A 57671-nucleotide genomic window follows, 5' to 3' on the forward strand; every position below is an offset into this window, starting at 1 on the left:
ACCTTGGAACTTCAAACACTGACAAGTCGCCCCGTGGGTTCATGGGGCGGATACGGTTTTTCCGCTGATAGTCGGACTTATTCTTTCTGTAGCTACACCTGTATCTGAGCATTATGTAAGTGCTTATCTGGCCAAAGATAAGAGAGTGAAAGTAAAGATTATTAAGCAAAATGCTAATAATGCTATTACTAACCCTGATTTACTCAATGAAATGCGATTTGTTAATACACCTCTATTAAATGTAAGAATGCAACCTTCAATCAAAAGTGAGTCAATTGGTACTTTGAAGTTTTCCACTCCTATTGTTGTTATTGAAAGAAAGAAAAGTTGGACGTTAGTTGAGTGGGCAGATGACGAAAAAGGAGTCTCTATTAAGGGATGGGTATTTTCTCGGTACTTACAAAAATTCAGGTGAACGAGGTAAGTACATTAGTTGATGTATCACTAACTGCTTTTTCGATAATTTGTTATCATAGCAAACAACTCACAATGGGGAATAAATGAGCTACAGCTTCCCCTAAATTAACAATTCAGAGATAACTAAAGGTATGGAAAGTCGCTTAACGTAGCGTCCAGTATTGATGGTGCAGACCACTGACAAGTATACGGGTCTTCTGACAATATGCTTTTACAGATATTTAAAATCATGCTCTCTAATGCCCCTCAATAAAAAAGCCCAAACAAAGGATTGGGCTCAATTCAATAATCATGAAGCTATTGTCATGGTGGTTATATTCCGATTAATTTCCCCAGATTTGGCTTACAAACTCTGGATGGTCAATAAACGGATTACGATTCCCTTGAAAATCATGTACCGCCTTATTTCGGTCGATTTCTTTTTGGCTTACTGGGTCTTCAGAATGCCAACGCTTTAGCATAGTAAGTAGCCAAGGTTCAAAAACGGTTGTATTGGTTCCATCCAGAGCGGCATCAGAGCTTGTAGAGTTCCCTTCCCAATTAGCGATTTCATTTTCATAACGTGTTGCCATGTAGAAATATGCTCTTGCGAAATCACCTTTAAACTCATCAATTGGCTCAAACACCGTACCCACATAACCAAGAGAGTTCGCTGCACTGCCTAACTTAGAACCATTGCTTGATGTGTATGTCGCGCTACTCACCTCACCAAATGGCCAATTACTACGTTTCGAGTTAACGTAGCCGTCAGTGGCAAATAAATGGTGACCGTCAGCGTTCATTGGCTCGACTTTCCCACCAAACCAGCTTTTCGGGAATGAGTGCTCACGGTTGTAGCAATCACCTTCTTTGCTGTATTGACCACATTGATCGGCCACCTTAGTAAATTGGATTGAATCAGAGCCTGAAGGTTTCTCCGAATACATATCGAGAATCGACCCATCAGTGTCATAGTATGCGTCTAGGTCAGCCTCAGACACCAACGTCCAAATAGCGGTGTAACCCTGACTGCTATGATTATCAATAATTTGATATAAGGCCGTTTTTAACGCAAAGCCCACTTTGCCTTCAGCGTCTTTATAATACTCACCTAAAACTGGTGGTTCAGTTGGTGGTGTAGTTGAACCACCAATTGTAAATTCTGTACTCTGACTTGCTTGGAAATCACCACCAGATGCCACAACGGTTCCGTTTACCGATAAACTGTATGAACCATTCCCCACACTGCAGCACATTCCATCTCCATAAGAGTCTAAGACTTCTAGGATGTAGCTACCATCCGCTAAACACATTTCCACTTCATTGATGGTGTTATTTTGATAGTCTGAACCAGAATAAAGAGTTTGAGAAACTGAGTTTTTGAGAGACCAACTGGTTTCAGAACCATAGTTATCCGTCACTAGCGTGAGTGCGGCACTTGTGTCATTGCAGCTTTGTGTGGGTGGAGTCTCCGTCGGCTGAAAGTTATCTAAATACACCACTTCCGAACCATCAAAACCTGCATCATCATAAAATCGTACGCCCACAACGATATCTTTAGTGCTCGTAGCGCTGTACGAGTGAGTCAATGCTTGCCACTGATTCGTTAAACCATTATTCGAGTAGCCTAAATAGCCATCAACAAAAAGGCGAGCTTTCACGTTGCCTTCCGTATGGTAAACATCGACAGAGAAATCATAAGTTTTCCCTTGTTCAACACTTATCGTTTGCAGAAAATCGGTATTACTTTGAGTGCCTGTATTCACTGTTACTTGCGCAGAGAAACTGCCGTTATTAACAGGTACGTTAGAGGGTGAAACTGCAATGCCGGAGTCAATCACACTCCATCCAGATGGTACGTTTCCTTCCCAGCTTTCGAAACTTCCATTTTGCATTTGCGCATGCGCACTCGCTGAACAAAGTAATGCAACGCCACTTAGTGTTATTATTCTATTTATCATATAACCTTCTGTTTAATTAGATAAAAAACCAACTAAGCTTAGAAAGTATTCAAAAGATGGATAGAGATATACATCACACTTATAAATGTAAGCACTGTCAGCTTTATTAATATATGTGATGTAAAGCAATGCAACATCGACCAGTTAAACAAACGAATAAAAAAGGCTGAGCAGGTTATCTGACTCAGCCTTTTTACTGTTTAGAACTAGATCATTTATCGCCAGTGAGCATATCGAAGAAGATCTGTCTCGACTCTGGGGTGTTGTCTCGATGAGTTTCGTATTTTATATGCGAATTGGCATCAACAGATTTTGATAACTTGATACTCCAAAGTGCTTTCATTTGATTCGGTACAATTGAGTATCGGACGTCGATAATACGCAACTCGTCCGTTGGGTCCTGAGCAATATAACCATTAGAGAACCAGCGGAAGCGTTCAATATCTTTTGCTTGTTGTGAATTAGGGTCAAGCCAAGGTAAGTCCCTGCTAACATTCAGCTTAGCGATCGACTCTCCTGGATATACGTTTACCGATGTGCCAACCCGCACTGCGTCTACATGATAATGAGCCTCTGTTTCGTACACCACTTTCCAAACCAAGATATTCGCAAAGCTCGGTTTTGCCTCTAATCGAATCGGCGTGTGTTGTCTTTGTTCCGCTAATTGCCACCCAATCGCCTCTGCCCTATCTCTTTGTATCATCCCTAATGTTGGATAAATTAGAGCCCAAGCAAACGCAACACGTGCTAGCCAAGGTGCTCGTTTCAACGTTGCAAACACAAGCAAAACTAGGATGGGCAGCGTATAAACAGGATCGATGATTGATATGGCATTCCAAGCAAAACGCGCATTAGTCAAAGGCCAAAGTAACTGCGTGCCATAAGTGGTACAAGCGTCTAACAGTGCATGAGTGCCATAGCCCAGAGCGCAAAACAGCCAGCTTTGTTTGAAAGAAAGCCCACGCCTTTTTGCAATCAGGTGATGCAGAACCAAGGCACATATCAAACTGCCAATGGGGATAAAGAAGAGTGAATGGGTAAATTGTCGATGAAATTCCAACGCCAACAAAGGGTCACTTTGAGACTTAATCAGTGCATCTAGATCTGGTGCCAATCCAGAAAGCAGCCCTAATACCCCAGCAACAACCAAATGTTGTTTTTTGCTTGCCGATTGTGACAAAGAAGCGCCTAACACGCCCTGCGTTAAAGGATCCATAAATCACTCATTGATAGCATTCCGTTGAATCAAACAAGATACATTTAGCTATAGCAGTGAATTGGGTTAAATAACAATGTTTTATCAAAAAAATACTGTTGATAAAACACCCTGACATTAATGAATTCCATGAAGAGTTAGCGTTAAACGTTTTGCTGTGTGGCCTTGCTTAACAGCATTTCCCAATCAGATTTATCAACCTGTCCTTTGTGAACATTCACTTTGTAATAGCCAGTTTTAGTCAGTGATTTAACCTGAATATACTGACGAGAAAAGACAGAGTTTTTGATCACTAAGTTCGCTTTAACGTCATGTAGATGTATGTCTTCACCAACTAAAGATAAATGTCTTCGGGTGAACTTGGAGACCAAAGCATAGACAGCGCTCATGATTAAGATAGAAGTAACAAAAGGGAAAAACTGGATCTCAGTCTGATAAAACAAGTTGATAGCTAAAGATGCGATCACGTAACTTATTATCATTGATAGAGCCACGTTCCAACGTGGGCCGTTGCCCTTAAATGAAATTTCTCGTGCCATCGCTCGCTCCTTTAGATAAGTATTTGACCACATTTGAATATTTATTAAACGCGAACAATCTTATTATGAACCATCGTGCATTAAAAGGAGTGGCTCATATTATTGGAGGGCTCAGATCGCAATTAGACATTTACATGCATTTTTTCGCACCTAAATGTCTAATGAATAAAGAAACTGATTCAGTTACAGGTTACTGAATTCTTTAATTAACGAGCAACCATGCTGGCTGCAATAACCACCAACAGTACTGAGAAGATCTTCTTAATCGTTGGAACCGGTAAATGGTTAGTTGCTTTTGCGCCTAGCGGAGCTGTAAACCAAGATGTGCACACGATACCCAGCAGCGCAGGTAAATAAACAAAGCCAGCAAAACCTTCTGTTAGAGCAAAGTGGCTGCTGCCCGAGGTGATATAACCGATAGACCCAAATAATGCGATCACAATGCCACAAGCCGACGCACAACCAATGGCCTTTTTCATATCGACAGAGAAGAACGTCAATAGTGGAACCAACAATGCCCCACCACCAATGCCTATCATGGCTGACAAGCCGCCCGTAATAGTTGTAAGAACCGTTAGTACGCCCTTGTTCGGTAGCTTTCGTTCTTTAGGCGCGTCATTTTTGCTGCTTAAGAACATCTTGATCGCAATAAGAACCACACTTACGGCAAACACAATACGAACAACTTTTTCTGGCAGCAAAGCCGCCATAAAGCCACTAATCAATGCACCCAGAGCAACACCCAACATGATCCAAGGTGCCAAATCCCAAGGCACGTTTCCATTTTTGTGGTGAGCAAGCGCAGAGGAAGTTGAGGTAAACAAAATTGATGCCAAGGAAGTCGCAATCGCTGCAACGACCACTTGGTCAGCAGGTAAAACTTCTAAGTGAAGTAAAATGCTGCTTAACACAGGTACAATGATAAGCCCCCCGCCAATCCCCAAAAGCCCGGCAAGAAAACCAACACCACTGCCTAATAATGCACAGTATAAAATCAACAACAGCAACTCACTCATTTCGTCCATCTCTTAATTAAATTAATTGTCTTAAATAACACACTATTAATGTGGTTATATTTCCATCAAGCCAATTAATATAACTGACACCACCTAATATTTTCAAACATAATAGATCATGAATATTCCTCATGTTGATTGTGAAAGAATACCATTGTTAATCATTTATCGAACCAAGTATAAAAATACCAAGCGATTAACTTAATACCGTATTAATTTTTTCATACAGTATTGCCTTCAACTATTAATCCGGTCACAAGCAAAAATAAATGCAATTTTAATTCTAAAGACCGAGAAAGTCAGACTACAGATTGGGATATCAGAACAACATGAATACAGAATTTAATTTTACAATTAAGAGCATTAGCCTCGACGAGAACTATCAACCTGCGGACAGCACACGTATCACCACCAACTTCGCTAACTTAGCGCGTGGTGACAGCCGCCAAGCAAACTTGCGCAATGCACTGCAGATGATTGACAACAGTTTCAACGCATTAGCACACTGGGACAACCCAAAGGGCGATCGTTACTCTGTAGAGCTTGAAATCATTTCTGTTGATATGGACATTGAAAGCAACGGCGAAGCATTCCCTTCCATTGAAGTACTGAAAACCAATATTCTAGACCGTAAAACCAACGAGCGTATTGAAGGCATTATCGGAAATAACTTCTCTTCTTATGTTCGAGATTATGACTTTAGCGTACGTCTATTGGATCATAATAAAGGCCAAGAGAAATTCAGCATTCCGGAAGATTTTGGGGATTTACACGGCAAGCTTTTTAAATATTTCGTTAACTCTGACGCTTACAAAAAGAACTTTAATAAACCACCTGTTATTTGCTTAAGCGTGTCAGATAATAAAACCTATTACCGTACTGAAAACCAACACCCAGTATTAGGTTTTGAATACCAACCGAATGAGTCTTCTTTAACTGAACAATATTTTAAGAAGATGGGCTTACAGGTTCGTTACTTCATGCCGCCAAACAGTGTTGCACCTCTAGCTTTCTATTTCTTTGGTGATCTACTGAACGATTACTCAAACCTAGAACTTATCAGCACCATCAGCACCATGGGTACATTCCAAAAAATCTACCGTCCTGAGATTTACAACGCGAATGCGGTTGCAGGTAACTGCTACCAACCAAACTTGAAAAACTTGGATCACTCGCTAACTCAAATCGTGTATGACCGAGAAGAACGAAGCAAATTAGCTATCGAACAAGGTAAATTCGCAGAAGAGACTTTCATTAAGCCATACCAGTCAGTTCTAGAGAACTGGTCTGCCAACTACGCGCTTTAATCGAGCAATTACGCTCTTAAATCACCAAGGATAGGCAGTATAAATTATGAAAACATTATTACCGACTTCAACAGCAGGCAGCTTACCTAAGCCATCTTGGCTAGCACAGCCAGAGACACTTTGGTCTCCATGGAAACTGGAAGGCGACGAATTAACCGACGGCAAACAAGACGCGCTACGTGTCTCTCTTCAAGACCAGCAACAAGCCGGTATTGATATTGTGAGTGACGGCGAACAGACACGTCAGCACTTTGTAACAACCTTCATTGAACACTTGAATGGCGTGGATTTTGAGAAGCGTGAAACCGTTAAAATTCGCGACCGTTACGATGCGAGTGTACCAACAGTCGTTGGCCCTGTTTCTCGTCAAAAATCGGTTTTTGTCGAAGATGCTAAGTTCTTACGCCAGCAAACGGTTCAACCAATTAAGTGGGCTCTACCGGGGCCAATGACCATGATAGATACGCTTTACGACGCGCATTACCAAAGCCGTGAAAAGCTAGCATGGGAGTTCGCAAAAATCCTTAACGAAGAAGCAAAAGAGTTAGAAGCTGCTGGTGTTGATATTATTCAGTTCGATGAGCCTGCGTTTAACGTATTTTTTGATGACGTGAACGATTGGGGTATTGCTTGTTTAGAAAGAGCCATTGAAGGGCTTAAGTGTGAAACTGCAGTCCATATTTGTTATGGCTACGGCATCAAAGCAAATACGGATTGGAAAAAGACACTAGGTACCGAGTGGCGCCAATACGAAGAGGTATTTCCTAAGCTTCAGCAATCGAATATCGATATCATCTCATTAGAGTGTCATAACTCTCATGTTCCGGTTGAATTGCTTGAGCTCGTTCGAGGTAAGAAAGTGATGGTCGGTGCTATCGATGTTGCAACCAATTCAATTGAAACACCAGAAGAAGTTGCCGACACTCTACGAGAAACACTGAAGTATGTTGATGCCGATAAGCTCTACCCGTGCACCAACTGCGGCATGGCTCCCCTTCCTCGTGAAATTGCCTCAGCTAAGCTCAATGCGCTAAGCGCTGGCGCAGAGATCGTTCGTAAAGAACTTTCAGAGTAACGGTTTAAACTCAAACCAAAACTAAAACCGAATTCTTGAAGCCTAAGTATCCTATTGATGCTTAGGCTTTTTCTATATTAGTACATGATTTTTATAAGCAGCGGCTTACCAAGTTTTATCTAAGTCTTGAGCATATAAAGAGATCGCGCGTTGGTACTCTTTAATCGCATCGCTATTAGTCGTAGATACCAAAAGCTCAAGTAATAGCGACGTCGCCTCTTTATGGCGACCTAAATTGTACAAACACATTGCGTAGAAAGGTTTCACTTCTATCGAGTCAGGATACTCAGCCATAGTCTGTTCGAAATAGCCTAAAGCCTCTGCATAAAGACCAAGGCTTCGATAAGTACTCGCCAAACCGAACAGCGCATCAAAACGCTCTACTGAAGAAAGCACGCCAGACAGAGATAGCACATAGTGCTCAATCGCCTGTCGCTCTTTACCTTGATTATCGTAAGACCACGCGATCTGCAAGTGCGCTTTCGCGGCATAATTTTCATCAGTGAGTAGCGTTGCCAACAAGTCACGTGACTCTTGGTACTTCTCTTCTTTTCGCAATTCGATTGCTTGTTTGATAATGGTGTCCATAGTTCTTCCTAAAATCAGTTCCATTTCAACGAGTCCTTTCACTTCAGACAACTGAGTAAAACCTTTTGATTGATAAAGCTTAATGGCGGGGTTCTCACTGAACACTCGCAACACTAACTGAGCCGATGATTGATTATTCGCATGTTCAATAGCTAAATCGAGACACTTAGAACCAAAGCCTCTACCTTGATATTCAGCTAATATCTGCAAGTCCCTAAGAAAAGTTGTATCACTAGTGTAACTGAAGCGAATAACACCAATACGGCTATCCCCTAAATAAACTTCATAGTTATCCAGCTCATCCCAGCTGCGTAAAAACTGACTATGACCCCAAGCGACGCCACGAGCTTGGTAGTAACTCGCCATATTCGTTTTAGTGATCGATTCAGCGAACATAGGATCTGAACCTTTGACCAACCTTACTTCCATATTGTGTCCTTTGTTTTCAAATCACATCTGAATACGGCATAGAAAAGTGCCACATATATTGAATCATTTTTAGGTACATTCTGGTTTCACTTCCTCCCATTGTGTATCCCATTCTTCGCCTAACAAATTAGAAAGTTTTTCACAGTCGTATAGATAGCGAAGACTATCTTTACAGTACGAAGTAAGTATTTCAGTTAGCTGAGCAGACGCTTTCTCGTTGTCTTTGAGTTTTCCGTACATCATCAAACCAGTCCTAAAGGTGTCTTGATCGAGGTCAGACGCTTGCTTCGATAACATCCCAAAGGAAATAGCGTTAATAGACAGGGTTAATGCAATCGCATCGCCTTCATCTCCCTCTAATTCACAAGCACTATAACGAGCTAACAAGTTCGATGTTTTAATTAATGGGGCAAGGTCTTTTGTATTGGCATGTTTATAGGTTTCAAAACCTTGCCGCACCGCAGCTTTATGACTGTCTTTAATGCTCACAACATAGTCGGTCAAAACATGTAAGCTCGCATATGCGCCTAGCCCGAAAGCCACAATGAACACGGCGATTAATCTGATCACTTATCTCTCCTAAAAGAACCTTGTGCTGGTTAATTTTAAACGGTGTCTTGTAGTAACAACCCTACTTGCCATCGACCTTTTCTATAAACCAACTCCCTTGGCACGGGCCATTGGTTAAGTGCCACCGGCCGTCAAATCTATTGCCACTGCCATTTGCGGAAAAACGATAATCCCATTGGCGATGTTTAGCATATAAACGTAAGTCGCCGCTTTCAGTAATCCAGCCCTCTAACGGTGTTCCGTTGTAGGTAAGCCTTAGGGTAACTTTACCCTCACGAATAGTTCCGTTGATGGTTGTGCGTTCACACATATTATTGCCAGTGATGTTAATGCGACGACCTAGCCACTCACCGTCGAAATCGGTAGAAGGAACAAATTGGGGACTATCAGGAAGTTGGGGAAACAACTCGGAATTATTGGACCCGAACCACTGAAGCTCACGACCAACAAGGGAGAAGACAACAAAGCCGATTGATATCGCTATCACAAATCCCTTTTTCATTAGCCTCTTCCTAATCAGATGACCTAAAGAAAAGAACCCTAACATAATGAAAAGTAATAACTTACTATCAATTTAATTAATTTTGATATATTCCACAAATTGCATTCAAATGTTGAATATAGAGAAAGCGGCATCGTACAAAAATGCCGCGCATTGAGAATCAATGATGTGCAGTGCCGAAAGATCTGCACAGAAAAACCTAACCTTCTAGGGCATTGCGCCAATACTGAACGGTTTTCTCCGACACCAAGCCTGTCTCGCTCGCCGCTGATACTAGAAAGTCACATAAGCGAGCCGCAACCTCTTCATTCCCCAACAAGTATAAACTGCGAATGGCTCGCGTTAGCCTTAGCTGGTTATGGTCATGATTCTTTAACCATACGTGATTTGCTGGGCTAAGTGGCAAGGATGACGATATTTCACTTCCATCTCGCTGCATGCCCCAAAACTCAAGCATCAGGTCAAGCACTTTTAGATGAACTGTGCGGAGCTCTTCTGAATTAGCAAAAAGCGCCCTATCTTCTTGAGTAACCAACGGTGCATGTTGATTAAACTTAGTCCCTTCATCTATTGGGAAAAATACTTGAATGTACTTATGGTCATGCTCCAACCAAAAATGATTGTAAGCCAACAACTGTCCTATATTTCGACCAAACTTATCCGGCGCTTCACCAGATATAAAGCGAGCAATCTCACTCATTTTCAAATCCTACTGACTATAAACCCCCACTTGTGGGCGAATGCATTATTACGCAGTAAGCCGTGAAAAGCCTAGTCCTTTACGTTGTAAGTACCGATCTGACTTCGAACTCCACATACCTCGCATTAGGAATCACATTTGAATACTTTCGACTTACTTTTCTAACAAAAGACACTGATACTCTGCGACACATTTTAGTTCTGCTGCATGTTCAGGGAATAGTTCGTGAAGAAAATACAATGCATCTGTTGGTGTTGGCGTAGCGCATGAGTTTTAGACTTAAGCCAGCAACCAGTGTGTTAATCACTGAGCACTAAAACCTGAACGACTAAAAGAGATAGGTAATATATGCACCGAAGATTACATCTTTCAAAGACAAAATCCTTCAGAAAGCTTCCTTCGGTGCATATAATTTCAAGCGACTGACATTAGTGACTCATGTAAGTCGCTAACATAAGAGACTAACGCAAGCGTCTCAACACAACCTGCTGGTCAAGCTCATTCTGATAATCCGTGTAATCAAGCCCTTGATCAAATATGTACTCAGTGACAAGAGTGCGAATGCATTCAACTAATGTGCTTGCTTGCCAAGGCTTTTCAAAGTAACGGTCGATGCCTGCTGCATTAATCGCATTGATGGTATCGGTGTGAGTGGCCTGCCCCGTAAGAAGAATTTTCTTTGTATTCGGAAAGCGGCTGTCATGGAACACGTCAGTGAGTAACTCCACACCCGTTTTCCCTGGCATCACATGATCAGACACGATGACGGTAATGTGTTCGCCTTCTGCGTCAAGTTCCTCAATGAGATCAAGCACTTCTTGCGCTGATTCACAATCTTCAATATTCAGCCAACTCGCCAGCGGCTCTAAATCTTGTACCACTGCGCTCAGTACTTCTCTCTGGTCATCGACACAGATTAAATTAAGCTTCTCCATGTTCACCCTCTACTGGTAACTTGATTCTAAATACAGTTTTAGAAGCATCACTTTTCACAATGATACTTCCGCCATAACCCGCCACAATCCGCTTAACTATTGATAAACCCAAGCCCAATCCAAACGATAAACCACCTTTTTTAGTGGTGAAGTTGGGCTGAAATACCTTTCTACGAGTCACCTCGTCTATCTCAGGGCCATTATTCGTGATCGTAACTAATATTCTTTTCTTACTTAATCTGGTTTGAATTTCTATTGCAGCATCGTCTGAATTCGACATTGCATCACAAGCATTCTTTACAATGTTGACCCAAATCTGAACGAGCTCTGTTTTCGAGCCTTTAAAAGGCGGCAAATCTGCAGGGCTCAATCGCACAGACACTCGACGTAACTCGCTTTGTAACAACGATAAGGCATGGTTAATGGAGTCGTTAATATCAACCGCTTCTTCGGTGTCAATATCAACTCTGCCAAGTTGTTTAACCGATTTTACGATGCCAACGGTGTGTCTAGATGCCAAACGTAAATCATGTAAATCACAGCCCATCTGCCAAAAGCGAATCGCTTCTTCTGGGTTTTTCAGCCAATGTTTTGAAATAACGTCTGTTGCATGTGAGGCGTCAATTGGAATCGCCTTTGCAAGAGAGCGTGCAATGTTTTTGTCTAAACCATATTTTCTTTCAAATTGTCGCCCACGTGTTCGCGCTTCTGACGACGACGTTTTCTGACCATGCATTAACCCAAAATCGAAAAATTGACTGGCTTCTGGATGCACTTCTTCAAGTAGCTCCATGATGACCGTTTCAAGTCGGCCAGATTTACTATTTACTACACCAATAGCGTTGTTAAGCTCATGGGCAATCCCTGCAGCCAATTGACCCAAGGTTGTCATTTGCTCAGCAGTATGTAACTTCTCTAGCGCTTTTTGTTTCGCTATCGCTTCTTGTGTTGCACGACGTTGACGACGCGACAACTCATTGACAATCACAGGTGTGAACTGTGCAGTAAGAGGGCCAAATTTACGTTCATCTTCTGCCTGCGTGTCTTTATCGATCCACGCTAACTCAACATCGGTTTTAGCAACAACCGTTGAAGATGCTGTCCAATTACCTGAAAAGAAGCTATGAACGCCTATAAAAGCCCCACTACCCGCGCTAAATACTCGCACTTGTGGTGTATTCGCTTCGGAATAAAACCCTTCCAGTTCTCCACTAAACACATAATATAAACGAGTGTTTAACGCTGATTGTTCAATAATGGTGTTACCGGCACGGCACGTCACCCGACGCTCTGTCTGATTAAAATAACGCTCGATAAGTGCTTCTAGCTTTTGTTGATACACGTATCGTTATCCTATGTGACCAATTGAATGTAGCAGCCACACCATAGCAAAGCTCAATAGCACACCAACCACACCCAAAATAATACCGATTCTGGCCATTTGATTACTTTGCACATGACCCGTGGCATGAGCCAACGCATTCGGTGGCGTACTGATTGGCAGCGACATACCTAATGAAGCGGCAAAAGTCACAACCAGAATTAACGTTAACTCACCGCCTAGTGGCGTGAGTGAAGCCATAGACGAACCCAATGCAGCCATAATTGGCATTAACAAGTTAGCCGTTGCGGTATGAGACATAAAGTTTGCCATTACCAAACACAAGAACGCCGCTCCGAACAACACCACATAGGGTGAGTAAGCATCAAACGGAATGCTGTGTACCACGAGCCTTGCTAAGCCAGTTTTATCGAGAGCTAAACCAAGTGCAATACCACCTGATACAAGCCACAGTACGTCCCAAGAAATTTTCTTCAGGTCTTCTTTATTGATGATCCCTGTGAGTGAGAACACAGCGACAGGAATCAGAGCGACGGTATAAGAGTTCATGCCATGGCTTGAGCCCATTAACCAAAGAATGATGGTCAGCGCAAAAGTGACGTATACCGCAATGGCTTTGGGCGTTTTAAGGAATTTACCTTTGATGCTTAGCTCGATTTTCTTTTGGTCAGCTTTGTACATAAAGCCTATTAAAAACCACGCTAACGCCATCATAATAACGACAAACGGCACACCAAATGCCATCCATTCGCCAAACGTAATTAGGTTATCGCCAACTAAATATTTAAGTGCGATAGCGTTCGGGGGGGTACCGATCGGGGTACCAATCCCACCGATGTTAGCGGCAACAGGGATACAAAGCGCAAACGCTACACGACCGGGGTCTTTCGGGCCAAACACAGCCAGTACCGGCGTTAAAATAGATAGCATCATTGCCGTTGTTGCCGTGTTAGACATAAACATCGAAAAGATACCGGTGATCAACATTAAGCCGAGCATCACAAACTTTGGATCTTGTCCAAATGGCTTCAACAACACGCGAGCTAAGTTTACGTCTAATCGATACTTAGTGGCGGCCATCGCTAAGAAGAAACCACCTAAAAACAGCATGATGATTGGGCTAGCGAACGTCGCCATGATGTCGCTGTATTTTAACAACTCACCAAAATGTTCCTGCCCATGCTCAAACCTTAAAAAGATCAGTCCTTTATCCGACAACATCAATAATTGCAGAACGATAATAACCACAGATGTCGCGTAAATCGGGATAGGCTCGAACACCCAGCACAAAGCCGCTAATAAAAAGATCGCGATAACGCGTTGTTGAATAATCGTAAGGCCTTCAAATGGAAACGCTGATAGCGGCATTACGAGGATAATGAAAGGAATTAAAATAGGGATAATGTATTTAATATAGGGGCGCATAGCACAAAAACTCTTCCTGAGATAACAACTACTTAGAAATTAGATTTAAAGTTCTAATTTAGATCCGACAACGAATTATCGACCTCTTATCTCTATCTCACTATCGGCTAGATCAATGATTACGTAATCGCGATATCTCCTTTTTCGTTTCTGTGCGCTACCTCTACGTTTGTGTGTGATTTACTGTTGCATATAACTTGATTAATCTCGTCGTCAGGATCTTCCAAAGGGCTACTGGCCTGTCGATAAAGATTAAAAAGTATTACGTCAACGCCGAAATCTAACTTGAAGCATTTACGTGCGTGGTTCAGATAGGTGTTCTATGCCCAACTCTCGTTGTTTACGTTTACTCAAACCACTAGCAACAATACGATAAGACTCAGACAAGTAATACTTAAGGTCATCGTCTAATTGACCTGAAGTTTCAACTTGCTGTATCCATTTCATCCCACGGTTAGCAAAGTACGGAGCCGGTTTATAACCCTCACAATCACTGAGAAAATCGTAATTTAAGTTGGATGTCTTAAAAGTAAATGCCGCTTTTTTGCCATCACTCCAACCACCAATGGCAAAGACTTTACCACCCACCTTCCAGACATCTGAATTGCCCCATTGAACGACATGACTCGTCCCAGTAAATGTCCCGCAAAAATGGTTAAACTCATCGTAATTCATACTCATTTCCTTATGCACACAACCTCGGATTAAATGTCTAACGTCAGTTCTTGTATGTCAATTAGATCGACTTCCCTACCTAATATTCGCTTGTACTCTACTAAATGATGAACTGGGATTACTGGCAATTCGATACCGAGATAGCTTTTAATGACTGACTCTGAAAAATCGATTTCGAGTTGATGCCAAGATCCATCTAGAGCCGACTGTATCTTCGTATTATGAGATAAACCAATTTCAATTTTTTGGTCTTGGTAAACTAACTGGAAATACTCGAGATCCCAACCGTATTCTGCATAGTGAATTAACGGCTTAGATATGAATTGCGATACGCGAGCCAAAACCTTGTTTGCGTCAAAGTTGTGGATATAAAGGTCTATGTCTGCGATCTCACGACTGCCACCATGTATCGTTGCAGCTAGCCCTCCGACAATTTGATACTCAACACCCTCGGCATCCAAGAGTTCTTTGAGCCACTTCAGTGCTACTTTCACTTTTTCACTCATCTAATTCCCTTAGCTGAATTTTTCCTATACCAAAACATCTAATTGAGCAGCAATCATCAGTTATAGATGCCGTGTACGTTTGTTATGCCGTTATTTCAACTTAAATGGCTCTTTGAATATTCAAACAATTTGAAATCGTCTGATTGGTCTGGCTGAACTTCACCGACTTTGATATAGCCTAACTTTTCGTAGAAATGGTGGTTTCTGTAGGACTGATAAGGGGTGAACAAAGTCCAGTTTGTGATATGCGAATACTGGTGTTCAATAAGGCTCATGGCTTGAGAGCCAATATGTTTATTTTGATACTCAACATCAATGTAGAAATATCGGATCTCAATACTGCTCTGCTCACCACACTCTACGCAAATTGCCCCAGCATAGTCGCTGTTGTACAGCACTTTATAAAAGTTGCCTTTACTAACCTCAGCTTGGAACCACTCTGTTGATTCTATGTTTGGCGGGAACGCACCGTATTTTTCCACATCGTCTGCAAATGCGCTGAGTGCAGACTTCTGCAGCTGTTGGATATCGGCAGTGCTGGCAAGTTCAAGTTGGAGGGAGATATCCGGCATAATTATCCTTAATTCATATACTTTCGACCAAGTGCCCATTTATGTAACGCATTGTACCAGCGCAACATTTTCCTTTAGCACATAGATATTATGGAAATATAAACCATTCACACTGCCAATAAAATCGCCAACTTACCAAGATCAAGCATAGCTCTCATGCTTCAGCCTTTGTGTTAGCGAACCAATAAGCTCATTAGCTTTAGACTTAAATGCTTGTATGCTTAATTTTCGAACGAATATTCGCGAGCTCTTTGATATGCAGCCTGAACCTGACCGAACATCATTGGCTCTTTTAAATGATCGGTTTCTGTTCCCCAACCACCAATAAAGTATGCCGATCTCATAGTATCTGTATGATCTACAGCATATAGCCAGTAGATACCTTCATCTCTACGGTCCTGATAAAACATATAGCGGTTTTCCCTAGCGGATAGAATATGCTCAATGTCGTCTGATAAATCCCAATGGTTTAGTGGTATCACATTTCCATTTTGTTCTGAAGGACCACCAGTAGCTAACCAAACGTTAATAGCTTGATCAGCCAGGTCCTGAGAAAGCAAGCGAGCTTTGACACATTCCTCAGTGACTATAGCGTCTGAATTTGGCTTCACTTCAAAAAATGCATTGAATTCAGGAAGAAAAAAATCTGGTAGATATTTTTGACCATTTGATAAATCTATATATTCTTTCTCGTATTCAAATTGCACTCCAATACCATCAAAAAACACAGCCCAGCGAGCCTCTGTTCGTGAGCGGTATTCAATACCTTTATATGTTGTTTTAATTGCCTCAACTCTTTCTACTGCCATAGAGTCGTATCTCCTAACTTAAATAATTTAGCCTAACGCTTTGCTAAGTGGCAGACAACGCAACACTTAACCTAAAGCAACGCACCTTAAACACAAATCCAATTGGAACTGAAAATGCCACGCGTTGGCTGTCCGTCTTTAGCAATTTGTTATACAAAAATGGCCATTACACCATTTAATAACAGTATTGGTATTGTCGGCCACATCATTAATGAGCTCAAATTATTCGTCCATTCTGATTGAAGTTCATAAGAGTAATTTATCTGACTATGATTTAGCGTTTTAGCCTCAAAAGCATCATTCAACTCATACCCCGACATTGTGGCTTCGACATTTGTTATAGAAAACACAGGATAATACAACGTTCCTAAATCTGGATGATGTACAAATACACGTATTAATTTCCAAGAGGCATCACAAGAGATTAAACGCTGACTTATCACATATTGCTCATCAACTTTAGCACCTTTAGGTATTAATGTTTCGTAGTTATACCCAGTATAGCTTTGTTCGTATTTAACAGCTTTCCAACCACAATCAGCTACAAACTCATCTCCAATCCAAGGATATATTATTTTATTTTCTTCGTGCTTCCAAACTAATGGCGTAATAAGTATTGCGACAACAACAATCGAAGAAACCTTCACTTTAAATGAACAGCCCTTCAACGTATAAATCAAAGTAATCATAAAAGGTAAAGACATAAAAAACCCGCTAAACCCTTGATTTACAGCCCCTGAAGCAATAAACAATACGCATATAATTAGAACTAAAAATAATTTAATTTTTTGCATTACTATGAAGCCTATCGATTTTGTATAACAGCTATTAGACAGAAAAATTCTTTATTTAAATGCAGGATTTTTCTGTCTAGTTTCTTATGTAGCCTATCTTAAACGACTGACTCTTTTAATAACAATTACTTATGCTTACTAATTTGTGATTGAACATGAAAATGTAGATGTTTTCCTATCTAACGAGACTAAGTGTTAAAAAAGTTGAGATCTGTGCTTAGTGGTATTGTTAAAACAAGTTTACTATTGATAATAAGAACAATATTTACACTTCCAAAAACCTACTTATTTACTCATTTGTAATTAAGATAAAATTAGAAAAATATCGAAGTTAACTCAGGTGCTTTCATTCTATAAATTAAAATAAAGTGGCTTTTAATAACTCCCACCCCTTCATACATTTACGATAAATAATAAAATTAGATTTTATAAAAACAATTTGATCAATAAGGTTTTTTGTAAACTTTGAATTACATACTCTAAAATTTAATCTCCCTATAAAACTTGTCATAAGCCGAAATGCTCTTCCAATCTTGATTCGCAACACATGGCATTAGCGTGTTGCATATAGACTTCCTATAAAGCCGTTGGGAAGAAGGAGTTTATATTAAAATCAGGAACGAAAAATGAACCAACAACGTCAACTAAGCTGGAAAATAGCAGCTATTCTAGGTACATCTTTTGGCTTTAATGCACACGCTGCAGAAATGGTCAGAGTCGATAACGATACACTGCTACAACAAAGCCTCGTCGCTCAGTCGAAGAGTGTTGCCCCACTAGAATTAGGTTTTTCTGAAGTTAAACGGGTGGTATTGCCCAATGGGAAAACGAAAGTCCGCTATCAACAAACTCACCTAGGTTTACCCGTCTTTGATACCTCCGTTGTCGCCACCCTTTCCAAGAACCAACCCACTCAAGTATTCGGTTCAATGGCACAAGGGATCAGTGGAGACTTGTCCAGCATCGCACCAAAGCTGAATGAGGAACAAGCGATTGAAGCCGCTATTTCCTCTCACCGCACGTTTACTGTCGGCAAAAAGTCGATTGAAAATAAAAACGCGAAACTGATGGTGAGATTGGATGAGAACCAAGTCGCCCAAGTGGTGTATCTGGTCGATTTCTTTATCGCGGCCTCAATGCCAGAGCGCCCTTTCTACTTTATTGATGCTACGACTGGCGATGTGCTCCAAAAATGGAATGGACTAAACCACGCTAAAGCACTAGGTACTGGCCCAGGTGGCAACCTCAAAACCACTCGATATGAATATGGCAGTGACTTCCCTAGCTTTCCCATCGACAAAACAGGCACGACTTGTACGTTAGAAAATGATTCAGTTAAGACAGTCGATTTGAGGAACGGAACGTCTGGCAGCGCAGCCTACAGCTACAACTGTGCCGACGGAACTAACTACACCGATCATAAATACATCAACGGGGCTTACTCGCCTCTTAACGATGCGCACTATTTTGGTAATGTCGTATTCGATATGTACAAAGAGTGGATGAACACGTCGCCTTTAACTTTCCAGCTGACGATGCGCGTTCATTACGGTACCGATTATGAAAACGCCTTTTGGAATGGCTCATCCATGACATTTGGGGATGGCAAAAACACCTTTTACCCATTGGTCGATATCAACGTGAGTGCTCACGAGGTTAGCCACGGATTCACCGAGCAAAACTCCGGCCTTGTGTACAAAAACATGTCGGGCGGTATCAATGAAGCCTTCTCCGATATTGCGGGCGAAGCGGCTGAATACTACTTACGTGGCAGTGTGGATTGGGTGGTCGGAAGCGATATATTCAAATCGGAAGGTGGTTTGCGCTACTTTGACCAACCATCGAAAGATGGCCGCTCGATTGATCACGCCTCGCAATACTACGATGGCTTGAACGTTCACTTATCTAGCGGTGTTTATAACCGTGCCTTTTATCTTTTAGCGAACAAGTCGGGTTGGAATGTACGTAAGGGCTTTGAAATATTCACGGTTGCCAACCAGTTGTATTGGACGGCAAACAGTACCTTTGACGCAGGAGCTTGTGGCGTAGCGAAAGCCGCAGCAGACATGGGCTATGTGGTTGCCGATGTTGAAGATGCTTTTAATACCGTAGGCGTGAATGCGAGTTGTGGTTCAACGCCACCAACTGGCAATGTGCTGACGAAAGGCACACCAATTACGAACCTAAGCGGGAACCAATCTTCAGAGAGCTTCTACACGTTCACTGTTGATTCTGCATCCAGCGTGACGGTTTCAATGTCTGGTGGTTCAGGTGATGCCGATCTTTATGTGAAATCGGGAAGCAAGCCAACAACATCAAGTTACGACTGTCGCCCTTACCGTGCTGGAAACAATGAGCAGTGTAGTGTGAGCGATCAACCGGGTGTGACCTATCATGTGTTACTGCGCGGATACTCGAACTACTCTGGCCTAACGTTACGTTTAGATTGAGTTGGAGCGAGCCTCTCAAACAAGTTGTGAATCGAGAACTAGCGGTTAACCGCGAAATAAAAACCTACTCACTTTGAGTAGGTTTTTTTATGACACACCGTAGTAGCTAATAATATTGAAAGTTATTTACTGATACGTTTATTAATTTATAAATATCAAGGTTGCTTAGGTATTATTTTATAAAAATAGTTTAAATTGAGATCCTGTGCTGCACAACGAAACAAAAATAACTGACTAACTTTTGAACACATTCACGTTACTGATAGGTTAATCCTTATAGGGCAAATGCTCTATTAATGATAAAAATTAAAATAAGGATTATTTATGAGACCATCTTTTCCTATCAGTATGGTGCTTGCAACGACAGTGGTTGGCTTCCAGTCTTTTGCGCAAAATATTGAGACAACTGATTCATTAGGTATTGCAGAAAGTAGCGCAGCGCAAAAGCAATCTTTGGCGTTACAAATCAGCGAGCGTTATTCCGAGCTTGAGCTTTCATTGAAGGCTCAGATCTCAGAAAAGAACTTATCCGCGCCTGTAGATAAATTGAGCTCTACTCAGCCCTACTCTGCATTTTCAAGCCGGATGCAGAAAGCGGATCTTGGTTATCGCAAGATGAAAAGGATCAACGACTTCAGCGACTCTGTGTTAGAGGTTCGCATGGCTGATGAAGCGATGATCGAAGCTTGGAAGAATGGTGAAAACCCATTATTCGCGTTTGAACCATCAGGCGACGATTCAAACTGGCAATACATCGAAGCCTATGATGTGTATGGGCAGGTTCACGAACTAGACGTGTACCAAATGCCAGACGTCCCAGTGTTTGTGGTTGATAGTAACGGTGCTGAAGAGCTCAAAGCAGGCTTAATGGCAATGCAGGCAGAGATGCAAAAGCTGGGTACTACAACGCAAATCAATGCCTTTAGCGATACCAATGCCGACGAGAGTAAACCTCAAAAACCGTCTTTGATGAACAGGGCTCGTCGCTCGATAGCCTTGTCGGAACCTGAGCCGTTGAATACCACACAATTAACCAAAATCCGTTTAGCCGTCGACCAAGAACCTTGGATCTCTGGTAAAGCGGAAATCTACGCTATCGTGACGGGTGTCGATTCAAGTCGTTTAGAGCCCCAGATCGACCTCGTTGAGATGCCTTATCTGGACTACGACAAACAGACGTACTACCCGAACCAGACCGTCATCTTCTGGCCTCGCTACCGTTGGGGCGCTGCAGATATGATCTTAATAGAACACGATGATGGCACAGACTACAAAGCGCTAGCAAAACTCTTGGTTCAAGCCGCAGAAGAGATACTGAAGATGATTCCTGATCCAGAAGTTCAGGGTTACGCGATCATCCCTCAGATCACAGGCAAGATTATCGATGTGATTCCTGATGGCGTATTAGTGAATGATGATGACTTCGTGGATGTGTACTACACCTTAATGCAGAACACGCCTTATGTAGATCGTCCGGGCGCAGGCGGAAATGCTGTCGCATCGTTTGCACCAGTCACGATTTCACCAACAGAGTAAGTCGTTTCTTATTCAGTTAGGGCTTAAACGCTAGGCCCTAACTCTTCATTATCGAAGGTAAGTCAAACACAAGAGACCTACTCAGAACCTAATTACAGGGAGTAATCAAACACAATGATGTCTTCTAAAAGCGGACGAAACACATCTTTCAGCGCATCATGCTCAGGGTGCGGAAGGTAATTCTGGCGGCCTTCTTCATCGGCGAATGTCATTAACACCGAGTGGGTATAACCTTGATTCTTGTTTTCAGGGCTGTCATTTAATCCCCATTCTACTGAAGTGACCCCTTCAACCTTGTTTGGCATCGCTTCAAACAGCATCTTTAGTTTTTGAACCTCTGAAGCTTCAGCGTTTTCTTTAAACTTAATCAGTAGAATATGACGAATCATTCCCGTTTCTTTTTGAGTCATTCCTTGTCCTTTCGAGTCGTTCGCTTACTGGTTTGTAATGCTTAACCAACACCCAATAGCGATCTAAAGTTAGAGAACAACAAAATGCCACACGTTACACAACATGCCAAGGCTAGATCGCTAGAGTTTATAAAATACTCCACAACCCAATAACGAAAAATGCTGCACCCAAGGGCGCAGCATTTCTCATGACAATGGTAAGCACATCTTTAACGTTAATCACGACGACCTGTAAGCTGGATCGTTTGGTCTTTATCTACGTTCTTTTGGAATTGGATTCCGCCGTTAGACGCTTCATTTCTTCCTTCCAGTGTTAAGTCAGATTCAACACGCTCAGCCTTTACTTGATTACCTTCGCTCCTTGTCATGTCGATAGTCCCTGTATACGTACCGTCGGCAGAAAAAGCCGTGTTCATTGAAAGAGCCATTAAGCCTAGTGCGATTAACTTTTTCATACATCACCTCGTTGTATTTCTAATTCTTTGTTCGTTTGGTATCTGTGTTTTTGTTGAAGTAACTTTAACAATCGAACATCAACCATTCGAGGAAAAGCAAGATTTACCAAATGGAAAATCAAGGGATTAGCGAAGTTCTGACGCTGTTCTGTCTTATCTGTTTTGTACTACCACTATGATATTAGAGTCACATAATTTCTGTACGCCTACCGCACCGAAATTACTGCCTATAAAAGGATTCATTTGGAGAGCCTGTGGACATCAATTTAGACATTCAAAATATCCTCGTCATCAAGCGTATGTATGAACTTCGCAATGTTGGATTGGTTGCGGAGTCGCTAGGCAAAACCTCTGGGGCGATCAGCAAGAACCTTTCGAAATTAAAGTTGCAGCTCGACGATCCACTGTTCATTCAAACCAAACACGGTTTTGAACCCACGACTTTTGTTGAAACCAACATCGAAAATTTTGAGCAGATCTTGAGCAGCGTTGAAGCCATTAAACACCAAGTATTTTCGCCAGAAACTTACCAAGGTGATATCAAAATCTACGCAAATACCCTGTTCTGGGAGCGCTTTGGCTCGAAGCTCTACTTTGCTCTGAGTAAAGAAGCCCCGCATGCTCACTACTCATTCGTTCGATGGGGAAGCAATGTGAGGAACAGGCTCATCGACGGTGAGGAATCCATTGCAGTTCATTACTTTGATGAAACCTTGCCACAGTCAATTTCTCAAATGGAATTCGGCAAAGGAAAAGTGGTGTTCTTCGTGAGAGAGGATCATCCAGCGAAAGACTTTGAGTCGCTCGCTAACTACCCAATCATTCTATTTAAAACCCCGGGATGGAATGACAATAAATACCCGATCCTTGATCGTCTTAGAAATATCGGATTTCACGTCAACCCAAGAGTGGAAGTCGACCACCCTGCGATGATTCACGATGTTGTGTCCAAATCCGACTATTTTGGTATCACCCTCAATGGCAGCGTACCAGAAGGCTGTCGTAGTATTGATTTACCCGAAAAACTGACGATCGATGTGGGTTATGTGATGAGCTGCCGTCGTTCACAGAAAGACGCGCCTTTGAATCAATGGCTATTCCAAATGCTAAAGTCTACGCTGAAAAACAAGCAAGCATAGTTCAACATCTAAAGGCCTAAATGATTAACGGGTTAAGTGCTTATAAAGCTTAATGGCTTAGCTGTTTAGCTGTTTAACGACATAACTCCCCTACCATTCAAAAAAGAAAAGGCTCCCGAGGGAGCCTTTGATTATGTTTCTAGTGACTATTCGCTTATGTTTTTATTTTAAAATGCTTCTTCGAGCGTTTGTTCGTTCTTTTTTTCGGTTTGTTTTTCAACGGTTTCAACCTCTTTCAAGCGCGCAGTGAAGTGTCTTAACACCGGTGGCTCGTAGGTAAAGTCGAGCCCTTTCACTTTCCCAGCATTCTCTTTCACTTTTTCGAATGCTTCGATGATGAAGTCCATGTGCGTTTGTGTGTAGGTCGCGCGAGGAATGGTAAGGCGCAATAACTCAGCAGGACATGGGTGTTGTTCACCGGTTGCTGGGTCGCGACCTTGCAGCAATGAGCCAATCTCAACCGCTCTGATACCAGCGACTTTATAGAGTTCACACGCCAAAGCATGTGCTGGGAACTGACCTGCTGGAATATGAGGAAGCAGTTTACCCGCATCCACAAACGCAGCGTGACCACCTGCTTGCTGGCACACGATGCCCATCGCTTCTAAGCCGTCAACAAGGTATTGCACCTGGCCAATGCGGTACTCTAACCAATCTTGGCGCATGCCGTCATAAAGGCCAACCGCAAGACGCTCCATCGCGCCACCTTCTAAGCCACCATAGGTTGGGAAGCCTTCTTGTACCACACACAAAGTTCGACACTCTGTGTACACATCCATGAAAGAGTCGTCTTTAAAGCACAACAAGCCGCCCATTTGTACCATGGCATCTTTCTTAGCAGACATGGCTAAGCCATCCGCGTATTTGTAAGACTCACGCGTGATCTGTTCGATTGTCCAATCTTGATAACCCGCTTCTCGTTGTTGAATGAAGTAGGCATTTTCAGCGTAACGTGCAGAATCCATGATCACAGGGATGTCGTACTTCTGAGCCACTTGATACACGGCTTTTAGGTTGGCGATAGACACTGGCTGTCCACCAGCAGAGTTACAAGTAATGGTGCTCACAATGTAAGGAACATTGGCTGCGCCCGCTTCTAAAATCGCTTCTTCCAGCTTCACCACATCGAAGTTGCCTTTGAAGTCCGCATTCACTGAGGTATCGAACGCTTCTTTGGTATAAACGTTTTTCGCCACACAGCAATTCACTTGGGTGTGACCTTGTGTTGTATCGAAGAAGTAGTTCGACAAGGCGACCATTTTGCTGCGATCGAGCCCTTTCTCCATTTCACGCTTCTTGATAAGAACAGGAATGTAGATCTGCTCTGCGCCGCGCCCTTGGTGTGTTGGAATCGTCAACTCGTAACCGAAGATATCCTTAACCGCGTTCGACAATGCGTAGTAACTGCGGCTACCACTGTAAGCTTCATCACCCATTAACATCGCGGCTTGCATACGCTGAGTAATAGATCCTGTTCCGCTGTCTGTCAGTAAGTCGATAAACACATCATCACTATCCAGTAAGAATGGGTTCATGCCCGCTTCAACAATGGCTTGCTCACGATATGCAGAGGTTGTTCTTTTTACTGGCTCTACAACACGAATACGAAACGGTTCTGGTAGATGTTTGAAGTTTTCCATAATAGTACCTTTCTATACATTCCGATCAGGTCGAAATCTATTTTCTTTAGATGTCACGAATCCTCACCATTAATTTAATAGATCCGCATAAAGATAGACGGAAATTAACAATGAAAATAAACAAGTTAAATAATGAGTTATTAATCGAACCTAAACAGAGGCTGAGATAATTAGCGAGAACGACAAAACAACGAATATTCTGCACGAAATAATAAGTGCGACATTCATGCGTTCAAAGGTTATCAAAGCTGCTGATAGGTAAACAAAGCGCGCTGCTTTGCTGGCGTGTGACGCCTAGAGGGTACTACTCTGAAGAAAGGCGGAACGAGAGCTGGTGATCTAAGGTATACCAAGCTAACAAGGTTAGCCATGTTGTTGATTGCCATTTCAGATACATGTTCACAATATATCCCTACGTTGAAATCAAGATGATCCGAAATTTAAATATAGTGTAATTGTTTTATAAATACAGCTTAGAAAAGTATAAATGTGATCAACATTTAGAATGATGATTAAATACGATAGCATGTTATATAAACTGTGAATCACAGTCGTTTATATACTATTAAACTAGTTCAGCGAGTTACTTAATAATATCGAATCTCTTTTAAACTCAATACTTATCTAATAAGGGGCGAAGATGGCTGTTTTCTAAAAAGCTGTCTTCTAGAGAGCTACTGAGCTTAAAAAGCCAAGATCTAAAACTCGCCGATCTAAAAAGGATAAGCACTAAAGCTCTCAGCCTTAACTAAAAAAGATAAGCTCTCACGCTCTAAAAACTCAGTTCTGATGAGTCTCAAGCCTCACCAGAACCGTTTGGCATACGAAGTCGTGGATTACTTTTTCTTCACGACTTGCTTGATGGCCACTTCAGCCAGTTTTGGCGTCGCTGCTTTCAATGCACTGGGGGCAACCTTCTTACCCGCCTTGACCGCTTTATTTAGTTGGCCTTTAACCGACGTGCCTCTTTTCATGGCCTCTAAACGTTGGCGGTTTCTCTGAACGTTATTTGCGTCAGCGATACGCTCGATCAACGTCTGCCTTAAAGTATCTAAACCAAACTGTACCTTTTCTGGCGCAATCGCCAGCGGTAACACGATATCGGTTTGCAGCAATATATGATTGTATTCGAGCGCTTGAGCAATGATCTTTGCTTTGTTTGATGTTGGATTCTCTAAGTCATACGGTGGTTGCCAATCGTCTACAGGCTTTAATCGGTCTACCTGATTCACAACCGACACCACAATCGGCTTCTTGCGTGAGATGTTCTTAGGATCGTCATAGAAAGCATCAAATCTATCTTTCAATTGCTTATCCAAATCACGCGCAGATTGATTGGCTTTAAGCACCCATAGCACCACATCGGCTTGGGTCATCTCTTTCAGCATTAAGGCTTCGGTTTTAGGATTGCCATCAAGCCCTTGAAGATCAACCACGCGAACATCATTATCGTCGACAAACGCGTTATACACAGTTGAAGTGTCGGTTGATGGCAGCACATCCACTTCTGCAACCAACTCTTGCTTAAGCGCATTGATAAGTGAAGATTTACCAGAACTGGTTTGCCCCACCAGCACGATTCGCACAGGTTCTAACTCTGGAGCAAAGCGTTGTTCGTCGAGTTCAGAAACATCAGACGCTTTCAGTGCTTCATCTTCAATGCTGAAACGTCCGCTGTAGAGGTCAATCGCCACCGCAGCGACTTCATCTAACAAGGCTTGTTTAGCGGCGTATTGCATGTCATCAACCACACCTCTTGTCATTGAAGATGTCGCTTGCTCTCTCCCTATATCAGAAACAACTTTTAGCGGGTTCAAATAGAGGTTTTTGAGGTGATTCCCCCAAATAGCGGCCTTAACGATCTTCTGCCCTAGTTCGCCATATTTGTCATAGGCTTCGTAGCCCGCCTTAATGTAAGAAACCTTGAGATACTCAATGCCCGGTATATGCTCTCGCACTACCAGTTTGTAGCGTCGGCTGACCTCTTCGAAGAGTTTTAGCCCTTCAGGAATCGAGAAATCGAGCGATTTCTTATCAAACTTTTTCGCCACAAACTCAAGTACTTCTAAACCGGTTTGGTCTAGGTTGCCCCACTCTATGTCGACCATTAATTGTTGGCGTACATGGTGTTTTGAATCATTCCAGATCGACAGTTCTTTTTGAGACCAATCATCGGATGCTTTAACCATCGCATCATTTACTAACGCATCATCAGTGTCAGTATTCTTAGGTGATGATTCGGTTTCACCCTCGCTCGCTGGATTTGCAGAAGTATCGCTATAAGTTGGTTCGCGAGAAGAACGGCTAGAAATGAATAAAGGAATGGTGAACACCAAGGTACTCACGGCAATGGCAATCGACATTTCGAGTAGGTAACCGTATTTGATCGCCAAGAAGACACCAAAACCCATCATGATAATGCTTGGGAAGATGGCAGAAATCAGAGCAATACCCCAACGACCGCTCGATAGCACCGCCAGTAATCGAAATAGGTTTCTAATTTTCTTCATAGCCCGACGCCGCCTTTCCTTTTTTCAGGGATTCTTTGTAGATCTTCTGCATCTCTTCTTCAGACACTTCTTCGCCTTTGTTCTTATGATAGAAGTAAAAACAAGCCGCGCGACCTAAACCATAAGAGGTGCCGAAACTCATTGCCGCTGCAGCCACCGCCCCTACCGTTTGACCATAAACTGGAATCAGCTTTATCAACTGTCGAGTGCCCAGCTTCATTCCGTATTGCAACGCAAAGCTGCTTCCCAGAGTGCCTATCAACTCACTGAAGACTCTCTTGTTCCACTCAACCCCATATTGATTCGCCAAGCTATGAAGCATTTTCGCTTGAATCGCAGGTACCGACACCAACCCAACACCCGGAATCAGGTCGCTCGCTGCCGCACTTCCCGCATACCAAAGCACTTCGTTTTCTACTTGATCAAAGTTGGCTTCTTCTTGCGTGGAATGCTCTTTGTCTTGCACCATCATTCCGATCACCGGAAGAATACTGGTCAGCTTTTCTAACAAGATGTCATAGTTGTAAATTGAACCACTGTTATTGCTCGACTCATCCGTTTCGAAATCGACCGCTACCGATTCAAACTCTTTACCCCAACCCTTCTCTACTTGGTTGGTGTTGAACTGAACCTGCCTTGCTCGATCTGGTTCACCGGAAGACAACACTGCAGTATGAACAAGCAGCAAGTGTCTAATTTTCTTCTGTTTCTTAATCTGCTTTAGAGCCGCAAGCACTGAGGATTGTTCAGGTTCGTCGGCTTTCATTACAACGACTAACGCATTACCTGCCTGACCAATCTCTTCCAGATCCTCTTTCGCATCATAATTCGCTTCGCTTAGTCCTCTGGTATCGAGAAAGCGCATCACCGGTTTGTCTTGTGGGAATTCGTAAGACATCGCCGTCATGGTACAAGGCGCAAAACCATTGCCGACTTCAACAGAGGAGTCCCCCGTGACCGCTTGAATAAACGATGACTTGCCCGCCCCCGTTTTTCCCAATAGCCACAATGTCGCCAGATGCTGACGCTGGTATTCATGGGCCTGAGTAAGATCTGGGTTCTTGCTCGGATTAATGAAGTCTTTTATTTGGTCAAACATGTTTAGAGTTACGCTCACTTGATGTTGAGATTCGAGTTGATGACAAAGCAATACTGACTTATATAATCACAAATCATATTAAACTTATGTTTGTTCAGTCGCACAGGTTTACAATGCCTAAACGCTTGTTTTTATTTGCGCGCTCATTTTTATAGACGCTTTTTTATACGTGCGGGTATCATCGTATTGATTCACGCATCGAACAAACATCAACAAACACAGAGAAGTAAAAGGTAAGTATGGAACAAATTTATTTAGCTGGCGGTTGCTTATGGGGCGTACAGGAATTTATTAAGTACGTTCCTGGTGTTATCTGCACAGAAGCAGGCCGTGCCAATGGAAGCGCCCAGCTAACAGAAAACGGGACGACACAATGCGATAGCACGCAATGCAATGGCACACAAAGCGATTACGATGGCTACGCGGAGTGTGTCCAGATTGAGTTTGATCCGAGCACCACGTCAGTCACGGTTTTGATGGAGCATCTGTTTGAGATCATCGACCCATACAGCGTAAACAAACAAGGGGTTGATGTAGGCGAGAAATATCGCACGGGTGTATACAGCACTAGCGCCTTGCACTTATCAGAAGCTGCGAGCTACATTGCATCTCGTGATGACGCAGACCGTATCGCACTCGAGATATTGCCGTTAACTCACTATGTCGCGAGCGACGACATCCACCAGCATCACTTAAGTCACTTCCCTGAAGATCACCACTTATGCCATATCCCTTGGGATCTGCTGCATAAGTATAAATCCTAGACTTAAACGTTACGCCCTGAGCCCTGAGCCCTGAGCCCTGAGCCCTGAGCCTAGAAACAGAACACTAAAAAGCCCCAATAAGCATTTACCTATTGGGGCTTTTAAAATTATTTCAGTATGAGCTAAAGCCAGAAAGCTTATTGAGTGATTTTCAAAAGCTCTCCGTACATATCACATTAAACTTTGGCAGTTCAAACGAACGGCTACCGCAATCGGTAGCCGCTGTAAAAAGTTATAGTTTTTGATTTAAAAGGAATTAACCTTCGGCTGGAGTCACTTCGTCTTGTTGCTCGACTTTGTCATCGACCGCTTTAACAAGTAACAGACCAACAGAGAACACAATCAAACCACACAGAACGAATACCATGCGTCCCCACATTGGGTTTGGCAGTACGAACATAGTCATTACGCCCACACCCGCTACCGCGATAAGTGAACCCAACATACGACGTTGCTTGTTATCCAGTTTCTTCTGTTCATTACTCTCAGCAACTAATGGTGTCGCTAGGTTGTTGAAGAACTTGTCGACATCTTTCTCACGGTGTTCCGGTAATGGTTTGTAGAACAGTGTTGAAAGAACAAAGAAGCCAGCTGTAAATACGATGTGACCGATAAGGCCGATAGCCACTTTCAGGTCAGCCCACTCACGGCCAGTTAGTTCGTTTAGACCGAACCAGTTTTGAATCATGTCCGCTGTGATAACGAAACCAACGAAGTACGAAACCACACCACCGACTACTAGCGTACCCCAACCTGCCCAATCCGGTGTTTTACGGATGAAAAAGCCACAGAATGCTGGAATTGTCATAGGGAAGCCGATCAATGCGCCCACGTACATCATGGTGTCGAAAAGGCTCAGACCTTTAAGAGAGTTGATGAACAGAGCAACCAAGATGATCGCGATACCGAAGAAAGTAGACGTTAGCTTAGAAACAACCATTAGCTCTTTCTCTGTCGCTTTAGGACGAAGAATCGGTTCGTAGAAGTTCTTAACAAAAATACCTGAGTTACGGTTTAGACCAGAATCCATTGAAGACATAGTCGCAGCAAACATAGCGGCAATCAGAAGGCCAACCATACCTGCAGGCATGTATTCTTGAACAAAGTAAAGGTAAGCGAAGTCAGCGGCTTTGCTGCCAGCTTCTGGGTAAGCTGCTGCTAAATCAACACCTTGACCTGCCATGAACCAAGAAGGCATGAACCAGATGATTGGACCAAGCGTCATTAGTACACAAGCAAGCAGTGCAGCTTTACGTGCGTTGTTTGAGTCTTTCGCTGCAAGGTAACGGTAAGAGTTCAGCATGTTATTGGTGATACTGAACTGCTTCAAGAAGATGAACACCGCCCAGATGCTGAAAATGCTTAGGTAGTTAAGGTTATCACCCGTAATAAATGAATCGGTTGGGAAATCATTGATGATTTGCGTGACACCGCCAGCGTGGTAGACCGCTACTACAGCACACGTTACCGTTACCGCCATGATGATAACCATCTGCATAAAGTCAGATGCGATTACCGCCCAAGAGCCGCCTGTTACTGACATTACCAGTACAACCAGACCCGTTAGGACAATCGTCGTTGTCATATCAAAGCCGAAGATACCCGATGCGATGATCGCAAGGCCGTTCAACCAGATACCAGCAGAGATAACGCTGTTTGGCATGCCAGACCAAGTAAATACTTGCTCATTCACCTTACCAAAACGCATACGAATCGCCTCAATTACCGTCACAACGCGCAGTTGGCGGAACTTCGGAGCGAAGTAAAGGTAGTTCATTAGGTAACCGAATGCGTTCGCGATGAAGATAATCGCTACGGCAAAACCATCGGTAAAAGCTTTACCTGCTGCACCTGTAAATGTCCAAGCACTGAACTGGGTCATAAATGCGGTTGCACCTACCATCCACCACAGCATATTACCTCCCCCACGGAAGTAATCACTTGTCGTACTTGTAAACGTTCGGAACATCCACCCTATTGCAATTAAGAATAGGAAGTAGATGCCAACTATCAGGGTATTGAGTTCCATCTTGAGACCTTTATTTATGTTTTTTATTGAGGTCACTATAGATAGATGGCAAGCATATTTGTACTACAATAATCCAAATGCGTGACAGTGATCTTACAGTCTGACACTCAATTAATCATACAAGTGATCGAGTTCAAAGTTGCACCACCTACGAGCATAATTCCTCAAGTGAGTGCAGCCATCCGTAGTGGATTTCGACAAAAACCCCGAAAAACATGAGCCAACCCTCTAAAAAACGAATAATTATCGACAAAAACTATTATTTGTCACGATCAAAGCTCAAAGAAGAACAGCAAAAATATCGTTAGATATAATTTATAAAAATGAATCAAACCAACACATTTGTAGTACAAATAGAATTGGGAATTTGCTTTTAAAAGTTCCCTATATTAGGTAGCCAATAATGAAAACTTGAAAACCACTATTAGATACTGACAGGGATACACGGAAGTGAAATGCTTTTAACACACCCGTTACAGTTTCTCTCGTCCATTAAAAAGGTGTCATTATGAAGAAATACGTTCCAATCTTAATTGCTCTTAGTGCGGTATCTTCTATGAGCTATGCAGCAACACCACGTGAAGATGCTGTTGACTACTTACAGATGCGTAAAGGCGTGGCTTACCAAGTAAACCATTCAAAACCCTTCACTGGTCAATTTGAAGAGAAGTTTGATAACGGCCAAGTCGCGACCCAAGCTCAGTTTGCTGACGGCCAAGAACTAGGGTTAGAAACTAACTGGTATCCGAATGGCCAAGTTGCCTCTAAAGTGAATTACGTTAAAGGTGAACTACAAGGCAAGGCAGAAACCTGGTATCCAAACGGACAGAAAAAAGCAGAACTCAATTATAAAGACAATGAACTATCAGGCACCGCCTCTCGCTGGTATCCCAATGGTGAACAAAGCCTGACCGCTGAATACAGCGACGGACAAAAAGATGGTTTGGTAACGGACTACTACCCTAACGGTAATAAGGCAAGCCAAGCGAAGTTCGATGAAGGTGAAGTCGCGAACGGAAAACTAACTCGCTGGAATACTAACGGTGACAAGGTTGAAGAACTGACCTTTAAAGACCACAAAATTACGTCTAAACAGGTGTGGATGCCGACGGAAAGCTAAATACAAACGGGTGAGTGCTCGTGTTACAAAGCACAAGTACTCATCTTCTTTAATCTCAAGTAGGCACCGTACTCGCCATTAACAAGATCTATTGACCTAATCTCCCCCTTCTTCCTTTTCCTCTCCCTTTATGCCCAAGACAATCACTAATAACAAAATAATCATCAATAGCCATTGAAAATAATAAATATTTAACTTGCGCATAACCTTTCCATAAAATACTGTAAGCAAACGTTTCCGTTGCGAGTCAGATCCCAGTTATCCGCTTGTAAGCTACTGATCACGCAAATAAGAGAAACGAGATTCCCAAATACGTTGTTGAGTCATATTGTTTTGCTTTGGTGCCTGCCTATGAAAATTAAAACCTCCCTTTTTAGCCTTGCTTGTTTATCCATTATTTCGTTATTGGTTGTCGTCTCATTCACTGAAATGGCAAACCTAAAGCTGATCAAACTTGAGAAAACCCTGATCAAGGTGAAGTCGCTTGAAGTTTCGATGCTTCAACTAAATCGAACGGAACTAGAGTTTCTGATCAGCCACGACAAAGCCCTCAAGCCTGAATTCGCCAAAGAGTATTCACACTTCCAACAGTTGATGAATAGCTTCTCTGTTTTACTTGAAGAGTCAGACATAGCGGTGCCTGAGTTAGACAAACTGAATCGAGAAGTAAAACAGTACGACAAAGATTTTTCCTTGATGGTAGACGCAATAGAACGCAACCCAGCAAAGGTCAGCGAACTGAAATCAGAAATGAAAATGCTGTTTGAAGATATCATCTCGATATTTACCGGCGTTGAAGGTCGTTTAGAACAACAGGTCGAATCGATTCAACAAACCATCACTACGTTTATTGTGAGTTCCGTAATCGCCGTCACTGGATTACTGATCGCACTGTCCTTTGGGATCTCATCACGTGTCGCTAAGAAGATAGCCTCGTTAAACGCAACCATGTTGCACGTATCCCAACAACGTGACTTTACCGTTAAAGCGGAAGACAGCGGTTCAGATGAAATTGCGGATATTGCCAAGTCATTTAACACCGTATTAAAAGATATTCGTCAACTTGTTGGTCAAGTACAAGGGTCGATCCAAGAGCTCGGCAACATTTCGAACCAGTTGCAACACGACGGCATAGAAGTGGAAAGCGCTTTAAACAAGCAGCAACGACAAACAGAAAATATTGCGACCGCGATAAATCAAATGGGCAGCAATATCCAAAGTGTTGCGACCAATAGTGAAAATGCATCAGCAAATGCACAAACCAGCTTCTCCACGGCGAATGATGGCCTGAACGATGTGGCCTTCACCAGAGACACAATCAATACGCTTTCAACTGACTTAGTGAGTGCGAGTGAAGAAGTGAATCGCCTTTCTGTGCACTCAGAAAAGATCAATACCGTACTAGAAGTGATTAAAGACATTGCTGAACAAACCAACCTACTCGCTTTGAACGCCGCTATTGAAGCAGCGCGCGCTGGAGAGCAAGGTCGTGGTTTTGCGGTCGTCGCCGATGAAGTGAGAACCTTGGCTGGCAGAACACAGCTTTCAACCGAAGAGATCTCAACCATTATTCAAGGGGTTCAAGACCAAACCCAAATGGTGGTTAACACGATTCAAAATTGTTGTGAAAAAGGTAACAGCAGTGTCGACTCTTGTGAGAAGGCACATTCAAGAATCACATCGGTTATCGCAGACATGGAAACCATTCTAAATAACAGTTTAGAAGTCTCCAATGCTATGAAGGAGCAAAGTGAAGTGACGTCAGAGATCATCGAAAACGTAGATGCCATTAAACAGCTGACACTGACGAATGTAACGAGCGCTTCGAAAAACGCCGCTTCTGCAACTTCAGTAGTAGAACAAACAGACTCACTTGAACGCGCTGTCATCAACCTAAAAGCCTAGCTCTTAAGCCGCGGCTTACACGCTTATTGCGCTTCAAACGACTCTCTACTCAAATTTCAGATAAAAAAACGCTCATGTTGCCTGTATCAACATGAGCGCAAGGGTAGATCTTCGACTACCGTCTCCTACCTTTCTAAACGAAAGCAGAAGTTATAATTAGAATAGTTGGGAGCAATAATCAAAATGCTTTCGCAAGCACTTCAACGATTTCTTCTTTGTCGCTAATAAGAACAACGGGTAACCATTCGAACCCTGTTCATTCCTATCAAGTTCATATCTATATAGCAGGCTATGTCACTGCCTTGCCTACTACATTTCAAATCATCTCTGGTCGAGCTCTATAACACCTAAAACAAATGCTAGCAGTCTAAAGCATTTTGGCTTTTAACCATTTTGCCTTTCTAACCATTTAGCCTTTATTTCGTTCTTACTTATCCGCTTCGCAGCGTCAGTTCATGCAATCAACACAGCAAAGTTATGTGTTGCTACAGAAAGCTAGTAAATAATAATGTATTACAAATAAAATGGCATCTAAAGATTCAATTTTTTGCTGTAGCGCACATTTATTGATGAACAAAACCCTTAAAAATCATGATCAACAGACAAACAAAACACTAAAAATCATGGACTTATCAATACAAACCAACTTTGTAACCCTTTGTAAATAGTGGTTTTGTCCCAACAACACGATCAAATTCACAGATCATGCGCCTTCAAATCGTTAGCATATTTGTAGTATTTAAATGCAAAACAAACTTGAAATGACCAAGAAATCGTTTCAACAAAAAAATGCATTGAAGACAAGAACTACTCTATTTGGCTTGTAATTATGGCCAATACTCAACCTATAAATATGGAATTAATACCATGAATAAAACTAAAATCGTGATTGCTGTGGCATCTGTACTCGCTGCTGGCTCTGTATCTGCTGCGTCTTTCGATATGAGACACGAATACAAGAGTCATACAGATCAACACGCTACTCGTGTAAAACTTGGCGATAGCATTGGCAACTTCCTTGTAGATATCGAAGCGAAATTCAAGGGAGAAGACGGTAAATTCATGGAAGATTTGAAGAACAATGGTTGGGAGCTTGGTCTAAATTACCGTCATGTACTAAACGATAACTGGACAATGACTTACGGTATGCCAATTGAAGGTCGTGAATCTGGCGTTACATACAAACCTCAAGTTCGTGCAACATACAAAGTGGATAGCGTTGATGGCCTAAGCCTAAGTGCTCGTTACCGTTACGATATGAGACAAAACACAAAATCAATTGCAACTGACTCGGACGGTAAACCTATCTTAGATGACGGCCACTTAACTTATCAGAACGATGAAAACCAACGCCGTCATCGTCTAACGGCAAACGTCAATTACTCAATGGAAAACTGGCGCTTTGGTCTAGAAGGTAACTACTACAAAGCGGATGGATATGACATCTACGACAACGACGATACCAACTACGAGTTAAATGCAAGTATTCGCCACATTATGGGTCAATGGGCACCATATGTAGAGTTTGGTGATGTGAGTACTTCATCGACTAAAGCGACTCGTGAACTGCGTAGCCGTGTTGGTCTAACTTACAGCTTCTAATCGATAGCTATATAAATAATCTAAGATAATTACTGTCCTAATTTTCTAAGACCTAAACAAAAGCCAGCTTAATCGCTGGCTTTTCTTCTTTCAAATCATTCAAATAAGAGCCAAGTACTTAACGCTCCTAGCCCTAGTGACTGATCCGATAGAGAAATGCAACGGTCACGTCATCGTTAGGCACAACTCGCTTCTGCTGAGCTAAAAACAATTCCGCAGTTGATACTGCATCAGCAAGCGCATTATGATTGTTGTATTCAGGAAGCCCGTATCTTTCACGAGTGCCTGCTAGAGTCAAATCCACTTCTTCATGATTGCTGATCGCTTTCTCCATACTTTTTTCGATACACAATGTGTCTAGCCAAAGCAGAGGAATCGCTCGTAAACCATAGCAACGAAGAAGATATTGGCTAATGAACCTCTCTTCTACCATGCAAGCGTGCGCGACAATAATCTTGCCTTTCGCAGCTTCGAAGAACGTCAGCATCGCATCATGAATAGAAGCGCCCTCTTCTAACATTTGCGGTGTAATATGGTTGATCACGGCGGTTTCGGCGTTGATCTGCGAATCGTTATCCAGGTAAATATGCTTGGCGGACGCTAAGTCTATTCGCCCCTTGACCACATCGACCCAACCCATGGACAAAATCAGATCTTGTTCGCTGTCTAAGCCTGTAGTTTCAAGATCTAAAACGATATATTCGCTATCTTTGGCCAAGTCCGTCATCTCTGGGCAAGGTTGATCCACAAGAGCATGTAACGCCTCTGGCAGCTTAACCGTATTCAAATACTGCTTACGCTTACGTTTAATTCGCTCAAGCGGATGAAAGTAATTTAAAAACGATTTCATCAGCGTGCTCCGAAACGGATTTTCGCGGCTTCTTGAAGGTCAGCAATGATCCTAAAGGCATCTTTCAAGTGTTTACGCTCAAAGCTACCAAAGCTATCTGGGTTGATATTGTTGTCAGGCACATCCCCGTTCTTCAGCGCTTCAAGTTGATGACCGAATCGGAAAGAGAGAATGAACTGGTAAGCGCCCAGAATGTTCTTGAATGCGCCGTCGCTCAGCATGCCTTTTTCATTGGCAGCTGCGAAACGTTCATCGGTTGCTGACAAATCACATTCCACCGCTAATCCGTAAATACGCGCAAGATCAATAATCAAGTTAATGGCGTACTTCTTCACATTGAGTGTTTTCTTGTTCTCACCTGACTTCTCTAATACCAAACTATTGAAAATACCCAATGGCGGGTTGGTGTTTACCGCATCTTTCACTAGTGTGCTTAAAAACTCACGGTTACTGCGAATGTTAGAATGCAACTCATCACGAAGAATGCCTTCGAACTCACTGTTGCCATAGATGGTTCGAATTTCTAGGAACACACTGATGTTGAGTAAGCGTTCGTACTCAGGGTTAGCCACCCACTTCTTGTAGTAGTGCTTCCAAACACCGAGTGGCTGGCACCATTTTGGTGTCGCCGCCATGAATTTACCCGGACACAATGGGTAATCACAGCTCGCTAATCCGTTAGTCACCATCATTGCTAGATGTTTAAAGTAAATTCGGTCACTGTCGGTTGCATCGTCAGCCAGTACAATCGCACTGTCTTGGTCCGACAGCATGTGCACTTCATTACGCGCGTGCGAACCGGCTACGATCCAAGAAAAGTCGCAAGGTGGCGGGCCTAACTTATCAATCGCTATCTGAATCAATCGCCGCGTGTAGGCATCCATAATCATGGTCATTACCTTACCCACCGTTTCAGGCGCTACCTTACCTTCCACCAGCGCTTCAAAAATGGCTTGTCGCTCTGAGGTGAACGAAGACATGGTTTTCACGCTGCCTGCGTATTTGATTTTCTCGATCAAGAATATCGCTTGAACACGGTGGTTTTGAACCAAGTGAGAAGTAGTAAGCAGGCCAACAACTTTATTCTCTTTCACAACGGGCAAGTTACGGATATTGAATTGCATCATGATAGACGCCGCATGCAGCACTAAATCATCCGGTTTAACCGTCAGTGGAGAGTGCGTCATCACCTCAGAGATCAGGTTATCAGTGCTTACACCATGAGCGATGACTCGCTTGGTCATATCACGGTCAGTGATCAAACCAACAATCGTTTCACCTTCATAAATCACCGCACAGGGTGAGCGTTGATGCAGCATTTCCACCGCGACCGATTGAATAGTTTGCTCAGACTTAACGATGGCCACCTGCCCGCTTGCCACTTCTTCAACCTTACGAATGAACAAGCCTTTCTCTTTATTCGACCACACCACATCAAGAGCCGACTTCAAACGAACCTGAGCCTGCGACGCAAACTGTTCTGCGCAGCTTGGAAATGCCTTAAACAGCGCTTGAAGTGCCGAGTGTGGAATCACATAAAGTAAGGTGTTTTCGATTGCGATCGCTCTGTAGCCTTTCTCATCTTTAACTTCAGAATCTAAGAAAGTAAAGCCGAACAAATCCTCGCTGCCTAAACGCGCACGAAGTACACCGTCTGACTTTCTTTGTTCCATAGAGCCGGTTCGGATGATGTAGAGCGACTTTTCTTTACCCGACTCACACAGATCAACCACATCCCCTTTGCCGAGATAAGTGATCTGAACATTAGAGGCAAGTTCGCGAAGTGCTTCTTTAGGGATCTTATCGAATGGGTCGATTTGACCTATGAATTGAAGAATATTTGGCAGTAGAGACTGGGGCATAATCACGCTCACAATAATTTAATTAGTATTATTATATAACTTAAAATACTGGTTACTAGTGCTTTTAACGAAACAGCAAATAATAGATTAAATATTGGACACCAGTCAGGTTTTCATCAAATTTGAATACAAAAAAAGCACGTATCAAACGTGCTTTCTTATCGTCCGGTTTAGTAACCGTTGCGATGTTAACTTTGATTGTCTTAGCTTTTTGAGATAGAAACCCTAAAGAGTGAACTTAGAACTCAGTACTCAGAACTCAGTACTCAGAACTCAGTACTCAGAACTCAGTACTCAGTACTCAGTACTCAGTACTCAGTACTAAAATACCTTCTAAAACAATTAGCTAAAACAGTTAACTAGCAATTGGTAATCTATGATTTGTTTCTAATAGATGACTTGCTGATGCTTGACGTGCTTTGTCACTATTGCCAGCCATAATCGCTTCATAAATAGCACGATGCTCGTTAATGCATGTACTTCCCTCTTCCGAAGAGTGAGAAATAAAGTTAACAAACATGGTCGTCAAAATATTACCGAACGGTAGGTAGAAGTCGTTACCCGTTGCGTTAAAAATCAAGCTATGGAACTTCATATCAATATCTAGCCAACGCTCTTTATCAAGAACCTCTTCGCTCGATATTTCCACCATTTTTTGGAAAATTTCTGATAATTCAATTCGTTGATCGGCAGTTGCAAATTTAGCGGCCAATGCGCAAGCTTCAGGCTCAATGGCACGACGCAAACCCAAAAACTGGTGACAGAATTGGTCTGTATCCGCAAGTCCGTCCATCCATTCGATAAGCTGTGGATCTAAGAAGTTCCAGTATGCACGGTCGACAACACGAGTACCGATTTTAGGACGAGATTCTAATAGGCCTTTTGAAGTCAGAAGCTTAACTGCTTCTCTTAATGCAGTTCGACTGATACCAAATTGCTCACATAGAGCCATTTCACCAGGGATAATAGAACCTTGAGGCAAATTGCCCGACAAAATACCACGAGCGATTTCACGTGCAACTTGCACATGAAGGCTTCGCTTAGAGCCTGAAATTGAATTGAAAGAGCCAGCCATGTGTCTACTTACTTATAAGATATGTATTATTTAAACCGGATTATAGCACTGATTTATATCTGCACCAACTTAGCGTAAGAATAACGAGAGGTCACTACTGATATAGCCTAGAGCAACATTTAACCTACTTTATACGTATTATTCACATAAAACCAAACCTAACTATTTATTCATACAAATAGTTCTTATTTACATATTTTCGTATGCGTGAACTCACAAAACCACTCTTACTCTCCCTAATTATGCCGTTAATGATCAGTTTTGAGATGAACCCTCTTGAACATGGCAAGTGTTATTGTATGATTTATATAAGGGTAAGCTGTAAGATAGGCGACTCTGATGTGTAGCGATTTAAAAAGTACTATTCGATGAGGGAAAACCTCACACTATATTAGACGTATACACTGACACCAAAACGCCAAATTCGTCTGGCTTTTTTTGTTTTTAAAGTTTCAATTTCAGGTGGTTTAAATGTCAATATTTACATTGGTGGAAGATTCAAGCCGCCGAATTCATGTTCAAGTAGCGAGACAAATTGCTCGCAAAATCTTGTCCGGCGAGCTAGAAGAAAATCAGAAGTTACCCAGCGAAATGGAGTTGTGTGAGATCTTTGGAGTCAGCAGAACTGCGCTTCGAGAATCGACTAAGCTACTTTCAGCCAAAGGGTTGATTGAATCTAAGCCTAAAGTAGGCACTCGTATCAAGCCAAGAACGCAATGGCACTTTTTAGATCCACAATTACTGTATTGGATTCAAGACTTAGAAGACACCAAACCCTTCTTGTCTCAATTCTTAGGCTTAAGAAAAGCGATTGATCCAGAAGCGTGTGCACTTGCGGCATCCAACGCTACGGTAGAGCAACGCAAAGAGCTTTCGATTCTGTTCCAAAAGATGACCATCGCAGCAAACGGCTTTGATTATGAAGAGTGGACAACCAACGACCACCTGTTTCACCAAACGATCTTCCTATCGACGGGTAACCAATTTTATATTCCGTTCGCGAACATTCTGTCGACAATCTTCAAGCAGTTTATCGACCACTCTGTCGAAGGCGGTCGCTTTTGTTTAGAAGAGCATAAAGCAATATACGATGCGATTATGTCAGGCAATGCGAATCAGGCTCGAATCGCCTCTCAAGCTTTACTTGATGATGAAAACCAAAAGCTGTCTCGGGTTGAACTAGCCATCGCATAATTAAGATTTACCAGACTGACTCGTGCATCCCAATACACGAGTCAGTCATGTTTTAGTGCCCATTTTTTAACCATCCATTACCGTAGTGTTTCACCTATAAATGGTGAACTCGGGTCCTCTCAGAGAAAACTTACGGTTATACACATAAGGTGTTGTTTGTGTCTTCGCAATCGTATGTTAGGAAAAACTTCTCTCTCGCTTGGCCCCTAGCCTTAAACGCATTATTGATGCAGTCGATGTTGATGATCGACACGCTATTGGTTTCTCCGCTCGGTGAGATTCCTCTTGCTGCCATGGGGATTGCTACGACCATCATCGCGTTTGTGTTGGGTATTCAAATGGCGCTGGCGAATGGTACGCAACTGGTTCTCAGCCGTGCGGTTGGTTCTGGTGTCACCTCTTCGTTATCCAAAGCATTTTGGGCAGGATTGTTCATCAACTTTGGCGTCGCAGCAATATTCTGGCTTCTACTTACCTTTTTTGAACAACCTTTGATTCAAGCCTTAACCGACGATAAAACTCTTCACCTTGAGATCAGCCACTATCTGGATATTTCAAAATATCTGGTGATTTTCACTGCATTAACGCAGGTGATCATCGCGTTGTTTAACGGGTTAGGAAGAACCAAAGTTCCGTTTAAAGGCTACTTGATCGAATTGCCGATCAACGCAGTGCTCTCTTATGTGCTTATTCACGGCTTCACAAACTTTGACGGGATTGGCGTACAAGGTGCAGCGCTCGGCAGCGTTATCGCTATCACCATTCGTCTTGTGTATTTGATTCTGTGTGTTCACTACGACTCATCTGTTTCATTAAAATTGGATACGGAAAAGTCAGAGTTCATCACCAACATTCGTCGCCATTTCATTGAGATATTCCCTGTCGCTGCAAATGTGACCATGCTTTCGATTGGTGCCACGATTTACCAATTGCTGTACTCGCAACTTAATATCAACGCCTACGTAGCGATTACCTTGGTAATGCCGTGGATCCGTGCCGGTACTCAATTCATTACCGCTTGGGCTCACTCTTCCGCGATTACGATCAGCCAAGCGATCGGTTCGAAGCAAATGGATGACCTGACCAAAAACGTTGATACCAGTATCGATGTTGCGGTGGGCATTTCGGTAGTTTGTGCGGTGATGTTTGCAGGATTAAGTTTGGTGATTGGCGATGTGTATCCAGACTTGGATCCTTCTACCTATCAAGCGCTGGCTGTGATTACCCCGCTCTACATCTTCTTGCCGATCGTTCGTGGCTACAACACCGTTCACGGGCACGTGTTAAGAGCGCTAGGTAAAACGACCGATGTATTCAAAATCAACTTTACTGGCCAATGGGTCGTTTCAATCCCGCTTTGCGCATTGATCATCTTTGGTTTAGACGGTTCTATCTTTTGGGCGTTTGCTATCCAACCATTCGAAGAGATAGTTAAAGCGTTCCCATTCCGACATCTAGCACGTAAGTCTTTAAAAGAGTTTGATGCGAACAAAGCCGACGAGCTGATGTATGACTAATCGTCTTACCTAGCTCCAGAAAAAGCTTTAGCTGAGCTGTCGACAACAACCTTGCCACTTGGCGAGGTTGTTTTGTTTTAGGAGCCTGACTTTGGAGTGTAGGTAAGTAGTAAGTAGCTGGAGGTTTGGTTGATATGAGTTAACCAACGTTTAAACATTGGATAAGATTCACCGTCAACGCATCACTAGAAACGCTTGGGGCGAGCTCGACTCACAAAAAGGCCACTTAACGTTGTGTTAAGTGGCCTTTGAACATGTTCTTTGAGGCTAGCGTTTCGATCGCCCTACTCTGTTATCTAATCAGCTCTAGCTATTAACTGCTAACTGCTAACTGCTAACTGCTAACTATTTTCCATTCAGCTTAAGTGCTGAGAAAGTCACACTGTTGTAATCGCCATTCTTTTTATCGACAGCGAAATCGCCAGTACCACCACAACCAGGCCCCCATACAGGGTGAGACTCACTCACGCTACATTGGCCGTATGCGCCCGCTTTGTAGTAGAAGTCATCTTCCGCATAACCCGTAGGTGAATCGAGTTCATCGATGCCCTTACTCAGGTCGATCTCATACTTAACGGTATCGTGGCGAGCAGTTTCAAATGTCAGGTACATCATGGTGCCTTTCACTTCCACTTTGTAGCTGAACTCTTCACCTAACGCTATCCCCGCTTCACCTGGATCTGCTGGGTTTTCCCAAGTATTGCCCCATACTGGGTAAGCAATATCGGCACGGTTAGGATCTTTTTTCTCTAGGTTACGTTCATAGTTCCAGAATACTGAACCCATTTCTTGGTCAGGAAACTTCTTATAGAAGATCTTCAGTGGTTCATTACCATGTCCATAACCGGTTCCAGCTTTGATTAGCTCGTTGTGTTTTTTAGCATGAATCTGACCAACCACAACAGAATGCGCTGGGTATTTTTCTGGGAACTTAGCGTTAATCGCAACGTGATTCACTTTTAGCGTCGCTTCTAGCGTTCCGCCAACCGCACTGTATTCAGTCGCTGCTGGGTGGCTCGACAATGCCCATTGGTTTCCTTTATCGGCCGTATCAATCGAGAAATCGGCTCCGCGCGGCATCTGACGTAACTCTGAGCGAGCATTTTTCGAGTTCTTAGTCGTAATAGCTTGGTTCTGCACTTCAAATACAAGATTGCCGTCTTTATCGAGATGGAAGAAATCACTATGTGAGTAGCTCATCATGGCTACCCCTTCTATTTCATCAACACGACCATCTTCATTAATATCCGAAGGAATCGTTATTTTCCAATTATGCATATCGAATTTATCGGCAGGTACGGGGTAAGAAACACCGTTATTTGCGAAAGTAACCATTGGCACAGTCGCTAATAACGCCACTGCTAATATGTTTTTCTTAAACATGAGTCATCCTTTATTGTTAACAGATACTGAGTACACTCTCAGCACAGAAACTACTTTTGAACACTAATTCGTCATCACGATTTTCTTTAACTCGAACAAGTCACCTGCAAAACAACATCTCTAAACCAATTTCAAATACCTGCCTCGTATTCACTGGCCTTGCCTTTTGCTACGACTGCTATTTCTAACAGTCGAGACTGTTCCCATCATCATTAGCAAACGTAAAAACAATTAATTTGTCTTATTTTAACTCAATTTAAAAGGCGTATTTTTGAAGCTTAACAATATGAGAACCAAGTCATGATTAACTTGGAAAATAGAGCCACAATTGAGATATTCATTACATTTAACTATATAAACAAGTCACTATTCGGAACTTTTGATAGATCTCACAGAAATACCACCCAGGAATAAATACCATATTTGTAATACATTAATTCAATATCATTTAAATGTTGATTTGTGAGCCACGGATATATTGGATGTATCCAAAATAAAAAATAATAGTGAGACAAAGGTATGAACTCTGTTACAAAAATTGCTGCAATTATCGCTACAACTCTTCTTGCAGGCACAGCGACTGGCGCAACTCTTGATTACCGCGCAGAACATAAGCATGAAGACGATAAATACGCGCATCGTATTAAAATTGGTGGAAGCACGAAAATAGCAGATGAGACAAAGCTATATTTTAGCGTTGAACAAAAATTTGCTCCAAATGCAGAAGGCGATATATACAACCAATTGGAGCGCGGAGATTCTGAATTTGATTGGGGTGTTCGTTATGCGTTAGATGACAAATGGTATTTGCAGCCAGGTATGCCTATTACGTTTGGCGATGAAAAAATGACACTTAAACCACAGTTTCGTGTTGGGTATAAAGCCGACTTCGGCCTAACAACGGCTCTTCGTTACCGTCATGAATTCCAAAACTATACAGGCAGCTCAAGTAGTTCTCTCACAAAAGTTAACGGCGAAAAAATAGCATTAGCTGGTGAAACGGTTCAACAAGGTAAATTTACATTGACTGGCGCTTATAAGTTCCAAGATGAAGATTTAAAAAACCTTCAATTAAGTTATGAGGCGAACTACGTCAAAAGCTATGAAGATCAAGTCAAAGCGAATGGAAAAGATTGGGAATGGGATTTAGGGGTAAAAATCGGCTATAAATTCGATAATCTAAGACCTTATGTTGAATTTTGGACATCAGATTATGGCTCAGCGGAAGAGAGTGAACGTCAGTTAAAAACACGCGTTGGTGTTACATACTCATTTTAATCGCTCTCATGAACCATATCTAACGTATGCTTTAAATAGGCTTAAAAAATATCTAAGCCTTTTTTATATATAAAACCCCCTCCCACCATGCTTAGTAATTTAATATCAACTAGTTACGTAAGATTATGGGAATAGCGAAATACAATAGAAACTAACCAATAAAAACAACAAAAAATGGCCGCTAGTACTAGCGGCCATTTTTGTATGTGCAGCTGACTCGTTATTCCTGATATTTATCGTGCGACGTCGCTATTTTGTAGAATGTCGCTTGGGCATAGTCATCAAGCTCACCGTTGATGTTTTGATTGTAAACACCCGCTTTGAAATACATGTAACGCCCACCTTGATCGTAACCACTTTCGCTCATATCAACCATTTGAACAACGTCATCTTTGCCTTCACGCATTAGCGTAACAGTCATCGTGTTACCTTTTACATCAATGCGGTAGCTAAACGTCTCGCCAAGTGCAATACCTTGGTCGCCGATCTCTCCTGTCATGTCTCCGACTAAGTTGAAATAGTTATCTGTGCCTTCGTTGGTATTCTCATGAGCAAAATAAACCGTCCCTGTTTCGTGGTTCGGTAATTTTCGGTAGTAAAGACGAATGGGCTCATCATCTTTATCATGTATCTGACCAATGATGAAACGGCCAACTTCGTGCGCGTCACCGGTTGTCGTTGTATGATCAATCTTAAGCGTTGCTTCTAAAACACCATCAATCGCGCCTGCAGCTTTTAGATCTTCAACCGGAGCCGAACTAAATACCCAGTTGTTCTCATTGACACCTTTAGTGCTAATAGACGTATCACCACGACGTAGCATCTCACGCATCTCTGTACGTGCATATTTAGTATTTTTTGAGGTACGTGTACCTTTTACGTATGTCTTGAAAACCAAACCACCATCGTCTGCTGTATAAAAAATTTCTGGATGCTGATAACCATTCGCTAGGTTCCATTCTGAGACATCGTCTGGCTTGCCATTTTTATCGTGGTCAAAAGGTTGAGACAAATACCATGTCGTTAGATCGAAGTTTTCGCTTGGTGCATTACCCGCAACTGGTGACTTGGGTAGATTAGTCGGTACTGGTAAAGGAATACGAGTGTCGCATTTTACGGTGGTTTCACAAGGATATACCGCAGGTTCCCCAAAGTTACCTTTACGTAAATCTTTACGAGCTTCTTTAAGAGCTTTACTTGCTGCGGCCATTTCAGCGATCACCACTTTCTCAGCTTCAACCACATCGTCGGTAATGATATGGCTTACCGGACAAGCATTGATTCCACAGTTAATTGCTGCAAGCTCAGTAACTGAGTTCCAACTGTTTTTGCTGTTACCGTGACCTACATATTTTACATAGCGTGCTTGCACTGGTTGGAACTGAAAACGCTCTAAACCAATCACTCTTCCCGAGCTTAATTGACCTTCTAAAATCGTTGTCCAGTTTTCGCCATCAACACTGACGAGCAGATCGAACTTAGATTGGCGTTGGTTCCCTTTACTAAAGGATGCTTGAATCGCATCGATTTCAATCACCGAACCGTAATCTAGCATTGCCCATTCACCGACACCGTTTGCAGACCAACGAGTCGTGATATCTTGATCAAAGATCCGATCAGGGCCATTACCATCGTGACTACTAGCCGCAATAGCGGTCGGCGTTAAAATATTTGACTTGGTGTGAGAAGCACAACCAGATATTGCGAGAATGATAGAGACAGCTAAGACGCTTTTTATATTGACCTGTTTCATATGAAATCCATTATTGTATTTAAGGTGCAGCATTAAGAGCTAAAACGAGATCGACAATGATGACACTAAAGCCGTTTATCTAACTTCATCATCTCGATAAGTTCAAATCTTACATATTCTTATAATACAAATATATCGATTAATAAAAGAAATGAGAAGATACGCAACTCCATAGAGGCTTTCTGATTTAAAAGTGTGTTGAGAGGTAAATTATGGTCACTAGCAACAGCTAAGAGCACCTTACCCTCTCGTAAAAGCTAAGAACACCAGAGAGTAGGAAGATTATAAATCTCAAATAGAACTAAGTCATAAACTCGTTCCCTTTTAAAAAACTCGTCGAGTTTCGACATAAAACGAGTGCCAAGTCACATTTTTATCAACTAAGCATTCACTAAAACCATTCAAGTCTTAGATTTATTTGTAATACAATTACCCTTAGGGTATGGTGTGTTTGAATCATAACTTAAGTTCTTTCTGGATACTTTTGTGCAATTCAAAGTGGTAATTGAAGCAACGTGCTTTAAGGTCATTGAACACGTTTAATGTAGAAACTGTCGGGGGATCTCGTTAATCGTTACTTCACTTGTCTTGCTCATTGGTTTGTCCAGACGGCTAGTCCGAATACGCCCACACAGTCACCAGCTGTGTGGGCTTTTTTTTGCTTTTCATTGACGATTGAGGACGTGATTGCTCATCCGCGCGAACGACCACACATCAACGTTACTTTGAAATATATGAGAATGGTGAGTCAGTTTATATCTAACAATGCGCGTCTATAACAAAGAGTTTCGAAGGAAATGAAGTGTTAGCAAGAAGCATTGAAACATTGAAACATTGAAACATTGAAACATTGAAAGGCTGAGCTTAAATGAGACGAGAAACAGGTAGAGTTTAACTCAGGCAGAACAGACAGAAGCAAAAAGGTAGAGCTAGAAGAGTAGAGCTGATGATAACGGACTTTGCGAGAAAGAGTGAAGCCGTGGGAGCAAACAGGGAACTTTTGATAAAGCGGAATTGCAGATAAATCGGAATTTGGATGAGACGGGCTTGTAGATAAGACTTTGTGTAGATAAAAAACGAACCTCGCTGAGGTATCGCCGCCTAACAGACAGGCAATACCCTAGCGAGGTCGTACGTCGATTACTTCTCTAGTTTAGCGAAGTAGTCGAAGATTACTGGTACATCGTTGTTACCCATGCCAGCATCAACAGCAGCTTGTAGGCTTGTTGCAGTACCTTGAGCGATTAGAGACTCAGTACCTAGCTCTTCACAAAGTGCAAGGAAGTAACCAAGGTCTTTGTTAGCGTTAGCAACAGAGAAACCTAACTTCTCTTCGCCATCTACAGCGTAGAACTTACAGAATTGCATGAACGGAGAGTTAGATGGACCTGCAGACATGATATCAAACAGTTGTTGCCCATCAACACCAGCGCGTTGAGCAACAGCGAAAGCTTGAGACATAGTCGCAACAGTTGTCATACCCATGAAGTTGTTTACAAGCTTAGTCACGTGACCTGAACCTAGAGCACCTAGGTGGAATACGTTTTCGCCTTGCTCTTCAAGAACAGGTTTAACTTTGTTGAAAGTTTCCATGTCGCCAGCAGCCATGATGTTCAGAAGACCATCTTTAGCGTGTGCAGGTGTACGGCCTAGAGGAGCGTCGATCATGCCTGCGCCTTTCTCAGCAAGAGCTGCGCCGATCTTCTTAGTAGAAGCAGGGATAGAAGTACCGAAGTCTACTAGTACTGCGCCTTCTTTGATGCCCGCTAGAACGCCGTCGTCGCCGTAAACAATTTTTTCAACAACAGCAGAAGTTGTAAGACAAAACTCAACGATGTCACTTGCTGCAGCTAGTTCTTTAGCAGAAGTGAATGCAGTCGCATTGCCGCGATCTGTAACGCGAGCAACGGCTTCAGCGCTTAGATCCATTACGTTTACGTGGTAGCCACGCTTTTGTAGGTTTTCAACCATGTTGCCGCCCATAAGACCTAGGCCAATGAAACCGATTACAGGTTTAGTCATGTTCAAACTCCAAATATAGTATTGTATGATTATATGCCTATTATAATAACTACGTCTTTCTCGTTACGCAATAGTTTTAGGGTATTGATTCGAAGGTTCGATGCAAGTTGTGACGGGGGTTCACTTTAAGAGAGAATACAGCCACGTTTTATATTTCCCCAAACTCTATGATGGGTTAAAAACCGTTCATCGGTAAAATAACAAGCGCTATATGTCATACTATTAATAGTCACAACAGATTCGTTACGCAGTTACGTTTAAATTAATTTTGCTTGGGTGGAAAAGTCTTGCTCTTGCTGCCTATGCCCTGCTTCATAAGCAAAAGCTTAGATAAAGGCTCAAGGCTTAGCTGATAATTTCCTACAATGTGGCAGGCCAACTAAGCTGCTCATCCCATCTAGAATATTTTTCTACTCTCTATCGCGGCATAGATTACTTTCTCACTTGAAAGCTAATGTCATGAGCATTTGCTGATAAAGATTAAAATCTGTAAAACAAAAATGCGACACCCTTTCGAGTCGTCGCATTCTATCTAAATTTTCGCTATGTATTAGCTTTCAGTTACAACTTTAGCTTGCTTGCCGCCGTCATCGACCGCTTTCACAAGTAGAATACCGACACCACCCACTATCACACCACATAGGATGAAGACTAAACGCCCCCACATTGGGTTAGTCAGAAGAGCCATCAGCATGATCCCAACACCCGCTACCGCAATCAGTTTACCAAGCATTTGACGTTGTTTGTTATCCAACACTTTTTGCTCTGCCGATTCAGCGACTAATGGTGTTTCTAAGTTGCCAAAGAACTTATCAACATCCGCTTGACGTTCTTTTGATAGAGGCTTGTAAAACATTGTAGATAGTACGAAGAAGCCACCGGTTAGCGTGATGTGAGCAATGAGACCAATCGCAACTTTAACATCAGACCATTCACGTCCTGTTAGAGTATCAAGACCAAACACCGCTGCTACCATCTCTGCGTCGATAACAAAACCAACCACATAAGATACGATACCACCAACAACTAGCGTACCCCAACCAGCCCAATCCGGAGTCTTCTTAATAAAGAAACCAAGGAATGCAGGAATAGTCATAGGGAAACCGATTAACGCACCTACGTACATCATCGTATCAAACAGGCTCAAACCTTTAAGCGAGTTGATGAACTGTGCGATAAGGATAATAGCGAAGCCAAATACCGCTGAAGTAATTTTAGATACGGTTACTAACTCTTTCTCAGATGCTTGACCTTTACGAACGATTGTTTCGTAGAAGTTCTTAACGAAGATACCTGAGTTACGGTTTAGACCAGAATCCATTGAAGACATTGTCGCTGCAAACATCGCGGCAACTAATAGACCAACCATACCTGCTGGCATGTACTCTTGTACGAAGTATAGGTAAGCAAAGTCACCCGCTTTTTTACCTGCATTCGGGTAAGCCGCTGATAAATCAACACCTTGGCCTGCAATGAACCAAGAAGGCATGAACCAAATAAACACACCACACAACATCAACACACAAGCAAGCAGTGCAGCTTTCTTAGCGTTCTTTGAGTCTTTAGCCGCTAGGTAACGGTAAGAGTTAAGCATGTTGTTAGTAATAGAGAACTGCTTAACGAAGATGAAGAATGCCCAAATCGTAAAGATGCTTAGGTAGTTGATATTGTTGCCCCAAAGGAACGAACCACCATCTTGTACTGGGAAGTTGTTAACAATCTCACCAACACCGCCACCTTGAACAACCGCTACAACCGCACAAGTTACCGTTACCGCCATGATAATAACCATCTGCATGAAGTCAGATGCGATTACCGCCCATGAACCACCTGTAACCGACATTGCCAATACCACTAGGCCAGTCACCCAGATAGTCATGTTCATGTCGAAACCGAAGATACCGGAAGCAATGATTGCTAATGCGTTTAACCACACACCCGCAGATACCACTGAGTTCGGCATTGAAGACCAAGTGAATACTTGTTCGTTGGTTGCACCAAAACGCATACGAATCGCTTCAATTACAGTAACAACGCGAAGTTGACGGAATTTCGGCGCGAAATATGCGTAGTTCATGAAGTAACCAAATGCGTTGGCTACGAAGATGACCGCTACAGCAAAACCATCGTTATACGCTTTACCTGCCGCACCGGTGAATGTCCATGCACTAAACTGAGTCATAAAAGCGGTTGCACCAACCATCCACCACAACATGTTACCGCCCCCGCGGAAGTAGTCACTAGTCGTACTTGTAAATGTTCTAAACATCCAACCTATCGCGATCAAGAATAGGAAATAAATGCCGACAATAATCGTGTTGAGTTCCATCGTGTATCCTTTGTCCGTTGTAATTTGTTACACGGACTATAGGTAAACAGCGAAATCATTTGTGGTACAATACTCCAAATAAGTGACCGCGATCTATATATCTGTAAAATCATTCATCATACAAGTGATCGCTATCAAATATACATCCCTCTAGATACCTTGCATATCACCTATAACCAGGGTGATTGAGAGCTTAAGTTGCGGAAATAGGCCCCAATTATTACTTCTCTTATTATAATAATTGGGCGGAATTGGATACTTAGCAGACCGCGACTTATATTGTAAATAATGATAAAGAGGTACGCTTCACATTGGTAATAAACCAATCAAATGGCAACTTGATTACCTAATGAAAAACCGATATTGATCTATATAGGATACGTAGTTCCACCTATTAAATTTAGTTGGTTAACAAGTAACGGAACGACAAACATGCGTGCAACTGAATAACAAACTCAACGTTAAGCCCTACCTTACCTTTGTAAATCAATCTTCCTCAAAAACTTAATACTCATTAAAATTCAACACCTTAAATTAATTAATTAAAATGGCACTTAGTAGAATTGATGTAAGAAAAATCCAATCATGAAAACCGACAAGTTCACTTAATTTTACTACTATCGACTTTAAGAATCCGTCACGAAAACAAACGCATATTGTCACGTAAAATGTCAAAGACCCGACTCTAAAATTTTAAAGCATAAATTATCTAAGGTGTTCATATCTATCCGATAATTTAATCCAATATCCGATTGCTACGCTCAACTTTCCACGGCAAATTAGTTCACACAGTCACGCCAATAAGCACTGACATTCACATTCTGATAATCAGCCGCAATCGAACTGAAACGACACCTATTCATATCACGCCTAAAAAAGACCAACATCACACTAATTTCTTAACATCATGGTTAAAACAAGACTGAAGTCTATTTAGGAGACTTCTACTTGTGATCGAAAGCGACTTCCAGAGCTTCATCAATTGAAGAAAAATTGTCATACAATATTCTATATACCTAACCAGACATAAGGACATGTGGCATGCGCTCAATGAAAGATATCACTCAAGACGCTATCGATATCGTTAAACCCTCTATCGACAAACTGTTTGAAAGAACCAATAGAAAAGAACTGCATATTGTCGTTATGAATCCACATCTCAAACCTTGGGAAGCCTCTTTCGAAGACGCCATTCTTTATGAAGAGTCTTTAGGAACCCCTGATAACTGGACTATCAAGTTTGATCACCTTGCTCGTAAGAAAGCTCAGCAAGCATGGCGAGAATCGACAAGCAATCTAACACTTCATTCCCAACACCCATCTTCATTACGTGACGAAGACTTACTGTTTTATGGTTCGTTTGTTTACGGAAACGTGGTTGTTGCCTGCAGTGGCGTACAACAATGGTATGACATGCTGATCAGTGGCTGGATAGCGGTAACTATTGAACAGCTAGCAATGCACGAATACCAAACAGAAAAAGCAGAAAACCCTACAAAAACATATCGCTAATAATTAGAAACAGAAGGAACTTACTATGAGTAAATTATTGAAATCCATCATGCTGGCAGCTGGCATACTTGTTTCTGCAACGTCGATTGCAGCAGACTACCCGAGCAAAAACATTCGCTTAGTTGTCCCATTTGGCGCGGGCGGCGGTACAGATGCCGTTGGCCGTACCCTTGCAAATAGTGCGAAAGACATTTTAGGACAAAACATTTCAATCATGAACCGTACGGGTGGTGCGGGTGCCGTAGGTATGAGCTTTGGTGCCCAGCAGCGTGCGGATGGTTACACATTAACAGTAGTAACACGTGAAATCGCTTCGCTTCCTCAAATGGGTTTGATGCGCCATACCGCAGACGATTTTAGACTCATTCGCTTAGTAAACCTCGACCCAGCGGTCGTATTAGTTGCAGCAGATAGCCCATACAACACCATTAATGATCTGATTAAAGAAGCCAAAGAAAAACCTGGTAGCGTGAAATTTGCTTCAACCGCTGCGCCAAACTTCTACTTAATGTCTCTTGAAAAAGACCAAGATATTAAACTCAACGCTATCCCTTATAACGGTGCATCTGAAGCGATTCCTGCAGTACTGGGCCACCACACAGACGTAACCATGGTGACACCGGGTGAAGCTATCGCTCAACTTCGTTCAGGCCAACTAAAAGCATTAGGTGTCATGTCTGAAGAACGTATTCAGTACATTCCCGATGTTCCTACTTTGAAAGAGCAAGGTATTGATGTAGTAACAGGAACATGGCGTGGTATCGGCGCTCCAAAAGATACGCCGGATGCAGTAATCGAGAAACTAGGTGCGGTATTTGATGAAGCAATGGCAAGTGAAGAGTTCAAGTCTTTCATGGCAAAAGGCGCAATGACTATCCACAACCTTGACGATAAAGCCTTCACTACGTTCGTTTCCGAAGATACAAAATCGCTTACTGAACTAATTCAATAACATTCATCCAGAGGCACAACGATCAGTTGTGCCTTTTTTATCGGTATGTACCTTTCCCTTGCTTTACTTTTTAGGGGTAAATTCTATGTCTAACGCCAACTTAAATCGGAATGTCGTTTTCCCTTCCATAATCATCATACTAAGCGCAATAGCACTCGCGTTGATTACTCAGTTTGATCGTCCGATGTATCAAGATGCAAGTGTTGATGCAAAATTCTTCCCGATGATGATTGTGATTGCTCAAATTGCTATCTGTATTGTTCTCATCGTTCAGCACAAACTCAAAGGTGTTCCAGAACAACAAGAAGCGATGATAAGCAAGATGTCGATCTTCGGCGTGGCCTTTCTTATTGGATACGCATTACTCATCAGTGTGGTTGGCTACCTTTACGCGAGTTTGATTGCCTTTATGTTCTACCTCGTTTACTTCAAAGTTAAGAAGCCAATCTACTACGTTGTCGCCGTTGTCTTTGTGTTTGCGGTTTACTATTTGTTTGGCGAGGTGTTCTACATCGCGCTTCCTGAAGCAACCTGGTCATAGGAGGTCATAATGTTTGAATATCTAATCGATGGTCTCGCAACCGCTGTGAGTTTTGCAGTGCTACCTGTCCTTGTTTTTGGTGTACTGGGCGGCGTAATTTTAGGCGCACTACCCGGTCTAACGGCGACGATGGGCGTTGCGATTCTCCTTCCGTTTACCTTTGGCATGGAACCGACGTCAGCCCTCGTGATGTTAATTGGTGTATACATTGGTGGCATTTACGGTGGTTCAATTGCCGCAATACTGCTTAAAACACCGGGGACACCAGCGTCTGCAGCAAGTGTACTCGACGGCCACACCATGGCTGTTAGAGGGCAAGCAGCAAGAGCATTAAGTATTTCGGCTGTTGCTTCATTTATTGGCGGGTTACTCAGTACTATCGTCCTTATTGCAATTGCACCTAAACTGGCGACCTTTGCACTGCGTTTTAATGCACCAGAGTACTTCGCACTTGCTCTGTTTGGTTTAACTATCATTGCGAGCGTTTCTTCGAACAACATCTTTAAAGGGTTACTTGCGGGTACGATTGGACTATTGGTATCGACCGTTGGGCTCGACCCAATCAGCAGTGTGCCAAGGTTTACTTTTGACATCATGGATCTCTATAGCGGAATCAATGTCATCCCTGTTTTGATTGGTCTGTTCGCTCTATCTGAAGCATTAAACCAGTTAGAAAAACTGTTCTCTGAGAAGAAAGTCGTCGCGCCGAAGTTTGACCATAAACTGTTGAGCAAAGGCGACCTTAAAGAAATGCTACCAACCGCAATAAAAAGTGGTTTGATGGGAACAACCATCGGCTCTGTACCGGGTGCAGGTGCTGATATTTCAGCATTCGTTTGTTACAACGAAGCAAAACGTTCATCGAAAAACCCCGAAGAGTTTGGTAAAGGATCAGTACGAGGTCTAGCAGCGGCCGAATCTGGAAACAACGGTGTAACGGGTGGTTCGTTGGTTCCATTGTTAACACTTGGCGTTCCGGGGGATGCTGTGGCAGCGGTTCTTTTAGGCGCACTCATTGTTCAAGGTTTAACACCTGGGCCTCTACTGTTTGCCCAAAACCCAGAAGTGGTTTATGGCGTATTTAGCTCGATGTTGGTTGCTAACCTTGTGATGTTAGTGATTGGTTTACTTGGTATTCGTTTCTTCTGCCGCATCATTGAAGTACCCAAGATCATTATGATCCCAATTATTGTCTTCTTGTCGATCGTTGGTGCTTACGCGATTAACAACTCGATGTTTGATGTGGGTATTGCGATCGGTTTCGGTCTGTTGGGCTTTATCTTAACTAAATTGGATATTCCGTCTTCACCAATTCTGCTTGCGATCATCTTAGGGCCAATGGCAGAAACAAACCTTAGGAAATCACTGCTGATGTACGATGGCAGTTGGTCTTTCCTTTATGAGCGCCCTATTGCTCTCGCGTTTATCGTGTTAGCTGTATTCTCGGTTTATTCAACGTTAAAAATGAAGAAAAAGCAGAAACAAAAGCAAACTTACGAACATCATGATTAGCCACTTGTTTAAGCTATAATATTCAAAGAACTCAAAGCCAGAGACAACAGTCTCTGGCTTTTTTCATACATGAAAGCAGCCAATTTTCGTAAACGGTAGACAACAAAAAAGTATGCACTTGGCATACCCTTTTAAGTCGTTTATCTGAGCGTAATGCTGTTCATTTCTATATGAAGTGACTCATCTACGCTCTAGATTATTTCTATTACGCCGTCGCCAAACGGTGGTTGGCATCCTGCAAGTGTGCCGCAGAAACAACTCGTGCCTTATCACTATCACCAGCCATGATTGCTTCATAGATTCTACGGTGTTCATTGATACATGTGCTGCCCTCTTCAGAAGAGTGCACGATGAAGTTAACGAACATGGTCGTCAGAATATTGCCGAATGGCAGGTAGAAATCGTTACCTGTCGCATTAAAGATCAAGCTATGGAAACGAGTATCGATGTCTGTCCAACGTTCTTGGTCAAACACTTCTGCATCATCCACTTCAACCATCTTCTGGAAGATCTCTGAAAGCTCGATACGTTGCTCTGCAGTCGCAAATTTTGCAGCTAATGCACACGCTTCAGGTTCAATCGCACGGCGAAGGCCTAAAAACTGAGAACAGAATTGGTCTATGTCGGTTAGACCATCCATCCATTCAATCAGTTGAGGATCAAGAAAGTTCCAGTATGCGCGATCCACTACACGAGTACCGATTTTCGGGCGGGATTCTAACAGACCTTTAGAGGTCAATAGTTTAACTGCTTCACGAAGTGCCGTTCGGCTGATACCAAACTGTTCACACAACGCCATTTCACCAGGAATAATAGAACCTTGTGGCAGTTCGCCAGACAAGATTCCACGAGCGATTTCACGCGCTACTTGCACGTGCAGGCTGCGCTTCGAGCCCGAAATTGAATTAAAAGTGGTAACCATAAGTTCACTTATTTTATATGTTATGTTTATGTATTATTTAAGGACCACTATAACAGTATTTCAACCTACAGCCAATTGAGTAAAATCCAAACGAATCACAACCTGCAAATTTTTATAATCAGAGATTTAAAAAACATCCTGTGAGAAACGTTATCTTAAATCACTCATAAATCCGTACTCAAAACTAACCCTCTCTGTATCGGTATGAAAACCACCAGCACAGCCTCGAAAAACCATGGAAAAAAGGTACACCTTTAGAAGCGCAATTCATTAACCGCCAGAGATTATTAAATGAGATCCCCTTCCCAAATTACATCAGCCTCTTTCCTACACGCATAAAAAAACCGAGCAACTCACAACGAGTTACTCGGTTTGACTTATTTCCGATATTCTTTGTCATCGACATTAATTTCGTTCAGTTACTTAGATGCGAACACCCTTACAATCGAACATGATATGGCGCTTCGTTCCCGCAAAGCACCACATCAGCACACACCATCGTTAAACGGTATGTGTGTTGATCATTTACAGTTGAGCAAATGACCCTTCCCACGAGTATGTCTCACCCGCGAACTCAACAGTGTGAGTTGCTTGCTGCGTGTCTTCAGCTTGGTTTGAAATACCGTAGTGGTAAGTGTTACCAGAAGTAGTCTGAATGCGAACAACAGTCCCGACACTGTTATGGCCCACAACAGACACTGATTTAACCAGACCACGAGCGCCTACAGAGGCTTCGATTGACTCGTTAAAGTAACCATGCGTTTCTAGTACAGAAGCAAACACGTGGTTTTGACCAGACTGACGTAAGATAAGCGCAGGCTCACTCTTAAGGTTAAAGTCTGGATCGTTAGCACCAGTGCGAGCAAAGATTACTTCACTGCCCGCATTCGCGCTGGTTACTAGGCTGTAGTAGCTGCTGTCATGTAGCCAGCTCACCAGAGAGCCCTCTTGGT

Annotated in this window: 48 protein-coding genes and 1 pseudogene (1 of these 49 running past the window's edge); 17 read left to right on the forward strand and 32 right to left on the reverse strand. The window is 42.5% G+C overall.

Annotation, left to right across the window (positions count from 1 at the left end; all coding sequences use genetic code 11):
* Positions 1-145 precede the first annotated feature (145 nt).
* Complete coding sequence (locus tag ACED60_RS18680) at positions 146-415, forward strand: SH3 domain-containing protein (protein WP_371728184.1); 270 nt, start codon at positions 146-148, stop codon at positions 413-415.
* A 325-nt stretch (positions 416-740) separates the two neighbouring features.
* Here the strand turns inward: ACED60_RS18680 and ACED60_RS18685 are convergent, their stop codons facing one another.
* The 4 genes from ACED60_RS18685 to ACED60_RS18700 all read right to left on the reverse strand — a co-directional run bounded on the left by ACED60_RS18685 (position 741) and on the right by ACED60_RS18700 (position 5128).
* Positions 741-2357 (reverse strand): endonuclease, encoded by a 1617-nt coding sequence (locus ACED60_RS18685; protein WP_371728185.1) that lies wholly within the window; start codon positions 2355-2357, stop codon positions 741-743.
* A 211-nt stretch (positions 2358-2568) separates the two neighbouring features.
* A complete protein-coding gene (locus ACED60_RS18690; RefSeq protein ID WP_371728186.1) occupies positions 2569-3573 on the reverse strand; it encodes a metal-dependent hydrolase in 1005 nt (334 codons plus the stop codon).
* Positions 3574-3716: 143 nt separating this feature from the next.
* On the reverse strand, positions 3717-4145 hold the full coding sequence (locus ACED60_RS18695) for a hypothetical protein (protein WP_371728187.1): 429 nt from the start codon (positions 4143-4145) through the stop codon (positions 3717-3719).
* A gap of 173 nt (positions 4146-4318) precedes the next feature.
* Complete coding sequence (locus ACED60_RS18700; RefSeq protein ID WP_009846561.1) at positions 4319-5128, reverse strand: sulfite exporter TauE/SafE family protein; 810 nt, start codon at positions 5126-5128, stop codon at positions 4319-4321.
* Positions 5129-5457: 329 nt separating this feature from the next.
* Between ACED60_RS18700 and ACED60_RS18705 the strand changes: the two genes are divergently transcribed.
* Positions 5458-6435: a DUF1852 domain-containing protein gene (locus ACED60_RS18705; protein ID WP_029222927.1), complete on the forward strand. Its 978-nt coding sequence runs from the start codon at positions 5458-5460 to the stop codon at positions 6433-6435.
* Positions 6436-6481: 46 nt separating this feature from the next.
* Entirely contained in the window at positions 6482-7510 is a 1029-nt protein-coding gene (locus ACED60_RS18710) for a methionine synthase (protein WP_371728188.1), read from the forward strand.
* Between the two features lie 105 nt (positions 7511-7615).
* Here the strand turns inward: ACED60_RS18710 and ACED60_RS18715 are convergent, their stop codons facing one another.
* The 13 genes and pseudogenes from ACED60_RS18715 to ACED60_RS18775 all read right to left on the reverse strand — a co-directional run bounded on the left by ACED60_RS18715 (position 7616) and on the right by ACED60_RS18775 (position 17357).
* Complete coding sequence (locus tag ACED60_RS18715) at positions 7616-8098, reverse strand: tetratricopeptide repeat protein (RefSeq protein WP_029222928.1); 483 nt, start codon at positions 8096-8098, stop codon at positions 7616-7618.
* A pseudogene (locus ACED60_RS18720) lies at positions 8096-8527 on the reverse strand (GNAT family N-acetyltransferase); the annotation flags it as partial. The pseudogene ACED60_RS18720 and the gene ACED60_RS18715, both read right to left, overlap by 3 nt.
* Positions 8528-8596: 69 nt before the next feature.
* A complete protein-coding gene (locus tag ACED60_RS18725) occupies positions 8597-9097 on the reverse strand; it encodes a hypothetical protein (RefSeq protein WP_102332143.1) in 501 nt (166 codons plus the stop codon).
* 61 nt (positions 9098-9158) lie between these two features.
* Entirely contained in the window at positions 9159-9599 is a 441-nt protein-coding gene (locus tag ACED60_RS18730) for a hypothetical protein (RefSeq protein WP_371728189.1), read from the reverse strand.
* Between the two features lie 199 nt (positions 9600-9798).
* Positions 9799-10299, reverse strand: a complete 501-nt coding sequence (locus ACED60_RS18735; RefSeq protein ID WP_371728190.1) for an opioid growth factor receptor-related protein — start codon at positions 10297-10299, stop codon at positions 9799-9801.
* Between the two features lie 461 nt (positions 10300-10760).
* Complete coding sequence (locus tag ACED60_RS18740) at positions 10761-11234, reverse strand: response regulator (RefSeq protein WP_371728191.1); 474 nt, start codon at positions 11232-11234, stop codon at positions 10761-10763.
* The gene (locus tag ACED60_RS18745; RefSeq protein ID WP_371728192.1) at positions 11221-12576 is read right to left on the reverse strand and encodes an ATP-binding protein; all 1356 of its coding nucleotides are present in this window, start codon (positions 12574-12576) and stop codon (positions 11221-11223) included. The genes ACED60_RS18740 and ACED60_RS18745 overlap by 14 nt, the downstream gene beginning before the upstream one ends.
* A gap of 6 nt (positions 12577-12582) precedes the next feature.
* Positions 12583-14001 carry a DASS family sodium-coupled anion symporter gene (locus tag ACED60_RS18750; protein WP_371728193.1) on the reverse strand — a complete coding sequence of 473 codons (1419 nt, stop codon included), beginning with the start codon at positions 13999-14001 and terminating at the stop codon, positions 12583-12585.
* A gap of 294 nt (positions 14002-14295) precedes the next feature.
* Positions 14296-14676, reverse strand: coding sequence for an MmcQ/YjbR family DNA-binding protein (locus ACED60_RS18755; protein ID WP_009846550.1), 381 nt, complete (start codon positions 14674-14676; stop codon positions 14296-14298).
* A gap of 29 nt (positions 14677-14705) precedes the next feature.
* Positions 14706-15182, reverse strand: a complete 477-nt coding sequence (locus ACED60_RS18760; protein WP_371728194.1) for a MazG-related protein — start codon at positions 15180-15182, stop codon at positions 14706-14708.
* Between the two features lie 95 nt (positions 15183-15277).
* Positions 15278-15754, reverse strand: coding sequence for a GNAT family N-acetyltransferase (locus ACED60_RS18765; protein ID WP_371728195.1), 477 nt, complete (start codon positions 15752-15754; stop codon positions 15278-15280).
* Between the two features lie 221 nt (positions 15755-15975).
* Entirely contained in the window at positions 15976-16563 is a 588-nt protein-coding gene (locus ACED60_RS18770) for a hypothetical protein (protein WP_041472788.1), read from the reverse strand.
* A gap of 149 nt (positions 16564-16712) precedes the next feature.
* On the reverse strand, positions 16713-17357 hold the full coding sequence (locus tag ACED60_RS18775; protein WP_045101720.1) for a hypothetical protein: 645 nt from the start codon (positions 17355-17357) through the stop codon (positions 16713-16715).
* Positions 17358-17983: 626 nt separating this feature from the next.
* Between ACED60_RS18775 and ACED60_RS18780 the strand changes: the two genes are divergently transcribed.
* Entirely contained in the window at positions 17984-19807 is a 1824-nt protein-coding gene (locus tag ACED60_RS18780) for a M4 family metallopeptidase (RefSeq protein WP_371728196.1), read from the forward strand.
* Positions 19808-20131: 324 nt separating this feature from the next.
* Positions 20132-21343, forward strand: a complete 1212-nt coding sequence (locus ACED60_RS18785) for a DUF3103 domain-containing protein (protein ID WP_371728197.1) — start codon at positions 20132-20134, stop codon at positions 21341-21343.
* A 92-nt stretch (positions 21344-21435) separates the two neighbouring features.
* On the opposite strand, the gene ACED60_RS18790 is transcribed toward ACED60_RS18785, so the two are convergent.
* Positions 21436-21753, reverse strand: a complete 318-nt coding sequence (locus tag ACED60_RS18790; protein ID WP_009846539.1) for a Dabb family protein — start codon at positions 21751-21753, stop codon at positions 21436-21438.
* A 215-nt stretch (positions 21754-21968) separates the two neighbouring features.
* Positions 21969-22208, reverse strand: a complete 240-nt coding sequence (locus ACED60_RS18795; RefSeq protein WP_371728198.1) for a hypothetical protein — start codon at positions 22206-22208, stop codon at positions 21969-21971.
* A 254-nt stretch (positions 22209-22462) separates the two neighbouring features.
* Here ACED60_RS18795 and ACED60_RS18800 point away from each other — a divergent pair, with 254 nt between their 5' ends.
* Positions 22463-23347 carry a LysR family transcriptional regulator gene (locus ACED60_RS18800; protein ID WP_108186225.1) on the forward strand — a complete coding sequence of 295 codons (885 nt, stop codon included), beginning with the start codon at positions 22463-22465 and terminating at the stop codon, positions 23345-23347.
* A gap of 167 nt (positions 23348-23514) precedes the next feature.
* Here the strand turns inward: ACED60_RS18800 and tnaA are convergent, their stop codons facing one another.
* From tnaA to ACED60_RS18815, 3 genes are all read right to left on the reverse strand, one after another.
* Positions 23515-24987 (reverse strand): tryptophanase, encoded by a 1473-nt coding sequence (gene tnaA, locus ACED60_RS18805; RefSeq protein WP_371728199.1) that lies wholly within the window; start codon positions 24985-24987, stop codon positions 23515-23517.
* Between the two features lie 836 nt (positions 24988-25823).
* Positions 25824-27497, reverse strand: a complete 1674-nt coding sequence (locus ACED60_RS18810) for a GTPase family protein (protein WP_371728200.1) — start codon at positions 27495-27497, stop codon at positions 25824-25826.
* The gene (locus ACED60_RS18815) at positions 27484-28596 is read right to left on the reverse strand and encodes a YcjF family protein (protein ID WP_371728201.1); all 1113 of its coding nucleotides are present in this window, start codon (positions 28594-28596) and stop codon (positions 27484-27486) included. Before ACED60_RS18815 ends, ACED60_RS18810 begins: the two co-directional genes overlap by 14 nt.
* Positions 28597-28835: 239 nt before the next feature.
* Here ACED60_RS18815 and ACED60_RS18820 point away from each other — a divergent pair, with 239 nt between their 5' ends.
* The gene (locus ACED60_RS18820; RefSeq protein ID WP_371728202.1) at positions 28836-29360 is read left to right on the forward strand and encodes a peptide-methionine (S)-S-oxide reductase; all 525 of its coding nucleotides are present in this window, start codon (positions 28836-28838) and stop codon (positions 29358-29360) included.
* A 256-nt stretch (positions 29361-29616) separates the two neighbouring features.
* Here ACED60_RS18820 and ACED60_RS18825 read toward each other — a convergent pair whose 3' ends face one another.
* On the reverse strand, positions 29617-31389 hold the full coding sequence (locus ACED60_RS18825) for a transporter (protein ID WP_371728203.1): 1773 nt from the start codon (positions 31387-31389) through the stop codon (positions 29617-29619).
* Between the two features lie 508 nt (positions 31390-31897).
* Here ACED60_RS18825 and ACED60_RS18830 point away from each other — a divergent pair.
* The 3 genes from ACED60_RS18830 to ACED60_RS18840 all read left to right on the forward strand — a co-directional run bounded on the left by ACED60_RS18830 (position 31898) and on the right by ACED60_RS18840 (position 36016).
* Positions 31898-32509: a toxin-antitoxin system YwqK family antitoxin gene (locus ACED60_RS18830; protein WP_065104082.1), complete on the forward strand. Its 612-nt coding sequence runs from the start codon at positions 31898-31900 to the stop codon at positions 32507-32509.
* Positions 32510-32860: 351 nt separating this feature from the next.
* Entirely contained in the window at positions 32861-34414 is a 1554-nt protein-coding gene (locus ACED60_RS18835; protein WP_371728204.1) for a methyl-accepting chemotaxis protein, read from the forward strand.
* A gap of 867 nt (positions 34415-35281) precedes the next feature.
* Positions 35282-36016 (forward strand): oligogalacturonate-specific porin KdgM family protein, encoded by a 735-nt coding sequence (locus tag ACED60_RS18840; protein ID WP_371728205.1) that lies wholly within the window; start codon positions 35282-35284, stop codon positions 36014-36016.
* A 133-nt stretch (positions 36017-36149) separates the two neighbouring features.
* Here ACED60_RS18840 and ACED60_RS18845 read toward each other — a convergent pair whose 3' ends face one another.
* The 3 genes from ACED60_RS18845 to ACED60_RS18855 all read right to left on the reverse strand — a co-directional run bounded on the left by ACED60_RS18845 (position 36150) and on the right by ACED60_RS18855 (position 39803).
* Positions 36150-36866, reverse strand: a complete 717-nt coding sequence (locus ACED60_RS18845; RefSeq protein WP_371728206.1) for a 3'-5' exonuclease — start codon at positions 36864-36866, stop codon at positions 36150-36152.
* Positions 36866-38728, reverse strand: coding sequence for a DUF294 nucleotidyltransferase-like domain-containing protein (locus ACED60_RS18850; protein ID WP_371728207.1), 1863 nt, complete (start codon positions 38726-38728; stop codon positions 36866-36868). The genes ACED60_RS18845 and ACED60_RS18850 overlap by 1 nt, the downstream gene beginning before the upstream one ends.
* Before the next feature lie 355 nt (positions 38729-39083).
* A complete protein-coding gene (locus ACED60_RS18855) occupies positions 39084-39803 on the reverse strand; it encodes a FadR/GntR family transcriptional regulator (RefSeq protein ID WP_371728208.1) in 720 nt (239 codons plus the stop codon).
* Positions 39804-40274: 471 nt separating this feature from the next.
* Between ACED60_RS18855 and ACED60_RS18860 the strand changes: the two genes are divergently transcribed.
* Both ACED60_RS18860 and ACED60_RS18865 read left to right on the forward strand, forming a co-directional pair.
* Positions 40275-40997, forward strand: a complete 723-nt coding sequence (locus ACED60_RS18860; RefSeq protein WP_139684996.1) for a FadR/GntR family transcriptional regulator — start codon at positions 40275-40277, stop codon at positions 40995-40997.
* A gap of 149 nt (positions 40998-41146) precedes the next feature.
* The gene (locus tag ACED60_RS18865) at positions 41147-42514 is read left to right on the forward strand and encodes an MATE family efflux transporter (protein WP_371695835.1); all 1368 of its coding nucleotides are present in this window, start codon (positions 41147-41149) and stop codon (positions 42512-42514) included.
* Positions 42515-42859: 345 nt separating this feature from the next.
* Here ACED60_RS18865 and ACED60_RS18870 read toward each other — a convergent pair whose 3' ends face one another.
* Positions 42860-43897 carry a polysaccharide lyase family 7 protein gene (locus tag ACED60_RS18870; RefSeq protein WP_371695836.1) on the reverse strand — a complete coding sequence of 346 codons (1038 nt, stop codon included), beginning with the start codon at positions 43895-43897 and terminating at the stop codon, positions 42860-42862.
* 519 nt (positions 43898-44416) lie between these two features.
* On the opposite strand from ACED60_RS18870, the gene ACED60_RS18875 reads away from it, so the two are divergent.
* On the forward strand, positions 44417-45175 hold the full coding sequence (locus ACED60_RS18875) for an oligogalacturonate-specific porin KdgM family protein (protein ID WP_371728209.1): 759 nt from the start codon (positions 44417-44419) through the stop codon (positions 45173-45175).
* A 220-nt stretch (positions 45176-45395) separates the two neighbouring features.
* On the opposite strand, the gene ACED60_RS18880 is transcribed toward ACED60_RS18875, so the two are convergent.
* The 3 genes from ACED60_RS18880 to ACED60_RS18890 all read right to left on the reverse strand — a co-directional run bounded on the left by ACED60_RS18880 (position 45396) and on the right by ACED60_RS18890 (position 51279).
* On the reverse strand, positions 45396-46928 hold the full coding sequence (locus tag ACED60_RS18880) for a polysaccharide lyase family 7 protein (RefSeq protein WP_371728210.1): 1533 nt from the start codon (positions 46926-46928) through the stop codon (positions 45396-45398).
* A gap of 1140 nt (positions 46929-48068) precedes the next feature.
* Positions 48069-48950 carry an NAD(P)-dependent oxidoreductase gene (locus ACED60_RS18885; protein WP_102257328.1) on the reverse strand — a complete coding sequence of 294 codons (882 nt, stop codon included), beginning with the start codon at positions 48948-48950 and terminating at the stop codon, positions 48069-48071.
* A gap of 550 nt (positions 48951-49500) precedes the next feature.
* Positions 49501-51279, reverse strand: coding sequence for a transporter (locus tag ACED60_RS18890; protein ID WP_102437334.1), 1779 nt, complete (start codon positions 51277-51279; stop codon positions 49501-49503).
* A gap of 1041 nt (positions 51280-52320) precedes the next feature.
* Between ACED60_RS18890 and ACED60_RS18895 the strand changes: the two genes are divergently transcribed.
* The 4 genes from ACED60_RS18895 (at position 52321) to ACED60_RS18910 (ending at position 55796) form a co-directional block, all read left to right on the forward strand.
* Positions 52321-52791 carry a hypothetical protein gene (locus ACED60_RS18895; RefSeq protein WP_017077171.1) on the forward strand — a complete coding sequence of 157 codons (471 nt, stop codon included), beginning with the start codon at positions 52321-52323 and terminating at the stop codon, positions 52789-52791.
* A 25-nt stretch (positions 52792-52816) separates the two neighbouring features.
* Positions 52817-53743, forward strand: a complete 927-nt coding sequence (locus ACED60_RS18900) for a tripartite tricarboxylate transporter substrate binding protein (RefSeq protein ID WP_102257330.1) — start codon at positions 52817-52819, stop codon at positions 53741-53743.
* Between the two features lie 85 nt (positions 53744-53828).
* The gene (locus tag ACED60_RS18905; protein ID WP_029222392.1) at positions 53829-54284 is read left to right on the forward strand and encodes a tripartite tricarboxylate transporter TctB family protein; all 456 of its coding nucleotides are present in this window, start codon (positions 53829-53831) and stop codon (positions 54282-54284) included.
* A 9-nt stretch (positions 54285-54293) separates the two neighbouring features.
* Complete coding sequence (locus ACED60_RS18910; protein WP_371728211.1) at positions 54294-55796, forward strand: tripartite tricarboxylate transporter permease; 1503 nt, start codon at positions 54294-54296, stop codon at positions 55794-55796.
* Positions 55797-56001: 205 nt separating this feature from the next.
* On the opposite strand, the gene ACED60_RS18915 is transcribed toward ACED60_RS18910, so the two are convergent.
* Positions 56002-56718 (reverse strand): FadR/GntR family transcriptional regulator, encoded by a 717-nt coding sequence (locus tag ACED60_RS18915; protein WP_371728212.1) that lies wholly within the window; start codon positions 56716-56718, stop codon positions 56002-56004.
* Between the two features lie 525 nt (positions 56719-57243).
* A protein-coding gene (locus tag ACED60_RS18920; protein WP_009846520.1) for a heparinase II/III family protein crosses the window boundary here: on the reverse strand, positions 57244-57671 show its end. The gene runs 1726 nt beyond the window's last position; 428 of the gene's 2154 nt are visible here — the last part of the coding sequence; its start codon lies beyond the right edge, outside the window; it ends in the stop codon at positions 57244-57246.

It is taken from the genome of Vibrio sp. 1F279 (assembly GCF_041439815.1).
GTDB classification, from domain to species: Bacteria; Pseudomonadota; Gammaproteobacteria; order Enterobacterales; family Vibrionaceae; genus Vibrio; species Vibrio tasmaniensis_A.

Coding starts and splice junctions, on each gene's coding strand:
- ACED60_RS18685 (WP_371728185.1), bottom strand. CDS start 2,357: ATGATAAATAGAATAATAACACTAAGTGGCGTTGCATTACTTTGTTCA.
- ACED60_RS18690 (WP_371728186.1), bottom strand. CDS start 3,573: ATGGATCCTTTAACGCAGGGCGTGTTAGGCGCTTCTTTGTCACAATCG.
- ACED60_RS18695 (WP_371728187.1), bottom strand. CDS start 4,145: ATGTGGTCAAATACTTATCTAAAGGAGCGAGCGATGGCACGAGAAATT.
- ACED60_RS18700 (WP_009846561.1), bottom strand. CDS start 5,128: ATGAGTGAGTTGCTGTTGTTGATTTTATACTGTGCATTATTAGGCAGT.
- ACED60_RS18705 (WP_029222927.1), top strand. CDS start 5,458: ATGAATACAGAATTTAATTTTACAATTAAGAGCATTAGCCTCGACGAG.
- ACED60_RS18710 (WP_371728188.1), top strand. CDS start 6,482: ATGAAAACATTATTACCGACTTCAACAGCAGGCAGCTTACCTAAGCCA.
- ACED60_RS18715 (WP_029222928.1), bottom strand. CDS start 8,098: ATGGACACCATTATCAAACAAGCAATCGAATTGCGAAAAGAAGAGAAG.
- ACED60_RS18730 (WP_371728189.1), bottom strand. CDS start 9,599: ATGAAAAAGGGATTTGTGATAGCGATATCAATCGGCTTTGTTGTCTTC.
- ACED60_RS18735 (WP_371728190.1), bottom strand. CDS start 10,299: ATGAGTGAGATTGCTCGCTTTATATCTGGTGAAGCGCCGGATAAGTTT.
- ACED60_RS18740 (WP_371728191.1), bottom strand. CDS start 11,234: ATGGAGAAGCTTAATTTAATCTGTGTCGATGACCAGAGAGAAGTACTG.
- ACED60_RS18750 (WP_371728193.1), bottom strand. CDS start 14,001: ATGCGCCCCTATATTAAATACATTATCCCTATTTTAATTCCTTTCATT.
- ACED60_RS18755 (WP_009846550.1), bottom strand. CDS start 14,676: ATGAATTACGATGAGTTTAACCATTTTTGCGGGACATTTACTGGGACG.
- ACED60_RS18760 (WP_371728194.1), bottom strand. CDS start 15,182: ATGAGTGAAAAAGTGAAAGTAGCACTGAAGTGGCTCAAAGAACTCTTG.
- ACED60_RS18765 (WP_371728195.1), bottom strand. CDS start 15,754: ATGCCGGATATCTCCCTCCAACTTGAACTTGCCAGCACTGCCGATATC.
- ACED60_RS18770 (WP_041472788.1), bottom strand. CDS start 16,563: ATGGCAGTAGAAAGAGTTGAGGCAATTAAAACAACATATAAAGGTATT.
- ACED60_RS18775 (WP_045101720.1), bottom strand. CDS start 17,357: ATGCAAAAAATTAAATTATTTTTAGTTCTAATTATATGCGTATTGTTT.
- ACED60_RS18780 (WP_371728196.1), top strand. CDS start 17,984: ATGAACCAACAACGTCAACTAAGCTGGAAAATAGCAGCTATTCTAGGT.
- ACED60_RS18785 (WP_371728197.1), top strand. CDS start 20,132: ATGAGACCATCTTTTCCTATCAGTATGGTGCTTGCAACGACAGTGGTT.
- ACED60_RS18790 (WP_009846539.1), bottom strand. CDS start 21,753: ATGACTCAAAAAGAAACGGGAATGATTCGTCATATTCTACTGATTAAG.
- ACED60_RS18795 (WP_371728198.1), bottom strand. CDS start 22,208: ATGAAAAAGTTAATCGCACTAGGCTTAATGGCTCTTTCAATGAACACG.
- tnaA (WP_371728199.1), bottom strand. CDS start 24,987: ATGGAAAACTTCAAACATCTACCAGAACCGTTTCGTATTCGTGTTGTA.
- ACED60_RS18810 (WP_371728200.1), bottom strand. CDS start 27,497: ATGAAGAAAATTAGAAACCTATTTCGATTACTGGCGGTGCTATCGAGC.
- ACED60_RS18815 (WP_371728201.1), bottom strand. CDS start 28,596: ATGTTTGACCAAATAAAAGACTTCATTAATCCGAGCAAGAACCCAGAT.
- ACED60_RS18820 (WP_371728202.1), top strand. CDS start 28,836: ATGGAACAAATTTATTTAGCTGGCGGTTGCTTATGGGGCGTACAGGAA.
- ACED60_RS18825 (WP_371728203.1), bottom strand. CDS start 31,389: ATGGAACTCAATACCCTGATAGTTGGCATCTACTTCCTATTCTTAATT.
- ACED60_RS18830 (WP_065104082.1), top strand. CDS start 31,898: ATGAAGAAATACGTTCCAATCTTAATTGCTCTTAGTGCGGTATCTTCT.
- ACED60_RS18835 (WP_371728204.1), top strand. CDS start 32,861: ATGAAAATTAAAACCTCCCTTTTTAGCCTTGCTTGTTTATCCATTATT.
- ACED60_RS18840 (WP_371728205.1), top strand. CDS start 35,282: ATGAATAAAACTAAAATCGTGATTGCTGTGGCATCTGTACTCGCTGCT.
- ACED60_RS18845 (WP_371728206.1), bottom strand. CDS start 36,866: ATGAAATCGTTTTTAAATTACTTTCATCCGCTTGAGCGAATTAAACGT.
- ACED60_RS18850 (WP_371728207.1), bottom strand. CDS start 38,728: ATGCCCCAGTCTCTACTGCCAAATATTCTTCAATTCATAGGTCAAATC.
- ACED60_RS18855 (WP_371728208.1), bottom strand. CDS start 39,803: ATGGCTGGCTCTTTCAATTCAATTTCAGGCTCTAAGCGAAGCCTTCAT.
- ACED60_RS18860 (WP_139684996.1), top strand. CDS start 40,275: ATGTCAATATTTACATTGGTGGAAGATTCAAGCCGCCGAATTCATGTT.
- ACED60_RS18870 (WP_371695836.1), bottom strand. CDS start 43,897: ATGTTTAAGAAAAACATATTAGCAGTGGCGTTATTAGCGACTGTGCCA.
- ACED60_RS18875 (WP_371728209.1), top strand. CDS start 44,417: ATGAACTCTGTTACAAAAATTGCTGCAATTATCGCTACAACTCTTCTT.
- ACED60_RS18880 (WP_371728210.1), bottom strand. CDS start 46,928: ATGAAACAGGTCAATATAAAAAGCGTCTTAGCTGTCTCTATCATTCTC.
- ACED60_RS18885 (WP_102257328.1), bottom strand. CDS start 48,950: ATGACTAAACCTGTAATCGGTTTCATTGGCCTAGGTCTTATGGGCGGC.
- ACED60_RS18890 (WP_102437334.1), bottom strand. CDS start 51,279: ATGGAACTCAACACGATTATTGTCGGCATTTATTTCCTATTCTTGATC.
- ACED60_RS18895 (WP_017077171.1), top strand. CDS start 52,321: ATGCGCTCAATGAAAGATATCACTCAAGACGCTATCGATATCGTTAAA.
- ACED60_RS18900 (WP_102257330.1), top strand. CDS start 52,817: ATGAGTAAATTATTGAAATCCATCATGCTGGCAGCTGGCATACTTGTT.
- ACED60_RS18905 (WP_029222392.1), top strand. CDS start 53,829: ATGTCTAACGCCAACTTAAATCGGAATGTCGTTTTCCCTTCCATAATC.
- ACED60_RS18910 (WP_371728211.1), top strand. CDS start 54,294: ATGTTTGAATATCTAATCGATGGTCTCGCAACCGCTGTGAGTTTTGCA.
- ACED60_RS18915 (WP_371728212.1), bottom strand. CDS start 56,718: ATGGTTACCACTTTTAATTCAATTTCGGGCTCGAAGCGCAGCCTGCAC.